General features: G+C 71.3%; 51 protein-coding genes (1 of these 51 running past the window's edge). 10 read left to right on the top strand and 41 right to left on the bottom strand.

Features of this window, described 5'->3' with window-relative positions; translation table 11 throughout:
- Positions 1-457 carry the start of a gamma-aminobutyraldehyde dehydrogenase gene (locus tag E0D90_RS00255; RefSeq protein ID WP_103503962.1) on the bottom strand. Its footprint begins 977 nt before the window's first position, so the window shows 457 of its 1,434 coding nt (coding positions 1-457); the start codon lies at positions 455-457; its stop codon lies off the left edge, out of view.
- A gap of 296 nt (positions 458-753) precedes the next feature.
- On the opposite strand from E0D90_RS00255, the gene E0D90_RS00250 reads away from it, so the two are divergent.
- Entirely contained in the window at positions 754-1,479 is a 726-nt protein-coding gene (locus E0D90_RS00250; protein ID WP_227869871.1) for an ABC transporter ATP-binding protein, read from the top strand.
- Entirely contained in the window at positions 1,461-2,585 is a 1,125-nt protein-coding gene (locus E0D90_RS00245; RefSeq protein ID WP_103503961.1) for a hypothetical protein, read from the top strand. The genes E0D90_RS00250 and E0D90_RS00245 overlap by 19 nt, the downstream gene beginning before the upstream one ends.
- A gap of 170 nt (positions 2,586-2,755) precedes the next feature.
- Here the strand turns inward: E0D90_RS00245 and E0D90_RS00240 are convergent, their stop codons facing one another.
- The 10 genes from E0D90_RS00240 to rpsB all read right to left on the bottom strand — a co-directional run bounded on the left by E0D90_RS00240 (position 2,756) and on the right by rpsB (position 14,989).
- Entirely contained in the window at positions 2,756-4,333 is a 1,578-nt protein-coding gene (locus E0D90_RS00240) for a glycoside hydrolase family 10-like protein (protein ID WP_130796148.1), read from the bottom strand.
- Positions 4,334-4,433: 100 nt separating this feature from the next.
- Entirely contained in the window at positions 4,434-5,642 is a 1,209-nt protein-coding gene (locus E0D90_RS00235; protein WP_174856121.1) for an ABC transporter ATP-binding protein, read from the bottom strand.
- Between the two features lie 14 nt (positions 5,643-5,656).
- Complete coding sequence (locus E0D90_RS00230; protein ID WP_130796162.1) at positions 5,657-7,264, bottom strand: ABC transporter permease; 1,608 nt, start codon at positions 7,262-7,264, stop codon at positions 5,657-5,659.
- A 178-nt stretch (positions 7,265-7,442) separates the two neighbouring features.
- The gene (locus E0D90_RS00225) at positions 7,443-8,522 is read right to left on the bottom strand and encodes a thiamine ABC transporter substrate-binding protein (RefSeq protein ID WP_130796147.1); all 1,080 of its coding nucleotides are present in this window, start codon (positions 8,520-8,522) and stop codon (positions 7,443-7,445) included.
- A 417-nt stretch (positions 8,523-8,939) separates the two neighbouring features.
- Complete coding sequence (gene rlmN / locus E0D90_RS00220) at positions 8,940-10,052, bottom strand: dual-specificity RNA methyltransferase RlmN (RefSeq protein WP_130796146.1); 1,113 nt, start codon at positions 10,050-10,052, stop codon at positions 8,940-8,942.
- A gap of 328 nt (positions 10,053-10,380) precedes the next feature.
- The gene (locus tag E0D90_RS00215) at positions 10,381-11,403 is read right to left on the bottom strand and encodes a phosphatidate cytidylyltransferase (RefSeq protein ID WP_170214898.1); all 1,023 of its coding nucleotides are present in this window, start codon (positions 11,401-11,403) and stop codon (positions 10,381-10,383) included.
- A gap of 100 nt (positions 11,404-11,503) precedes the next feature.
- The gene (gene frr / locus E0D90_RS00210; RefSeq protein WP_103503957.1) at positions 11,504-12,061 is read right to left on the bottom strand and encodes a ribosome recycling factor; all 558 of its coding nucleotides are present in this window, start codon (positions 12,059-12,061) and stop codon (positions 11,504-11,506) included.
- 49 nt (positions 12,062-12,110) lie between these two features.
- Entirely contained in the window at positions 12,111-12,875 is a 765-nt protein-coding gene (pyrH, locus tag E0D90_RS00205) for a UMP kinase (RefSeq protein ID WP_103503956.1), read from the bottom strand.
- A 229-nt stretch (positions 12,876-13,104) separates the two neighbouring features.
- Positions 13,105-13,941 carry a translation elongation factor Ts gene (gene tsf / locus E0D90_RS00200; protein ID WP_130796145.1) on the bottom strand — a complete coding sequence of 279 codons (837 nt, stop codon included), beginning with the start codon at positions 13,939-13,941 and terminating at the stop codon, positions 13,105-13,107.
- Positions 13,942-14,050: 109 nt separating this feature from the next.
- Positions 14,051-14,989 (bottom strand): 30S ribosomal protein S2, encoded by a 939-nt coding sequence (rpsB, locus tag E0D90_RS00195; RefSeq protein ID WP_130796144.1) that lies wholly within the window; start codon positions 14,987-14,989, stop codon positions 14,051-14,053.
- Positions 14,990-15,587: 598 nt separating this feature from the next.
- On the opposite strand from rpsB, the gene E0D90_RS00190 reads away from it, so the two are divergent.
- The 5 genes from E0D90_RS00190 (at position 15,588) to E0D90_RS00170 (ending at position 20,722) form a co-directional block, all read left to right on the top strand.
- Complete coding sequence (locus tag E0D90_RS00190) at positions 15,588-15,983, top strand: YraN family protein (protein ID WP_103501772.1); 396 nt, start codon at positions 15,588-15,590, stop codon at positions 15,981-15,983.
- On the top strand, positions 15,983-17,581 hold the full coding sequence (locus tag E0D90_RS00185; protein ID WP_130796143.1) for a YifB family Mg chelatase-like AAA ATPase: 1,599 nt from the start codon (positions 15,983-15,985) through the stop codon (positions 17,579-17,581). Before E0D90_RS00190 ends, E0D90_RS00185 begins: the two co-directional genes overlap by 1 nt.
- 319 nt (positions 17,582-17,900) lie before the next feature.
- Positions 17,901-19,049 carry a DNA-processing protein DprA gene (dprA, locus tag E0D90_RS00180; protein WP_130796160.1) on the top strand — a complete coding sequence of 383 codons (1,149 nt, stop codon included), beginning with the start codon at positions 17,901-17,903 and terminating at the stop codon, positions 19,047-19,049.
- Positions 19,050-19,203: 154 nt separating this feature from the next.
- On the top strand, positions 19,204-20,046 hold the full coding sequence (whiG, locus tag E0D90_RS00175) for an RNA polymerase sigma factor WhiG (protein WP_103501775.1): 843 nt from the start codon (positions 19,204-19,206) through the stop codon (positions 20,044-20,046).
- A 115-nt stretch (positions 20,047-20,161) separates the two neighbouring features.
- A complete protein-coding gene (locus tag E0D90_RS00170; RefSeq protein WP_130796159.1) occupies positions 20,162-20,722 on the top strand; it encodes a TetR/AcrR family transcriptional regulator in 561 nt (186 codons plus the stop codon).
- Here the strand turns inward: E0D90_RS00170 and E0D90_RS28235 are convergent.
- From E0D90_RS28235 to proS, 13 genes are all read right to left on the bottom strand, one after another.
- Entirely contained in the window at positions 20,667-21,851 is a 1,185-nt protein-coding gene (locus E0D90_RS28235) for a M23 family metallopeptidase (RefSeq protein ID WP_265415926.1), read from the bottom strand. The genes E0D90_RS00170 and E0D90_RS28235 overlap by 56 nt on opposite strands.
- Positions 21,852-21,955: 104 nt before the next feature.
- Complete coding sequence (locus E0D90_RS00160) at positions 21,956-22,300, bottom strand: DUF2469 domain-containing protein (protein ID WP_103501776.1); 345 nt, start codon at positions 22,298-22,300, stop codon at positions 21,956-21,958.
- Positions 22,301-22,410: 110 nt separating this feature from the next.
- Positions 22,411-23,145 (bottom strand): signal peptidase I, encoded by a 735-nt coding sequence (gene lepB, locus E0D90_RS00155; RefSeq protein WP_438827355.1) that lies wholly within the window; start codon positions 23,143-23,145, stop codon positions 22,411-22,413.
- A gap of 214 nt (positions 23,146-23,359) precedes the next feature.
- Complete coding sequence (gene lepB / locus E0D90_RS00150; protein WP_130796156.1) at positions 23,360-24,358, bottom strand: signal peptidase I; 999 nt, start codon at positions 24,356-24,358, stop codon at positions 23,360-23,362.
- A gap of 206 nt (positions 24,359-24,564) precedes the next feature.
- Positions 24,565-25,206, bottom strand: a complete 642-nt coding sequence (lepB, locus tag E0D90_RS00145; protein WP_170214897.1) for a signal peptidase I — start codon at positions 25,204-25,206, stop codon at positions 24,565-24,567.
- A 163-nt stretch (positions 25,207-25,369) separates the two neighbouring features.
- Positions 25,370-26,068: a signal peptidase I gene (gene lepB, locus E0D90_RS00140; RefSeq protein ID WP_103501779.1), complete on the bottom strand. Its 699-nt coding sequence runs from the start codon at positions 26,066-26,068 to the stop codon at positions 25,370-25,372.
- Between the two features lie 36 nt (positions 26,069-26,104).
- The gene (rplS, locus tag E0D90_RS00135; protein ID WP_103501780.1) at positions 26,105-26,452 is read right to left on the bottom strand and encodes a 50S ribosomal protein L19; all 348 of its coding nucleotides are present in this window, start codon (positions 26,450-26,452) and stop codon (positions 26,105-26,107) included.
- A 145-nt stretch (positions 26,453-26,597) separates the two neighbouring features.
- Complete coding sequence (trmD, locus tag E0D90_RS00130; protein ID WP_130796142.1) at positions 26,598-27,452, bottom strand: tRNA (guanosine(37)-N1)-methyltransferase TrmD; 855 nt, start codon at positions 27,450-27,452, stop codon at positions 26,598-26,600.
- Between the two features lie 5 nt (positions 27,453-27,457).
- Positions 27,458-28,006, bottom strand: coding sequence for a ribosome maturation factor RimM (gene rimM, locus E0D90_RS00125; protein WP_103501782.1), 549 nt, complete (start codon positions 28,004-28,006; stop codon positions 27,458-27,460).
- Positions 28,007-28,252: 246 nt separating this feature from the next.
- On the bottom strand, positions 28,253-28,492 hold the full coding sequence (locus E0D90_RS00120; protein WP_130796141.1) for an RNA-binding protein: 240 nt from the start codon (positions 28,490-28,492) through the stop codon (positions 28,253-28,255).
- A gap of 2 nt (positions 28,493-28,494) precedes the next feature.
- Positions 28,495-28,923, bottom strand: coding sequence for a 30S ribosomal protein S16 (gene rpsP, locus E0D90_RS00115; RefSeq protein ID WP_103501784.1), 429 nt, complete (start codon positions 28,921-28,923; stop codon positions 28,495-28,497).
- Positions 28,924-29,345: 422 nt separating this feature from the next.
- Positions 29,346-29,939, bottom strand: coding sequence for a hypothetical protein (locus tag E0D90_RS00110; protein WP_103501785.1), 594 nt, complete (start codon positions 29,937-29,939; stop codon positions 29,346-29,348).
- Positions 29,940-30,103: 164 nt separating this feature from the next.
- A complete protein-coding gene (proS, locus tag E0D90_RS00105) occupies positions 30,104-31,519 on the bottom strand; it encodes a proline--tRNA ligase (RefSeq protein ID WP_103501786.1) in 1,416 nt (471 codons plus the stop codon).
- A 154-nt stretch (positions 31,520-31,673) separates the two neighbouring features.
- Between proS and E0D90_RS00100 the strand changes: the two genes are divergently transcribed.
- Positions 31,674-32,558, top strand: a complete 885-nt coding sequence (locus E0D90_RS00100; RefSeq protein WP_130796140.1) for an SAM-dependent methyltransferase — start codon at positions 31,674-31,676, stop codon at positions 32,556-32,558.
- Between the two features lie 345 nt (positions 32,559-32,903).
- Here E0D90_RS00100 and ffh read toward each other — a convergent pair whose 3' ends face one another.
- The 5 genes from ffh to nsdA form a co-directional block, all read right to left on the bottom strand.
- Positions 32,904-34,460 carry a signal recognition particle protein gene (ffh, locus tag E0D90_RS00095; protein ID WP_103501788.1) on the bottom strand — a complete coding sequence of 519 codons (1,557 nt, stop codon included), beginning with the start codon at positions 34,458-34,460 and terminating at the stop codon, positions 32,904-32,906.
- Positions 34,461-34,680: 220 nt separating this feature from the next.
- Positions 34,681-37,227 (bottom strand): [protein-PII] uridylyltransferase, encoded by a 2,547-nt coding sequence (locus tag E0D90_RS00090; RefSeq protein ID WP_227869870.1) that lies wholly within the window; start codon positions 37,225-37,227, stop codon positions 34,681-34,683.
- Positions 37,228-37,282: 55 nt separating this feature from the next.
- Complete coding sequence (locus E0D90_RS00085; RefSeq protein WP_103501790.1) at positions 37,283-37,621, bottom strand: P-II family nitrogen regulator; 339 nt, start codon at positions 37,619-37,621, stop codon at positions 37,283-37,285.
- Positions 37,618-38,916, bottom strand: coding sequence for an ammonium transporter (locus tag E0D90_RS00080; RefSeq protein ID WP_103501791.1), 1,299 nt, complete (start codon positions 38,914-38,916; stop codon positions 37,618-37,620). Before E0D90_RS00080 ends, E0D90_RS00085 begins: the two co-directional genes overlap by 4 nt.
- Positions 38,917-39,357: 441 nt before the next feature.
- Positions 39,358-40,875, bottom strand: coding sequence for a transcriptional repressor NsdA (gene nsdA / locus E0D90_RS00075; protein ID WP_130796138.1), 1,518 nt, complete (start codon positions 40,873-40,875; stop codon positions 39,358-39,360).
- A gap of 504 nt (positions 40,876-41,379) precedes the next feature.
- Between nsdA and E0D90_RS00070 the strand changes: the two genes are divergently transcribed.
- A complete protein-coding gene (locus E0D90_RS00070) occupies positions 41,380-42,084 on the top strand; it encodes a bifunctional DNA primase/polymerase (RefSeq protein ID WP_130796137.1) in 705 nt (234 codons plus the stop codon).
- 173 nt (positions 42,085-42,257) lie between these two features.
- On the opposite strand, the gene ftsY is transcribed toward E0D90_RS00070, so the two are convergent.
- The 4 genes from ftsY to E0D90_RS00050 all read right to left on the bottom strand — a co-directional run bounded on the left by ftsY (position 42,258) and on the right by E0D90_RS00050 (position 48,454).
- On the bottom strand, positions 42,258-43,472 hold the full coding sequence (ftsY, locus tag E0D90_RS00065) for a signal recognition particle-docking protein FtsY (RefSeq protein WP_130796136.1): 1,215 nt from the start codon (positions 43,470-43,472) through the stop codon (positions 42,258-42,260).
- Between the two features lie 266 nt (positions 43,473-43,738).
- A complete protein-coding gene (locus E0D90_RS00060) occupies positions 43,739-47,395 on the bottom strand; it encodes an AAA family ATPase (protein WP_130796135.1) in 3,657 nt (1,218 codons plus the stop codon).
- Between the two features lie 237 nt (positions 47,396-47,632).
- Positions 47,633-47,842 carry a hypothetical protein gene (locus E0D90_RS00055; RefSeq protein WP_103503531.1) on the bottom strand — a complete coding sequence of 70 codons (210 nt, stop codon included), beginning with the start codon at positions 47,840-47,842 and terminating at the stop codon, positions 47,633-47,635.
- Positions 47,843-48,190: 348 nt separating this feature from the next.
- Positions 48,191-48,454, bottom strand: coding sequence for an acylphosphatase (locus tag E0D90_RS00050; RefSeq protein ID WP_103503540.1), 264 nt, complete (start codon positions 48,452-48,454; stop codon positions 48,191-48,193).
- Between the two features lie 347 nt (positions 48,455-48,801).
- On the opposite strand from E0D90_RS00050, the gene E0D90_RS00045 reads away from it, so the two are divergent.
- Positions 48,802-49,689 carry a CAP domain-containing protein gene (locus E0D90_RS00045; RefSeq protein WP_103503532.1) on the top strand — a complete coding sequence of 296 codons (888 nt, stop codon included), beginning with the start codon at positions 48,802-48,804 and terminating at the stop codon, positions 49,687-49,689.
- A 50-nt stretch (positions 49,690-49,739) separates the two neighbouring features.
- On the opposite strand, the gene mutM is transcribed toward E0D90_RS00045, so the two are convergent.
- The 8 genes from mutM to recG all read right to left on the bottom strand — a co-directional run bounded on the left by mutM (position 49,740) and on the right by recG (position 57,571).
- Positions 49,740-50,639, bottom strand: a complete 900-nt coding sequence (gene mutM / locus E0D90_RS00040; protein ID WP_130796134.1) for a bifunctional DNA-formamidopyrimidine glycosylase/DNA-(apurinic or apyrimidinic site) lyase — start codon at positions 50,637-50,639, stop codon at positions 49,740-49,742.
- Complete coding sequence (gene rnc, locus E0D90_RS00035; protein ID WP_130796133.1) at positions 50,632-51,423, bottom strand: ribonuclease III; 792 nt, start codon at positions 51,421-51,423, stop codon at positions 50,632-50,634. The genes mutM and rnc overlap by 8 nt, the downstream gene beginning before the upstream one ends.
- Before the next feature lie 19 nt (positions 51,424-51,442).
- Positions 51,443-51,616, bottom strand: a complete 174-nt coding sequence (gene rpmF / locus E0D90_RS00030; protein ID WP_103503535.1) for a 50S ribosomal protein L32 — start codon at positions 51,614-51,616, stop codon at positions 51,443-51,445.
- A 2-nt stretch (positions 51,617-51,618) separates the two neighbouring features.
- Positions 51,619-52,221 (bottom strand): YceD family protein, encoded by a 603-nt coding sequence (locus E0D90_RS27535; protein ID WP_227869869.1) that lies wholly within the window; start codon positions 52,219-52,221, stop codon positions 51,619-51,621.
- A 473-nt stretch (positions 52,222-52,694) separates the two neighbouring features.
- Positions 52,695-53,693, bottom strand: coding sequence for a F0F1 ATP synthase subunit B (locus tag E0D90_RS00020; protein WP_130796131.1), 999 nt, complete (start codon positions 53,691-53,693; stop codon positions 52,695-52,697).
- 91 nt (positions 53,694-53,784) lie between these two features.
- On the bottom strand, positions 53,785-54,264 hold the full coding sequence (coaD, locus tag E0D90_RS00015) for a pantetheine-phosphate adenylyltransferase (RefSeq protein ID WP_181008934.1): 480 nt from the start codon (positions 54,262-54,264) through the stop codon (positions 53,785-53,787).
- Positions 54,265-54,290: 26 nt separating this feature from the next.
- Positions 54,291-54,878, bottom strand: coding sequence for a 16S rRNA (guanine(966)-N(2))-methyltransferase RsmD (gene rsmD, locus E0D90_RS00010; RefSeq protein ID WP_130796130.1), 588 nt, complete (start codon positions 54,876-54,878; stop codon positions 54,291-54,293).
- 425 nt (positions 54,879-55,303) lie between these two features.
- Positions 55,304-57,571 (bottom strand): ATP-dependent DNA helicase RecG, encoded by a 2,268-nt coding sequence (recG, locus tag E0D90_RS00005; protein ID WP_130796129.1) that lies wholly within the window; start codon positions 57,569-57,571, stop codon positions 55,304-55,306.
- Between the last annotated feature and the right edge of the window lie 100 nt (positions 57,572-57,671).

Genomic DNA, 57,671 nt, shown 5'->3' with positions numbered 1-57,671 from the left:
GGGCCACCTGCGCGCAGACCCCGACGGGCTCGCGGCGCACGAAGGACGTGAGCCCTTCCATGTACTCGCCCGCCGACTTGCCCTCGAGCATGCGGGCCGCTCCGGCGAAGAACCGGATCTGCTCGAGCATGGCGGGCAGTTCCTCCTGCCGCGTGAGCTCCAGGGGCTTCCCGGTGTTCTCGCACTCCACCGCCAGCAGCTCGTCGGCGCGCTCCTCGAAGGCGTCGGCGACACGCAGCAGCGCGAGCTGGCGAGTGGAGGGCGTGGCGTCACGCCACGCGGGGAACGCCGCGCGTGCGGCGTCCATCGCGGCGTCCACGTCCGCGGGCCCCGACAGGGGCGCGGTGGCGTACGGCTTGCCGGTCACCGGGTCGATCACCTCGGTGGTCCGGCCGTCATCGGCGTCCCGGAACTCTCCGTCGATGTAGTTACGGAGCCGACGCAGCTCGCTGGTCACGGCACCCCTCCTGCTTCGCGTTGCACGGGTGAGACGACTCCAGCCTATGCACCCGCACCACCGGAAGGACAGCGGAGAGTGCGCCTCATCGCCACAAACCTTTCGGCTCACGGCGCGTGACACCGCCAGAACGTCCGGGCACGGTGGCATGGCTGGATTCTTTCTCTCTCCATGGGCCCCGGACGGCCATCCGGTGGCTTCTGCGGCATTTATCTCGCCACGGCCCGTTCCGTAACCAAGATCCGGCATGACCCGTTGGTACTGTCGCTGCCCTGCCGACCAGCGGAGGTTCCTCGGTGAGCGCCGCCCCACCCGACAACGACCTGCTGTGGACCCGTGAGCTGCACTGCGTCCGCGAAGGCACACCCGCCCTCCAGGACGTGGACCTCAGTATCCGCAAGGGTGAGATCGTCGCCCTGACCGGCCCGCGGGGCAGTGGCAAGACGACCCTCCTGGGTTGCCTGGCCGGACTGCTCCCGCACCGCGGCGAGGTCTGGTTCGACAGCATTCCCGTACACGACCTGCCCGTCGGCGTCCGCGAGCGGCTGCGCCGCGAACGCTTCGGCAGGATCTCCGACACCCCCCAGTTGCTGTCCGAACTGACCGCCTGGGAGAACGTGGCCCTCCCCCTGCTCCTCGGCGGCACCGGTCACCGCAAGGCACGACGCTCCGCCCTGGAGTGGCTGGAGCGGCTGGACGCCGGGGAGTGCGCGGCCAAGCGCCCGGGACAGCTGAGCCGGCCGCGGCAGCAGCGGGTGGCCATCGCTCGGGCTCTGGTCCACGAGCCGTCCGTGCTCTTCGCCGACGAACCAACCGCACCACTGCACCAGGGCGACCGCGTCCAGGCGCTGCGGACGCTGGTCGCCGCCGCGCGTTCCCACATGATCACCACGGTCATCAGTGGCCGCGAGGAGGAGGTCGCACCGGTGGCCGACCGCACACTGCGTCTGCTCGACGGCCGGCTGACCGCCGGCCCGGATGACTCCACCGTGGCCGGACCCGCATGCTCGCTCTCCGCCTAGCCCGCGGCGCGCGACCCGTCGCCCAGCTGCGACGCCTGGTCCTCGCCGCCACCGCCGCCGGCGTCGGCTTTCTGTTGCTGGCCGCCCTCGCCTACGCCACCGCCAACCCGACGGAGCCCGGCGAGGCCTTCGTGCGTCTGGCCTGGTGCCTGCTTCCGCTCGCCGCCACCGCGCAACTAGCGGCCTCCGTGGCCCGTGCCGACCCGGTGACCGAGCCTCGTTCCGCACTGGACGCGGTCTCGCTCGCCCCACGCCGGCTCCGCGCGCACGCCGCACTGTCGACGGCACTGGCCGCGCTGCTGGGAGTGGCTGCGGCGGTTCTGGTGTTCCTTCAGCTGCGGGGCAAGCTGGGCTCCGTTCCCCTCTTCGACGGACAGGGCATCGGTCTGCCTGTCGGCGGCCCGGACCTGCCCCTGGCCGGCGCGCTCACCCTGCTGGCGCTGGTTCCGGTGACCGTCGCCGTCGCCGGAGGGCTGGCGGTACCGGCGCGCGAGCGCGCGGCAGCGGCGGGCGCGCTTCTCCCCTGGGGCGCGGCCCTGGTCGCGGCCGGGACCGCTGTCGGCGGATACGCGGCAGCCACGGCGGGCGACACGGACGGTCTGCCGCTGCCCGGCACCCTCGGAGGCGTGTCAGCGGGGGTCCTGCTCGGCTGGACCCTCAGCGTGGCCGGGGTCGTCCTGGCGGCACCGGGGCTCGCTCAGGCTGCCGCACGGCTGCTGACCCTGGGCCGGCCGGGCGCGCTGCGGCTACTGGCCGGACGCACCCTGCAGCGGGAGGCCTCCCGCCTGGGTGCTCAGCTCGGCACCGTCAGCGCGTCGACGGCCGCCGCGCTGGCCGCGACCCGCCTGGACGGGCCGGTGTTCGCGGGTGGGCTCGGGCTGCTGGGCGCGGGAGTCGTTCTCCTGGCGGTCGTCGGGGCAACCCTCACCACAGCGGCTTCACTGCGTACCGAGCGGGCCTCCGCGACGGAGACGCTCCGCGAACTGGGCGCCGCGCCACGGTTGATGCGCCGGGCGCGGCTGCTGCGGGCGGCGACGCTCCTGGCGGTGTTCGTGCCGCTGACATGGCTGACAGCGGCGTTGCTCACCCTGCCGCTTCCCGGCTGAACCGGCCCGGCCCCGCCGACCAGCCGCCGGCGACTCGGTCGCCGCGGGCGGCGCGGGGCGGCGAACAGCACGGACGGAGGCCCGCCCCGCTCTCGCGGGGCGGGCCTCCGTCCGTCGCGCGGCCCCATATGCGTGGTGCACGGTGTGCACCACGCAGATGCGATGAGGCGTCAGCGCAGGTTGATGTAGCTGCCCAGCTTGGCCTCGCTGACCTTGCCCTTGTCCACCTTCACGGCGGTGACGGGCGCACCCACCACCCCGCGGGGAAGGTCCACGGTGACCAGGTAGACGCCCGGGTCGACATGGGCGAAGCCGAACCAGCCGTCGCCGTCGGCGACGCGGGTCACGGGCTGCGAGCGGTTGGTGAGCGGCTTCAGGGTGACCTTCGTCTGGTCCAGACCGTCACCGTTGCGCAGCTTCAGCTGGCCGGTGACGTGGCCCTCGCCCGGCTTCGTCTTCCATGCCATGTCCGGGACCGCCGCCTCCTCGGCGAACGGTGCGTCCGGGCCGGTGGTCAGCGCCTCGGCCAGCGCGTCGCGCTCCGCCGAACGGTTCTCCCAGGACCCGTCGACGTGGGTGCTGCTCGGGTTGGCGTACGCGTAGCCGCTCCACCCGGCCGCGGTGTTCCCGGCGGCGGTGGGGGCCACGGCCTCCAGCGCCTGCTCGACGCTGTCCTCGACCGGGTTGAGGTAGAGGCCGGGGCCGTTGACGGTCTGGCGCCCCATCTGGTTGTCGGCCATGAACTCGGACCACTCCGAGTACATCTGCTTCTGCGCCGGCTGCCAGTTGCGCTTGTAGTTCATGGTCATGACGGTGTCGGTGATGCCCTCGTCGAGCCAGCCGACCCAGTCCTGGAGGACCTCGCCGTAGGTCCGGGTGGACTCCCAGCCGCCGACCGCCTGCGGACCGTTGCCGTAGGTGATGGCGTTGATGGAGAGTCGCGTCTGGGGGTCGATGTCCCACAGCGACAGGTAGATCTTCCGGACCAGGTTGGTCACCTGGTCACGGCGCCAGTCGGTCCACTGCGCGTCGCTGGGCTCGGGCAGGTCGGAACGGCCGGTGGCCTGCTGGAACCGCTCGACGGAGACATCGTTGTAGCCCCAGTCGCTGTGGGTGGTCGTGGAGTTGTGGTCCGGGTAACGGATGTAGTCGAGGTTGACTCCGTCGACGTCGTACTCGCTGGCGATGCTGCTGATCGCCTTGACGATGTAGTCGGCGACGTCCGGGTGACCGGGATCCACGTAGACGTTCGCGCCCTGGAACTCGGTGCCGTCGACCTTCTTGTTGAGCCAGCGGTCGCTGCCCTCGGCGGTGGGGCCGTGCTGGTTGAAGACGTGCTCGGGCGACTTCGGCGCGGTGGCGCTGTTCCAGAGAGTGTTGACGTTCACCCAGGCGTGGACCTCCAGGCCCGCGGCGTGCGCCTGCTCGATGATCTCGTCCAGCGGGTCGTACGGGGCGGGGTTGACCGCCGCGTCGGTGCGCGGGTAGAGGGCGCGGTTGCAGAAGCAGTCGTAGCGCCTGCCGGTCTGGACGATGAGGGCGTTGGCGTTGATCGCCAGTGCGTCCTCGACGGCGCGAGCCGCCTGTTCCGGGGTGTAGACGCCTTCGTTGAAGGCGTCCACCCAGTAGCTGCGCCACTGTTCGGGCTGGTCGCCCTGGTCGGGGGCGGCCGCGGCGGGGCCCGCGGTGACCAGGCTGGATACCAGCAGGCCGAGGCCCGCGGCAAGGGTGGGCAGGATGCGTCTCATGCGGGACCACTCCTGGGGAGCTGGTGGTGGCGTGTTCTGATCAACAGCGTTGCGGCTGACAATTTAGATCGCCAGACTGTGCCCGTCTAGACGAAAACTTTCATCTTTTTTGCGAGTTCTCCACGGACGGCGCGCCTGATCGGGGCTCAGAAGGCAACAGAACGGCCTCTTCGGGGTCGAAGCCGACCACGACCCGCGCCCCTTCGTCGGGTGCGTGACGTAGGGGGCAGGTGGCCTCCAGCCGAGGGCCCCGCTCGGGGTCCAGATGCAGCACCACATGGTCACCGCGGAAGGTGCGCGCGGCCACCACACAGCGCAGAGCGCCCTCGTCGCCGTCCAGGAGCGCCGCCCCGTCTCCTCCACCTCCACCGTGCCCGGGGGGCGCGTCACCGCCGCCCCGGCCGCCGGGCCACGCGGCGGCCGGGGCAGAGCCACGGCGCAGCAGGACCCCGCCGGGCCGCACCAGGAGGCGGGCAGCACCCCGCTCCACGCCCTCCGGGCCGCGCAGGTCGCCCCACGGCGTGCGCACGGTGCCGTCACCGACCACCGCGTCGACGACGTTGGCGAACCCGAGGAACCGGGCGACGAACTCGGACGCCGGACGCCGCCACACCTCGACCGGGGTACCGGACTGGGCCACCCGCCCGTCGCGCATCACGATCACACGGTCGGCGAGCGCGAACGCCTCCCCTTGGTCGTGGGTCACCGCGAGCACCGTCGTGCCCAGCGAACGGAACAGTGAGCGCAGTTCGACGACCAGCCGTTCACGGAGGCCCCGGTCCAGTTGCCCCAGCGGTTCGTCCAGCATCAGCAGCCGCGGACTCGGCGCCAGTGCCCTCGCCAGTGCCACGCGCTGCTGCTCGCCGCCGGACAGCGACGCCACCGCGCGTCGCTCGGCTCCGGGGAGTCCCACCAGCTCCAGCAGCCGCGTCACGCGTGCCGTCGACTCCTCCCGCCCCGTGCGGCGCATCCGCAGACCGAAGGCGATGTTCCCGCCGACGTCGCGCTGCGGGAACAGCTGGTGGTCCTGGAACATCAGCCCCATGCCGCGCCGGTGCGCGGGCACCCCGCTCTGGTCGTTCCCGTCGAGGATCACCCGGCCCGCGTCCGGGTGCTGGAGCCCCGCGACGGCGCGGAGCAGCGTCGACTTGCCGCTGCCGCTGGGGCCGAGTACGCACACCGTCTCGGACTCGTGCACGTCGAGCGTGACCTCGTCGAGGGCGGCACGGTCGCCGAACCGCACCGTCAGAACGTCCAGGCGCAGCAACGGCGCGGCCGGCCGAGCGGCTTTCGGAACTGCCGGAGTCATCAGGTTCTCCTCGGTCAGAACTCACCGGAGCGCGCGGGGCGGATGCGCTCCAGGGCGAGCAGGGTGAGAGCGCAGACCAGCATCAGCACGGTGCTGAGCGCCATCGCCTGCCCGTAGTTGAGTTCGCCCGCCCGTCCCAGCAGTCGTGCGATGGCCACGGGGAGCGTCGGTTCGTCGGGGCGTGCGATGAACACGGTGGCGCCGAACTCTCCGAGGGAGACGGCGAACGCGAAGCCCGCGGCGAGCAGGAGGGCGCGGCGCACCATCGGCAGGTCCACCTCCCGCCAGGCGCGCAGCGGCGACGCCCCCAGCACCGAGGCCGCCTGGCGCAGCCGGTCGTCGACGGCACGCAGCACCGGCAGCATCACCCGCACAACGAACGGCACCCCCACCAGCGCCTGCGCCAGCGGCACCAGGATCCAGCTGGAACGCAGGTCCAGCGGCGGCGCGTCCAGCGCGATGAGGAATCCGAACCCCACCGTGACGGCTGACGTGCCCAGCGGCAGCATCAGCAGCGCGTCGAACCCCCGCACCAGCCGCCCCGCACCACGGGTCAGAGCGGCCGCGGCCAGACCACCGACGACCAGCGCGATCACCGTCGCGACGGCGGCGAACCGCAGGGAGTTGCCGACCGCTTCCAGCGGCGGCACCAGGAACGTCCCGCCGTCGGCCGAGGCCAGCGCGCGGTAGTGGATCAGTGAGTACCCATCCGGCCCGCGCAGCGATCGTTCGACCAGCACGCCCAAGGGCAGCAGCACCAGAAGCACCACGGAGAGCAGCACTCCGCCCAGCAGGCTCCACTCCCCCGCCCCGTGCGGCCGCCGGCTGGTCGCGGCCGGGTCGACGAGGCGGAGCGCCCCTTCGCGGCGCCGCACGGTCCAGGCGTGCACGCCCAGCATCGACGCCACCGCGGCGAACTGGAGCAGCGTCAGCACCGAGGCGGTGGGCAGGTCCAGCATCTGCGCCGTCTGCCGGTAGATCTCCACCTCCAGCGTGGCGTACCCGGGCCCGCCCAGGATCTGCACGACGCCGAAGGAGGTGAACGTGAACAGGAAAACCATCAGCGCGGCAGCGGCGAGCGCCGGAACGAGCGCCGGAAGCGTGACCCGGCGCCAGGCGGCGAACCTCCCCGCGCCCAGCAGCCGGGCGGCTTCCTCCTGCCGGGGGTCCAGCTGCGACCACAGGCCGCCGACGGTGCGGACGACGACCGCGTAGTTGAAGAAGACATGGGCGAGCAGAATCGCCCACACCGTGGTGTCCAGCCGCACGCCCCACAGGTCGTTGAGCAGCCCTCCCCGCCCCAGCAGGCCGAGGAAGGCGGCGCCGACGACGACGGTGGGCAGCACGAAGGGAACGGTGACCACCGCGCGCAGCGTCTGCTTGCCGGGAAAGGAGAAGCGGGCCAGGACGTAGGCCCCCGGCAGCGCGAGCAGCAGCGTGAGGGCGGTGGACGCCGCCGCCTGCCAGGTGGTGAACCACAGGACCTGGCCGATACCGGGATCGGACAGGACCTCGGCGAACCGGCCGAACTGCCAGCGGCCGTCGACGTGGAGGCCACGGCCGACGATGGCGGCCACCGGATAGCCGAAGAAGAGACCGAAGAACGCCACTGGCAGCGCCATCAGCCCCAGGCGGGTGGCGAGTGCCCGCCGGCCGGCCCGCCTCCGGAGTGCACCGGGGCCGAGCGCGGTGCCGTGCATGGCGCGGGGCACCGGGGCGGATTCCGGCTGCCCGGCGTGGTCCTCGCGGCGGCGGAGCGGAGACCGGCCGGTCATGACGCGGCGGCGATCGGTGCCCGCGTCAACGGACGACCAGGTTGGTCCACTCGTTCACCCAGCGGCTGCGGTGCTCGGTGATCGCGTCGGGCTCCAGGTGGTACGGGTCCTCGATCCGCACCCCGTAGCGGGTGAAGACCTCGGGAAGCTCCACATCGTCACGGACCGGGTTGACGAACATCTGGAGGGGGACGTCCTCCTGGAACGCGGGCGAGAGCATGAAGTCGATGAGTGCCTTGCCGCCCTCCGGGTTGTCGGCGCCCTCCAGCAGGCCCGCGAACTCGATCTGACGGAAGCACGTTCCGGTGGAGACCCCCGTCGGCGCCTGCTCGGGCTCCGGGTCGGATCCGTAGACGACCTCGACCGGCGGCGACGAGGCGTAACTCACGACCAGCGGGCGGTCTCCGTTGCCGGAGGACCCGGAGAACTCCTCGTAGTAGGCCTGTTCCCAGCCCTCGACGACGCGTACGCCGTTTTCCGTGAGCCGCTCCCAGTAATCCTGCCATCCGTCCTCGCCGAAGGCGGCGACGGTTCCCAGCAGGAATCCGAGGCCAGGCGTCGAGGTGGAGGCGTTCTGGACCACCAGCAGGTCCCGGTAGTCGGGGTCGGCGAGTTCATCCAGCGTCTGCGGCGGTTCCAGGGAGGCGTCCTCGAACCAGGCACGGTCGTAGTTGACACAGATGTCCCCGATGTCCATGGGCGTCACCCGCCACTCCCCCGCGTCGAGCTGCAGTTCCTCCGGGACCCGGTCCAGGCCGGCGGCACGGTGCGGGGCGAAGACGCCCTCGTCCAGGGCGCGCGAGAGAAGCGTGTTGTCGACGCCGAACAGGACATCTCCCTGGGGGTTCCCGGCGGACAGCACCGCCTGGTTGACCATGACCCCGCCGTCGCCGGCGCGCAGGATCTCCAGGGTGTAGCCGGTGTCCTCGGTGAACCGCTCCAGCACCTCGTCCGAGAGCTCGAAGGAGTTGTGCGTCACGAGGGTGACGGTGTCGTCGGCTGCCCCGTCCTCGCCGTCTCCTCCGGAACCGCAGGCGGCCAGCAGGGACGCGCCGGTCAGGGATGCCAGGACCGCGGTGGCGGTACGCCGGGTGGTGCGATTCATGAGGCTGCTTTCGTCGGGACGGCGAGGCAGCGGAACGCACCTGGGGTGCTGTGATCCGAACTCCCTACCCGGCGCCATGAGCTCCGGGCGAGGTTCCAAGGGTCTGCGGCTGTGCCGCACTCTCAGCGCTTCGCGCGCTCCCCTGCCGGTCAATACGTATGGGTGATGTGTCATGCAATTGTGCGAGCACACGATAACCCACCCGGCCGGAACGGCGCGGCCGGGCCCACGCGTGGTGCCGGATCGCGGCCCGCCCCGCCCCGGGGGAAGGCGCATGGGGCGGAGCGATGATGCGGCGCATGGGGCCGAGCGATGGCGCGTGGGGCGGAGCGATGATGCGGCGCGCACCGTGCGACACCGCCCCGTGGGGCGTGCGTCACGCGCGCCCGCCCCACGCGGTGAACGACGTGGGGCAGATCAGCGCTCGGACGCGGCCAGCTGGCCGCAGGCCCCGTCGATCTCCTGACCCCGCGTGTCACGCACCGTTGTCGGCACACCGTGCGTTTCAAGTGCGGCGACGAACGCGCGCTCGTCCTCCGGGCGGCTCGCCGTCCACTTGGACCCGGGCGTCGGGTTGAGCGGGATGAGGTTGACGTGGGCACGGTGCCCCTTGAGCAGCCGCCCCAGGAGGTCCGCCCGCCACCCCTGGTCGTTGATGTCACGGATCAGGGCGTACTCGATCGAGATCCGGCGACCGGACCGCTCCGCGTAGTCCCATGCGGCGTCCAGTACCTCCCGCACCTTCCAGCGGGTGTTGACCGGTACCAGGGTGTCGCGCAGCTCGTCGTCGGGCGCGTGCAGCGACACGGCGAGGCGGCACTTGAGGCCCTCGTCGGCGAGCCGGTTGATCGCCGGCACCAGGCCGACCGTGGAGACGGTGATACCGCGCTGCGACAGGCCGACGCCGTCGGGCTCGGGATCGGTGAGCCTGCGGATCGCGCCCACGACGCGGTTGTAGTTGGCCAGCGGCTCGCCCATCCCCATGAACACGATGTTGGACAGACGGGCGGGGCCACCGGGAACCTCGCCGTCGCGCAGCGCCCGCATGCCGTCCACGATCTGGTGCGTGATCTCCGCCGTGGAGAGGTTGCGGTCCAGGCCCGCCTGACCGGTCGCACAGAACGGGCAGTTCATCCCGCAGCCCGCCTGGGAGGAGATGCACATGGTGACGCGGTCCGGGTAACGCATCAGCACCGACTCGACCATGGTGCCGTCGTGGAGCCGCCAGAGCGTCTTGCGGGTCGCCCCTTCGTCACAGCTGATGTGTCGCACGACGGACATCAGTGGCGGGAGCAGCTCCGCCGCGAGGCGTTCCCGTGAGGCCGCCGGGATGTTGGTCCACTGCTCGGGGTCGGCGGCGAAGCGTCCGAAGTAGTGCTGGGACAGCTGCTTGGCGCGGAACGGCTTCTCACCCAGCGCCGCCACGGCCTCCCGTCGTTCGGCGGGGTCGAGGTCGGCCAGGTGGCGGGGCGGCTTCTTCGCTCCACGCGGCGCTACGAACGTCAGCTCTCCCGGTACGGGCGGTGCCATGGGCGCACGACTCCTCAATGCGACGGTCTGCCCGTCGATGACGGTGACACGGCATCGCTCGCACGGACGGCACGACACCGGGCGGGCCGGCCCGGCGGGTCGCGGGACGGCGGCCCCGCACCCTGCGGGCACAGCTCTGCCACGGCGCGGGATGTCCAGCCTACCGGTGCGGCGGGCCGCACCGGCCGCCGCAGAACGTGAGGCGGCGCACCCCGACCGCGATGCCGCGACAGTACGCCATCTCGGAGACACGCCTGGCGGAGGCCGCCGGGGCGGGGAGGGGACAGCCGGGCACGGTCAGATGCGCGCGGCACCCGGCCCGGCCCGGTCAGCCGCCGACGAAGACGAGGAAGAGCACCCACACCACCGGCGCGGTGGGAAGTATCGAGTCCAGCCGGTCCATGATGCCGCCGTGACCGGGCAGCAGGGTGCCCATGTCCTTGATCCCGAGATCGCGCTTGATCATGGACTCACCGAGATCGCCGAGAGTGGCGCTGACGGCGACGGCCAGACCGAGCAGCAGCCCCTGCCACCAGGTTCCGCCGTCGATCAGGAACTCCATGCAGAGCGCGCCCGCCACCATGGCGAACGACACCGCCCCCAGCAGCCCCTCCCGGGTCTTACCGGGACTGATACGGGGCGCCAGCTTGCGCTTGCCGAAGCGCCAGCCCACGGCGTACGCCCCCGTGTCGCTGACCACCGTCAGCAGCAGGAACACCAGGACCCGCCACGATCCGTCGTCGGCCGACAGCACGAGCGCGACGAAGGTGGCCAGGAACGGCACGTACAGCACCGCGAAGACGGAGGCCGTCGCATCCCGCAGGTAGTCCTCCGGCGGCGCCGTCATCCGCCACACCAGAACGGCGAGCACCGTGAGCGCCATGGCGACGAAAGCACCCTCGGCACCGCGCAGATAACCGGCCACGACCATTGCCGCGCCACCGACCGCGAGCGGCACCAGAGGTGCCGAGATCGCCTTGCGCTCGGCCAGCCTCGACGTCAGCTCCCACAGCCCGACGACGACGGCCGCCGCGATGACGGCGACGAACACCGGCTTGTAGACGAAGAGCGCGGCCAGAATGACGACGCCCAGGCCGAGCCCCACGCCGATCGCGGCCGGGAGATCCCGGCCGGCACGCTTGCCCCGTCCCGACGGGGCAAGCCGGGACGGACGCGGCTCGGGCCGGGGCTCGCCCCCGGGATGCGGCCGGCCGCCGGCGTGCGGGTGGTCGCCGCCGGGTGGTGACACGATGGGCACAGATCGAGTCTGCGCCCCGTGCCTCCCGTCGCCCGCGGGACCCGCCGGTGCCCCGCCCATCTGGTCCCGCGGTCCCCAGGATGCCTCGTTCACACGCTCATTCCGTTCGCTTTCCCACCCACACACCGTCGCCACTCGCCCCGGGGCGACGGCCGCGCCCCGATCATCCGTGCCGCCCGCGGGCGGCACGGGATCAGACCTCGAGCAGCTCGGCTTCCTTGTGCTTCAGCAGCTCGTCGACCTGTGCGACGTACTTCGCGGTCGTGTCGTCCAGTTCCTTCTCGCCCCGGCGGCCCTCGTCCTCGCCGACCTCACCGTTCTTCACGGCGCCGTCGATGGACTCCTTGGCCTTGCGCCGGACGCCGCGGATCGAGATCTTCGCGTCCTCACCCTTGGCCTTGGCGACCTTGATGTACTCCCGGCGACGCTCCTCGGTCAGCTCCGGGAAGTTGACGCGGATGATCCGGCCGTCGTTGGAGGGGTTGACACCGAGGTCGGAGTCGCGGATCGCCTGTTCGATGTTGCGCAGGGCGCTGACGTCGAACGGGGTCACCACGGCCATCCGGGCCTCGGGCACCGAGAACGAGGCGAGCTGGTTGATCGGGGTCATCGCGCCGTAGTACTCCGCGACGATCTTGTTGAACATCGCCGGGTGCGCACGACCGGTGCGGATGGCCGCGAAGTCCTCCTTGGCCACCACCACGGCCTTCTCCATCTTCTCCTCGGCTTCGAGGAGAGCTTCTTCGATCACCACGTGCTCCTATTCGATGTGTGAGGCGAACCCGCGCAGCAACGGACCCTCAGTCCCGCCGGCCCTGGCTGTTCACGAGTGTGCCGATCTTCTCACCCTTGACGGCGCGGGCGATATTGCCCTCGGCGAGCAGTTCGAAGACCAGGATCGGCAGTCCGTTGTCCCGGCACAGCGTGATCGCGGTGGCGTCCGCCACCTTGAGGTCACGGGTGATGACCTCCGCGTAGTCGAGTGCGTCGAACCGTACCGCGTCGGCGTTCTTCGCGGGGTCGGAGTCGTAGACGCCGTCGACGCCGTTCTTCCCCATCAGCAGCGCCTCGGCGTGGATCTCCAGCGCCCGCTGGGCGGCCGTGGTGTCCGTCGAGAAGTAGGGCATCCCCATACCCGCGCCGAAGATGACCACGCGGCCCTTCTCCAGATGGCGGATGGCACGCAGCGGGATGTAGGACTCGGCGACCTGCCCCATCGTGATGGCGGTCTGCACCCGGGAGTCGATGCCTTCCTTCTCCAGGAAGTCCTGGAGCGCCAGGCAGTTCATGACGGTGCCGAGCATCCCCATGTAGTCGGAGCGGGCGCGGTCCATGCCGCGGTGCTGGAGTTCGGCCCCGCGGAAGAAGTTGCCACCTCCGATGACGACGGCGATCTCGGTGCCCTCGCGGACGACCGCCGCGATCTCGCGCGCCATCTTGTGCACGATGTCGGGGTCGACACCGAGGCCGCCCCCGCCCGCGAACGCCTCCCCGGACAGCTTGAGCAGGTAGCGGGACGGCTTGGCCGCGGCGCCGTCCGTCCGGGCGGCGTTGTCCTGGTTCATGGAACTCTCCTCGTGCACATACGAAGGAGGCCATTGCCGACGGTCCCTGACGGTTCCAGTACGGCGACGGCCTCCTCGACACAACAGCGGTGGTCACCACCCCGCGGCGCACCGCCGGGCAGGCTCTGCGCCCGACAATAGCGGGGCCGCGGCGGTTGCGGCGCCGTCGGCACGGGCGAGACGGGGACGGGGGCCGCCCGTCATGGGCGGGCCCCCGTCTGACCGTTCGTCAGGCGCCGACCCGGAAGCGGGCGAAGCCCTGGAGGGTGACGCCGGCCTCCTCGAGCACCTTCTGAACGGTCTTCTTGTTGTCCTTGGCGAAGGGCTGACCGAGGAGGGTGTTCTCCTTGAAGAAGCCGTTCACCCGGCCCTCGACGATCTTCGGCAGGGCGGCCTCGGGCTTGCCCTCCTCGCGGGAGGTGGCCTCGGCGACGCGGCGCTCGTTCTCCACGACGTCGGCGGGCACGTCCTCACGCGAGAGCCACTTCGGGGAGAACGCCGCGATGTGCTGGGCGATGTCGCGGGCGACCTGCGCCTCGGGCTTGTCCAGCTGCACGAGGACACCGACCTGCGGCGGCAGGTCGGGGCTGGTGCGGTGCAGGTAGGTGGCGACGAAACCGCCGGTGTACTGGGCGAACCGGTCCAGCACGATCTTCTCGCCGAGGGTGGCGTTGGCCTCGTCGACGTACGCCTGAACCGTCTTGCCCGGCTCGATCTCGGAGGCGAGGAGCGCGGCGATGTCGGCCGGGGAGGTCTTCGCCACGTGCTCGACGATCGTCTGGGCGACGGCCTGGAACTTGTCACCCTTGGCGACGAAGTCGGTCTCGCACTTGAGCTCCAGCAGCACGCCGGAAGTGTCGTCGCCGGCGATGAGCGCGACGACAGCACCGTTCTCGGCGGAACGGCTCTCGCGCTTGGCGACACCCTTCTGGCCCTTGACCCGCAGGATCTCGACGGCCTTCTCGACGTCGCCCTCGGCCTCGTCCAGAGCCTTCTTGCAGTCCATCATGCCGGCGCCGGAGAGCTCCCGGAGCTTCTTGACGTCAGCGGCGGTGAAGTTCGCCATGATTACGTGATTCTCTTCCCGGAATGGTCGGTGGGGTGGGATCGCGGTACGGGCAGGCGGCGGGCCGGGGCCGGGGGCCCCGGCCCGCCGCTCCCGGACAGGTGGTGCGTCAGCCCTGCTCGGCGGGGGCCTCGGTCGCGGCGTCGGCGGCGGGCGCCTCGGCGGCCGGAGCCTCAGCGGCAGGCGCCTCGGCGACGGGGGTCTCCGTCGCGGGGGCCTCGGCGGCCGCGGTCTCCTCGCCACCCTCGGCGGGGGCGGACTCGGCCTTCGCCTCGGCACCCTCGAGAAGCTCCCGCTCCCACTCGGGCAGCGGCTCAGCGGCGGGCTTGTCGCCCTCCTTGGCCGCGGTCGCGGCGCCGGAGCGGGCGATGAGGCCCTCGGCCACGGCGTCGGCGATCACACGGGTGAGCAGCGTGACGGAGCGGATCGCGTCGTCGTTGCCGGGGATCTTGTAGTCGACCTCGTCGGGGTCGCAGTTGGTGTCGAGGATCGCGACGACCGGGATGTTGAGCTTCCGGGCCTCACCGACCGCGATGTGCTCCTTCTTGGTGTCCACGATCCAGACGGCGCTGGGCACCTTCTGCATGTCGCGGATACCACCGAGGGTCTTCTCCAGCTTGGCCTTCTCGCGGGAGAGGACCAGGAGCTCCTTCTTGGTCAGACCGGAGGCGGCGACGTCCTCGAAGTCGATCTGCTCCAGCTCCTTGAGCCGCTGCAGACGCTTGTGGACGGTCGAGAAGTTGGTGAGCATGCCGCCCAGCCAGCGCTGGTTCACGTAGGGCATGCCGACCCGGGTCGCCTGCTCGGCGATGGTCTGCTGGGCCTGCTTCTTGGTACCGACGAACATCACGGCACCGCCGTGGGCGACGGTCTCCTTGACGAACTCGTAGGCGCGGTCGATGTACGACAGCGACTGGAGCAGGTCGATGATGTAGATGCCGTTGCGCTCGGTGAAGATGAAGCGCTTCATCTTCGGGTTCCAGCGACGGGTCTGGTGCCCGAAGTGGACGCCGCTCTCCAGCAGCTCCCGCATCGTGACGACGGCCATGGCCGTTCTCCTTGGGGTGTGACTCGGTTGTCAGCGCCACCCGGGACGGGCGACGCTCCTGACGCCCCTGCGCGTCCTACCGTGAGCGCTGTTGAGGGCGCCCGCGGACCGAGAAACGCGGCCTCCGGTCCGGTGTCGCCGGGCCGGTGGCGGGGCATGCGAGGTCGATCCGGGACCCGGATCGCCAGGGAAAGTGTACGGGACCGGGAAGGCCTCGGGCGACCGGCCCGGAGACCACCGATGGGCAGGGCAGGCGTGCGGTGGCGGCGCGGGCGCCGAGGTACGCACTCCAGGGTGCACGCGTGACACCTGGCGCCTCACCGGGCCTGGCAGAGGAGCAGGTGAGGGGGTGTCGCTCCGGTCGGCGCGCGGGCGCTTGCCCGGCGCGCACCAGCCGCGCTGCAGGGCGTGGTTGGGGTGCTCCTCCGGCGCTCCGCCAGCGCTCTGCCGACAGGGCGCACGCGGGGGGCCGCGCCGTCAGCGGGACAGCTCGCCTCACTCCTGAGGGTGGCCGAGTTATCCACAGGGAGCCGGTTGTCCACCAAGATCCACAGCGTCCGCCGGACTGCGTCACTGTCGGTCACGGAGGTGAGGCGCCATGAACGAACGAGGAGCGCTCGGACGGTACGGCGAACGACTCGCGGCTCGAAGCCTGGGCGATGCGGGGATGACGATCATGGACCGCAACTGGCGGTGCCGCGCGGGAGAGATCGACATCGTGGCCCGCGAGGATCCGGGCCCGGAGGCCACCGGAGTCACCGTCATCGTGTGCGAGGTGAAGACGCGGAGAGCCGGTGGATACCAGCATCCGATGGCCGGGCTGGGCCCGCGGCAGCTGTCGCGGCTGCGGGAGCTGTCGGAACGTTGGCTCGCCGATCGCTGGCTGCCCGAACACCGGGATCTCCCGGCGGGCGGGGTCCGGATCGATCTGGTGGGTGTGACGCTGCCGCGCCGAGGCGCTCCCCTCATCGAGCACGCCAGGGGGGTGGCGTGATGCCGTTCGCGCGGACGTGCTCCGTCGCGGTGACCGGGGTCGAGGGCGTCGTGGTCGAGGTGCAGGCCGACCTCGAACCGGGGGTCGCCGCTTTCACCCTGGTCGGGCTGGTGGACAAGTCGCTGAGCGAGAGCCGGGACCGTGTCCGTTCCGCTGTCATCAACTCCGGGGTGCCCTGGCCACAGAAGAAACTGACCGTGGCACTGAGTCCTGCTTCACTGCCGAAGGCCGGCAGCGGTTTCGACCTGGCCGTCGCCTGCGCGACGCTCGCGGCCGCCGAGCAGGTGGAGCCCTCGGCCGTCGCCGATCTGGTGATGATCGGCGAGCTGGGTCTCGACGGCCGCATCCGTCCGGTGCGCGGTGTTCTCCCGGCCGTGCTCGCAGCCGCGGAGGCGGGGTACCGACAGGTCGTGGTGGCCGAGTCCACCGCGGCCGAGGCCGCTCTGGTTCCGGGTGTCGCGGTCCTCGGGGTGCGGAGCCTGCGACAGCTCGTGGCCGTTTTGAACGGCACGCCCGTGCCCGATGAGCCACCTCCGGAGGGGCCGGACCTCTCGGGGGTGCTGCCTCCGGGCGCCGCGGCCGGGCTCTGCGACGGCGTGACCGGTGGCGACCACACGCCGGATCTGGCGGAGGTCGCCGGACAGCGTTCGGCACGCCGCGCGCTGGAGGTCTCGGCGGCGGGGCGCCACCATCTCTTTCTCAAAGGGACCCCGGGCGCCGGCAAGACCATGCTCGCGGAACGGCTGCCGGGGCTGCTGCCACCACTGACACGCCAGGAGGCGCTGGAGGCGACCGCGGTCCACTCGGTCAGCGGCACTCTCCCCGCCGGGCGGCCACTGGTGGAACGCCCGCCCTACTGCGCCCCGCACCACTCCGCGTCGATGGCCGCGCTGGTGGGCGGCGGCACGGGCACACCCCGCCCAGGAGCCGTGTCCCTCGCCCATCACGGTGTGCTCTTCATCGACGAGGCGGCCGAGATGAGCAGCCGAGCGCTGGACGCACTCCGGCAGCCGCTCGAGTCGGGCCAGGTCGTGATCGCCCGGTCGGCGGGCGTCATGCGGCTGCCCGCCCGCCTGCTGCTGGTCCTCGCGGCCAACCCCTGTCCGTGCGGCAGGCACGGCGCGCCCGGAGGTGGGTGCGAGTGTCCTCCCAGCGCGGTACGGCGCTATCGCGCGCGGCTGTCCGGACCGTTGCTGGACCGCGTCGATCTGCGGGTGCCGGTGGAGCCGGTGAGCCGGGCGGAGCTGCTCGCCGCCGGGGAGAGCGAGTCCACGGCGACGGTCGCCGGCCGGGTCGCCGCCGCGCGGGAACGCGCTGCGGCGCGCTACGAGGGGTTTCCGTGGCGGGTCAACAGCGCGGTACCCGGGCACGAGCTGCGCGGCCGATGGGCACCGGCGCCGGGCGCGCTGGTACGCGCGGAACGCGACATGGACCGGGGTCTGCTCACGGCTCGCGGCCTGGACCGCGTACTGCGCGTGGCGTGGACGGTCGCGGACCTCGCGGGTCACGACCGTCCGACGGCCGCCGATGTCGATGCCGCGCTCGCGCTGCGCACGGGAGTGGCGCGCGGCGCCGGGCTGGTGGGGAGCCTCCCGTGACCGGCGATCGCCCGCCCGGCCGGCGGACGGTCCGCCTCACGACTGGTGGACGGCCTTCCCGTAAGGCGGAGAAGTCCACCCGGGGCCCCGGCGTCCGGGGCGGATCCGGGGCCAGGTCCACTGCCTGGCATGAAGTGACGAGACAAGGAGAGAGGCGGCTCCCATGACGACCACGAGCGCCCACGCGGCCCCGGCCGCCGGGACGACACCGGCCCAGGGGACAGTGCCGACCCCCGGCACGGCACCTGCGACAGGGACAGCATCCGAAGGCGGCCCGGCCCGGGGCCTCTACCGGCCTCCGGGTCCGGCCGAGGCGCCGATGGCGGAGGAGGAACGACTGGCACGCGTGGCTCTGGCACGCGTCGGCGAGCCGGGCGACGCGGTGATGGGGCGCTGGCTCGCCGAAGTGGGACCGGTCACAGCCTGGAACACCGTGCGCGACGACGGTCGGGACCGGCCCTTCGGGCCGCAGCGCTGGGCGGGTATGCGGCTGCGCGCCCACCGTGCCGACCCGGCGGCGGACCTCGGGCGCGCCGCGGCCTGCGGCGCACGGTTCGTGTGCCCCGGTGACGCGGAGTGGCCGAGTCAGCTCGACGACCTGGGGGCCGCGCGCCCGACGGGGCTGTGGGTCCGCGGCGAGGCCTCGCTCCGTCTGCTCGCGCTGCGTTCGGTGGCGGTGGTGGGTTCGCGTGCGTGCACGGACTACGGAGGCTATGTGACCGCCGAGCTCGCTCGTTCGCTCGCCGACCGTGGATGGACCGTGGTCTCGGGCGCGGCGTACGGGATCGACGGCGCGGCGCACCAGGGGGCGCTGCGTGCCGGTGGCCCGACCGTCGCCGTCCTGGCCTGCGGTGTCGACAACGGATACCCGGCGGGTCACCGGGAGTTGCTGGGGAGGATCCGTCAGTGCGGTCTGGTGGTGAGCGAGCTGCCTCCCGGCGAACACCCGACCCGGCACCGCTTCCTTCAGCGCAATCGCGTCCTCGCCGCGCTCACCCGGGGCACCGTCGTCGTCGAGGCCGCCCCGCGCAGCGGTGCGCTCGCGACCGCGCGACACGCGGCGCGACTTGGCCGCCACCTGATGGGCGTGCCGGGTTCCGTCTTCTCCGCACAGTCCGAGGGCGTACATCAACTACTGCGCGCGGAGGCGGTTTTGGTGGCACGGGCCGATGAGGTGATCGAACTGGTGGGCGCGATGGGCGAGCTGGCGGAACCGGCCCCGACGGTGGCACGCCCGCGGGATCTACTCGACGAGGCGTCGGCCACAGTACTGGAGGCCGTGCCGGTTCGTGGCGAGGCCGCCGTTCGGGAGATCGCGGCCGGCGCCTGTGTCAGTGAGTTGGCTGCTCTTGCACGGCTGTTGGAGCTCCGCGCGCTGGGATTCGTCGAACGAACCGGCGAGACATGGGCTCTGCGGCGCGAGGCACTCTCCCCCGCACCCCGGCGCACCCCAGGCGTGGATAGGTAAGTAACACCACGGTGCGGTGGGCGGAACGTATCTGCGCATGTGCGTTCAGGGGCGATATGCGCTACGCGACGTCAATGTCACGCTACGCTCACCAAGGTTCCACTCGAACCGGCACCATTCGCACAGACCACCGTAGAACGGTTTCAGACGACGCATGCCACAGCGCACCCCCGGGCCCCCCACACCGGCTCCGGAAGCACCGGCCGCGGCCGCGCCGGAGAGTGCCGCGCCCCGGCGCTCGCCCACCACGCTCGAAGAGCTGTGGCACACCTACAAGTCGACAGGCGACGAGCGCCTGCGCGAACAGCTGATCCTGCACTACTCGCCGCTGGTCAAGTACGTGGCGGGGCGGGTCAGCGTCGGGCTTCCGCCCAACGTCGAACAGGCCGACTTCGTCTCCTCGGGGATCTTCGGACTGATCGACGCCATCGAGAAGTTCGACCCGGACCGCTCCATCAAGTTCGAGACATACGCCATCACGCGCATCCGTGGCGCCATGATCGACGAACTGCGGGCGCTTGACTGGATTCCCCGTTCGGTGCGGCAGAAGGCGCGTGCGGCCGAGCGCGCCTACGCGACTCTGGAGGCGGCGCTGCGGCGCACTCCCAGCGAGGCGGAGGTCGCGCGGGAGATGGGCATCGCCGTCGAGGAACTCCACAGCCTTTTCGGTCAGTTGTCGCTTGCCAACATGGTGGCGCTGGAGGAGATGCTCCACGTCGGCGGCGAGGGCGACCTCAGCCTGATGGACACGCTGGAGGACACCTCCGCGGACGACCCGGTCGAGGTCGCGGAGGACCGTGAGCTCCGCCGTCTGCTGGCACGGGCGATCAACACGCTTCCGCACCGGGAGAAGACCGTGGTGACGCTCTACTACTACGAGGGGCTCACACTGGCAGAAATCGGGCAGGTGCTCGGAGTGACCGAGAGCCGGGTCAGTCAGATCCACAGCAAGTCGGTGCTCCAGCTGCGGGCGAAGTTGAGCGATGTACGCCGCTGAGCACCCACGACGGGGACCGCAGCGCGGCCTGCGGCGACCCCGATGCCCGGGGAGGGGTGCTTCCGGAGTCCGCACGTTCTAGTCTGTGGGTGTGCCGAGGATCCGGGCGGCCTCCGTGGCCGAGCATCGCAGACAGCAGCGGGACTCCCTGCTCGAGGCCGCGCGCGCTCTGCTCGCCTCCGGCGGCACCAAGGCGTTGACCTTCCCCGCGCTGGCCGAACGCACCGGGCTGGCCCGGTCTTCGGTCTACGAGTACTTCCGTTCACGCGGTGCGGTGGTGGAGGCGCTCTGCGCCACGGACTTCCCGGCATGGGCCGCCGAAGTGGAGGCCGCCGTCGCCTCCGCCGGCGAACCAGAGCGACAGCTCGAGGCCTACGTCCGCACGCAGCTGGCGCTTGCGGGAGACCTGCGGCATCAGGCGGTGGTCGCCATCGCGGCGAGCGAGCTGGACGCCGCCGCCCGCGAGCAGATTCGAGCGGCGCACGGCAGCCTGATCGACCTGGTGGTACGAGTGCTCGCCGATCTGGGGCAGTCCGAACCACGCCTGACGGCGGTGCTGCTGCAGGGGGTGGTGGACGCCGCGGTGCGGCGGGCCGGTCTGGGCGTCGAGGACCGCGAGGTCATCGCCGAGCGCGCCGTCCGGCTCGTGCTGGACGGCGCCCGCTCCGCGGCCTGACGCCGCCGGGCGTGCGCGGCACGGAGTCGCCCGCCACCGTTCGCGCCGTCGGCCCCGGTCGCGTCGCCCCACCCCTGCCTCCTGAGGCACTGCCCCTGCTGCGGCCGGACGACCGCCGCCCCGGAACGGCACCGCTCCGCCCGCGCGCCCGGTGGTGCTCCGGCGGGGGTAGCGGCACACCGGTGACGGGCAGCAGCCTGGAAGGATCCCGGCCGACGATCGAGAGGGGATCGAGGTAGGTACGGCCGTCCAGCAGGCCCCAGTGCAGGCATGAGTCCTGGCAGTGGTACGGACCGTCCGAGACGACCCCGACGGGCTCGCCGCGACTCACCCGTTGCCCCGCCGCCACCGACGGGATCACCGGTTCATGTGTCATGCGCAGCCCGGTCCCGTCAATGGCGATCACGACGACACCGCGCCCGGCCACCATGCCGGCGAAGCTGACGTGACCGTCCAGCGCCGCGTGGACCGGTGTGCCGGGGCTCGCCGCGAGATCCACGCCGCGGTGGCCGGGCGCCCAGGGGGCGGGCGGCGGATCCCAGCGGCGCACGACCTGCGGGCGGGGCCCGAGGGGCCAGTCGGCGTCTGTGGGCAGCGCCGAACCCTGTGCTCCCGTGTCGCCCGTACCGAAGGGATCGAGTTCCGGTAGCGGCTGATCTTCCTGTCCGGTCGGTCCGGTCGGTCCGGTCGGTCCGGGCGCCTCGGGCGTATCGGGTTCGGACCGCTCGGCGCCCGGCTCTCCCGGACCGGCCGACGGCACCGATCGCGGTGACGTTGCGTGGTGTGCGGGGCGGTCGTCCGCAGCGTGGGCGGTGTCGGCGTAGGGAGTCAGGTTGACGCCCGCGCCGGGGTGACGGGCCGGCTGAGCCTGCGGCTCGACCGGCCCGTAGACCCCCTCCGGCCCTTCGGTCCCGTCGAGCGGTTCTGAGCGCCCGCTCGGTGCAGGGCCGGACCGGATGTTCGGGACCGCGTGCTCGTCCGCCGCGCCGGTGCCGTCCTCTCGCGCGAGGGCGGCGGCCAGCGGCAGCCACAACGAGCCGAGGACGAGCGTGGAGGTCACCAGGGCGGTAGCGGTGGTCAGGGTCCGGCGGATGGCTCGCCGGGAGAAGTCAGGCGGGGAGATGTGCATACGGGCAGACTCGTACGTCGGCCGCCCCCGTGTGGATCTTGGTGGAAAACTTAGGACCTGTGGATAACTCCGTCACTCTTTCGGGTGGAAAGGAGCGAGGCGGGTCAGCCCGCACCTCCGTCACTGCCCGCGCTGAAGCCGTTGTTCTGCGTCAGATCGAGCTCGTTCCGGTTGAGCTCCTCGATGTTGACGTCCTTGAAGGTCAGCACTCGCACCTGCTTGACGAAGCGCGCGGGCCGGTACATGTCCCACACCCAGGCATCGGCCATCGAGACCTCGAAGAACACCTCGCCCTGGACCGAGTGCACCTGCATCTCGTAGTCGTTGGTGAGGTAGAAGCGCCGATCGGTCTCGATCACGTAGGTGAAGAGTCCGACCACATCCCGGTACTCCCGATAGAGCTTCAGCTCCATCTCGGTCTCGTACTTCTCGAGATCTTCGGCGCTCATCGCGTGATCCCTTTCAGCCGTTCCGTCCACACATTGTGCTTCACGGCAGGTCGGGTCCGCTCGATATCGCTCACCGTCACCGAACGTCACGCCTACCGCCAGACTGAACGTTACGCCTTCCGTCGCGAGGAACGGGCTGTGAGCGGTCCGATCGCGGCACCACCGAGGATGAGCACCGCGCCGGTCACGGTGGAGATCACCAACAGATTCAGTGGCCCGGGGCTGGACACGCCGCCGGGCAGATCGCCGAACTCGCCCGGGCGCGCCACCGGACCGAGTCGGCTCGGAGGCCAGGCGATCGCCTCGACACGGGCGACGACGGCGTCTTCGGCGACCGTTCCGCTGCGCCCGTCCGCGAGCAGGGCCCGGGAGTCGACGGAGTCCAGGCGCTCGTCGCCCAGCAGAAAGAGCTCGCCGTCGGGCACGACGGCTTCGAAGCCGTGGCGCGAGGCAGGCACTCCCCTGTCCCGATAAGACTCGTCGATCGGAACGTCGTTGACCCGGAGCAGACCGTCCTCGTCGCAACAGGTGACGCTGTCGCCGCCCACCCCGACGACTCGCTTGACCATGGGCAGTTCGCTCCATGCGTCGTCCCGGAACACCACGATGTCGCCCCGGTGCACCTCACGGCCGTCAATGCGCTGGGCGACCACGCGATCGTCGGCGGCGACGGTGGGTGCCATCGAGTCGGTCGGTACCAGATAGGGCTGGTAGAGGAACGCGGCCAGCACGAACCCACCGAGGAAGAGCACACATCCCAGGGCCACGACGGCGTTGGAAAGGACCCGGCCGAGACGGCCCCGGGTGCGCGGCGCAGCGCTCATCTCGTCCTCCATCTGGGTCATGGTCCGGAACGTGACCCTACCCAGTGAGGTCGTCGTCGCGCCCGGCGAACGCTTTGTGGTCGCCCGCGCCGCGTGGAGCGGTGGTCTGAGGAAGGCGAGGGTCCCGGTGGGCGCCCCCTGCGGTGGCGCGCCCGCACGCCCCGGGCGTGACCCCGGACGTGGCGCGGGGCGGCGTGCGGTGACCCGTCAGGTCCGCACGCCGCCCCGCCGAAGTTCAGTCGTCGCGACCGCGGTCGAGAAGCAGCCGACGTCGCCACCAGACCAGCGGCACCGCGCCGGCCAGTCCGAGCGCACCGGGCACCGCCAGCGCCGCCGCGTTGTCGAGCGAGGAGTAGCCCTCCGGTACGGAGAGCACCGACCAGCGGTTCACCGGCCAGGCGACGACGACGGCGCGACCGACGACCTCTTCCTCGGAGACGGTGCCGCCTCCGGGGCCGCTCATGTGGAAGCGCGAGTCCTGCGAGTCCTGGCGGTGGTCGCCCATGACCCAGAGCCGGCCCTCGGGGATGTCGATCGGGCCGAAGGCCCGGTCGTCACAGGCCGTGTTCCCGGGGTAGATGAAGTCGGTCTCGTCCACCTCGTTGCCGTTGACCGTGACAAGGCCGCCCACCTGACACTCCACGGTGTCGCCCCCGACGGCGATGACCCGCTTGATCAGGTTCTGATCTTCCGCGGACGGCATCAGACCGATGAAGCTCAGGCCCTCCTGCACGTTCGCCCAGGCGCCGCCGTCGTTGGAAGGCGGGGGGAGCCAGCCGCCCGGGTCACGGAAGACGATCACTTCACCGCGGTCGGGGGTGGCGCCGAACCAGGGCGTCAGCTTGTCGACCAGGACCCGGTCACCGCGCTGCAGGGTGTTCTGCATGGAGTCCGAGGGGATCGAGAATGCCTGGACCAGGAACGTCTTGATCACAAGAGCCAGGACGAGCGCGACACCGATGAGGATCGGCAGTTCCTTCCAGAACGAACGGTTCTTCGTCCCCTTGTGCCCCCGGCCCCGGTCACCGCCGTCCTCGCCATCACCGGGGACGCCGTCGTCGGCGTGGCCACCCGCGCTCCCACTGTCCGGGCTCACCGAACCGTCGGCGTCACCGGCTCCGGGGTCGTAACCACCGGGCGCGTCCGCAGGACGGTCGCCGGCGGCCCCGGAGTATCCCGGTGAAGGGCGCCTCTCCGGGTCCTCGGACGCTCCGGACCGGGCTCCCACTGCCACATCCCCCACATCGACTCCTCACACCACTTCGCAGCCTGCCCGAGGGGCGGAACAGGCTCACAGCTCCACTCCGATAACGAGCGGGAGTTCCGCAGGGATCGGGAGTTCTGTCACTTCTTTCGCCTCGACCCGCCTGGCAGCGCCTACCCGCACGGGGCGGGCGCCACGCACCCCGTGCCGCGACGCGAACAACGCGACCGGGCGGGCTACGGCTCGGGAACCGCCTCGAAGGCGTCCGCGCCGTCGAGTCGGCCCCAGTGAGCATACGGCCACGCGATCACACTCGCCCGGCCGACCACCGAGGCGACGGGGATGGTGCCCTCACCGGGCTCGTTCAGATGGAACCGCGAATCGGCGGAGTTGCCGCGATGGTCCCCCATGACGAACACCCGGCCGGGCGGCACGGTGACGTCGAACGGGATCGTGGACGGCTCGTTGCCCGGGTGGACGTAAGGCTCCTCGACGGGCACACCGTTGACCGTGACCAGACCCTCCTCGTCACAGCAGACCACGGTGTCGCCACCCACACCGATGACGCGCTTGATCAGGTCCTCGTCCTCCTTGGGCATCAGCCCGACCCAGCTCAGGGCGGTCTTGACCTGCCCGATCACCGGCGGATCAGCGCTCTGGGGCATGCCGGCGTCGGTCTCCAGCCAGCCGCCGGGGTCCTTGAACACCACCACGTCCCCGCGCGAGGGTTCCCAGCCGAGCCACGGCGTGAACTTGTTGACCAGCACGCGGTCGTCGATCTGGATGGTCGGCTCCATCGAACCTGAGGGGATGACGAACGCCTGCACCAGAAAGGTCTTGATCAGCAACGCGATACCGAGAGCGATGCCTATCAGCATCGGTATCTCGCGCGTGGTCCGCAGCCGACGGCGCCGGCGGATCCGCTTGGCCGCCCGTCGTCGGGCGGCGCGCCCCCCGCCGAGGCGGTTCGGGGTCCCGGGTGATGCCTCGCCATGGGGCTCGGCGGCGCCGGGGGACGGGGCACCACGGGGCCTTCCCCGACTACCCACGGTCCGCCCGTAGCCCGCCGGTGCGGGAGGGCGGCCAGACGACCGCTTCGGCACGTCCGATGACCCGGCCCTCGGCCACGGTGCCGCCTCCGGGCGAGCCCAGATGGTCACGGGAGTCGCTGGAGTCGGACCGGTGGTCGCCGAGAACCCACAGCCGTCCTGCGGGCACCTCGATGTCGAACGGTGTGGCTGAGGGTTCGTCGCCCGGATACAGGTAGGGCTCCTCCAGCTGCTTCCCGTTGACGGTGATCATGCCCTCGGCGTCGCAGCACACGACCCGGTCCCCGCCGATCCCGATCACCCGCTTGATGTAGTCGGTGTCCCCGGACGGCGTCAGCCCGACCGCACCACCCGCCGCCCGCAACACGCGGGCCACGGGGCCCGGTTCCGAGGCGTCGTGGACGAACGAGCCCGTTCCGTCGAAGACCACGATATCGCCACGCCCAATGTCGCCAAAGCGATAAGCGAGCTTGTTGACCAGGACCCGGTCACCCACGTGCAGCGTCTCCTCCATCGATCCGCTGGGGATCAGAAAGGCCTGCATCACGAAGGCGCTGGTGAGGGCGAAGCCGACGACCGGCGCGATGAATGCCGTCGCCCACACGCGCCAGGAGCGCGACCCCTGCTCCGGTTCCTCCTGGGGAGGTGGAGTGGGATCGCGCTCCTGGGACGAGGCGTCGGTGTCGGTCACGCCGAGATGGTAACCGGCCCGGTGAAGGCGACAGGCTCAGTTGTCGCGCTTCTCCTTGATCTTCGCTGCCTTGCCACGCAGCTCACGGAGGTAGTACAGCTTGGCGCGGCGGACGGCACCGCGGGTCACCAGCTCGATCTTCTCCACCACCGGGGTGTGCACGGGGAAGGTCCGTTCCACGCCGACGCCGAAGCTGACCTTGCGGACCGTGAAGGTCTCGCGGACGCCCGAGCCCTGGCGGCGGATGACGACACCCTTGAACTGCTGGACACGGGAGCGGCTGCCCTCGATGACGCGCACGTGGACGTTGACGGTGTCACCGGGGCGGAACGCCGGGATGTCGCTGCGGAGCGACGCGGAGTCGACTGTGTCGAGGAGGTTCATGACCTGCTGCTCTCTTCGCTGATGCCACAGGTCATCAGCGGAACGATGTGATGGTGGGCGGGACACCGTGCGATGCCCGTGCCGTCGTGCCGGCGGTGTTCTTCCCCCTGTGGCAGGGTCACGCGCCTTCGAACGCGGCAGCTGCTCATTCTTCCACGGCGCCCGGTGTTCGCCCAAATCGCCCGTCGCTCCCCGCCACCCAGCCCAGTTCCGCGAGGGTCAGCAGGTCCGCGCGGTCCATCTCCTGCGGCACCGCGTGTTCGATCAGGTCGGGACGGTGCGCGGACGTACGGCGAAGCGCCTCGTCCCGCCGCCACCGGGCGATGCGCCCATGGTGCCCGCTCACAAGGACGTCCGGCACCGTGCGCCCCCGCCACGCGGGCGGCTTGGTGTACACCGGCCCTTCCAGAAGTCCCGCCATGGAACCGTCGGCGAAGGAGTCGTCCCGATGCGACTCCGCGTTCCCGAGAACCCCCGGCAACAGGCGCGCGATGGCCTCGACCATCACGAGAACGGGTGCCTCGCCGCCCGCCAGGACGTAGTCGCCGACCGACACCTCACGCACCTCATGCCGGTCGGAGTAGTCCTCGATGACCCGGCGGTCGATGCCTTCGTAACGGGCGGGGGTGAAGACGAGCCAGGGCCGCGCGGCCAGCTCCGCCGCGGCCTCCTGGGTGAACGGGACGCCGCTCGGCGTGGGCACCACGATGACCGGAGCAGGCCCCCCGTCCACCGCACCGTGCGGGGTGTCTGCGTCCCCGTCGGCACCCGCTCCGCCGATGACCGCGTCCAAGGCCTCGCCCCATGGCTCCGGCTTCATCACCATGCCGGGACCGCCGCCGTACGGGGTGTCGTCCACAGTGTGATGCCGGTCGTGGGTCCAGTTCCGGAGGTCGTGCACCCGTACGTCCAGCAGCCCGCGCTCACGCGCCTTGCCCACGAGGGAGACGTTCAGCGGTTCGAGGTACTCCGGGAAGATGGTGATCACGTCGAGACGCATCGCGCTCAGTCCTTCCGTCCCGCGTCCCGCGCGTCGCCGGGCAGCGGCTCTTCGAGGAGTCCCGGAGGCGGGGTGACGACCACCCGCTGCGCCTGCAGGTCCACCTCGGGGACGAACTCGGTCACGAAGGGAATCATCACCTCGCCACCGTCCTCCCGCGCGATCACCAGCAGGTCCTGGGCGGGGAGATGCGCGACCTCCGTCACGCGGCCGATGACGGTGCCATCGGCGGTGACGACCTCGAGGTCGTCGAGCTGATGGTCGTAGAACTCCTCGGGGTCGTCCGGACGCTCCTCCGGGTCCACCTCGGCGATGAGCAGCGTGTTCCGCAGGGCCTCCGCGGCCGTGCGGTCACCGACGCCCTCGAAGCGCAGCAGCAGCCGTCCGCTGTGGACACGCCCCGTCTCGATGACGAGCGGTCCGCGCTCCGGTGGGTCGGTGGCGAGGACGGCGCCGGGTCCGAGACGCTGTTCGGGCTCGTCCGTACGCACCTCCACGGTCAGTTCGCCCTTGATCCCGTGGGCGCGGCCGATGCGGGCGACGACAAGCTGCACTGCGGTTCGGTTCCTTTCGTGCTGAGCGTTCACGTGCGTCCATGGCGGGACAGGGAGCCTGCGGCGGGACGTGCGGGCCCTGGCCCGCTTTGTGCCGGGACCACCCGGGGCGGGTTCACGCAGGGCCCCGTGCCCCGTGGCGGCCGCGTGAGGCCGTACTCCACACACCTCACGGGCGGGCCTGGAACGCGGCATGGGCCGGAGTCGGCGGATTGCCGTCTCCGGCCCATGCCGGTTCACGAGATGTCAGCGGACCTCGTCCACGTCGACCAGGTCGACGCGGATGCCGCGGCCGCCGAGCGCGCCCACGACCGTACGCAGCGAACGGGCGGTACGGCCGTTACGGCCGATCACCTTGCCGAGGTCGTCGGGGTGTACCCGGACCTCCAGCACCTGTCCGCGACGCTGGTTGCGTGAGGCGACCTGGACCTCGTCGGGGTGTTCGACGATGCCCTTCACCAGGTGCTCGAGGGCCTCCTCGAGCATCCTCAGGCCTCGGTCGACTCGGCCGCGGCCTCGTCGGCCTTCTTCTCACCCTTGTCGGCCTTCTTGGCCTTCGGGGTGATGGCCTCACCCTTCGGCTCGTCGGCGCCGGCAGCCTCGAAGAGGGTGCCCTTGTCCGACTTGGGCTCGGCCACCTTCATCGGCGCCGGAGCGGGCAGACCCTTGAACTTCTGCCAGTCACCGGTGACCTTGAGGATCGCCATGACGGGCTCGGTCGGCTGCGCGCCGACACCGAGCCAGTACTGGGCGCGCTCCGAGTCGACCTCGATCCGCGAGGGGTTCTGCACCGGGTGGTACAGGCCGATCTCCTCGATGGCCCGGCCGTCACGGCGGGTACGGGAGTCGGCGACGATGATGCGGTAGTGCGGCGACCGGATCTTGCCCAGACGCTTCAGCTTGATCTTGACTGCCACGGCTGTGGTGTCTCCTGGTGTTGATGTGGGTGGGCACGTGGCCATCCCGCGTGGGGTTGCGGTGTGGTGTTACCCGAGGACGCGCCGTCCGGAGGAGAGAGGGTTCCTGATCGGCCGACGAGTTCAACACGCCATTCTGCCATACGCGCGACATCGCCCCACGCCGCCTCTTGGCCCTCGTCCGCGACGCACTGCGTGGCCTGCGGCGCAGCATGAGGCCGCAGAGGCCCGCATGGGGCCGCACGGGCCCGCTGCGGGCGACGGCTGTCGGCGAACGGGGCCACGGACGGCCCGGACGCACACGAAAGGGCCTGCCGGTGGACTGGGCACCGGCAGGCGCGGACAGCGGTGGCGCCGTCGGCTCCATGCGAATGCGTGGGGGCACGGAGTCGGGCGGTGAAGCGTGAGGGCGGGCCGAGGGGTCAGGCGGCCACTGGCACCGCTTCCGCGATACGGAAGGGTTTGTCGCAGGCGCCGCAGACGATCGGGGCCTGGGCGAGCACCGACGGCACGACCCGGACGTTACGCCCGCAGTCGCAGACCGCCTTGACTCGCACGCCACCACCGGAGGACCCGTGGCGAGCGGCTGGACCGCGGAAGCTGCGCGAGGTCTCGCCGGACGTGGCGGCGAGGTGCGCCGACAGCGCCCGATGCAGACGGTCGGCCGTGGTGCGGTATCGGCGACGGGTCTCGGCGTTCATGGTGACGACGGAGAATCCGCTGCTCGGATGGGGCTCATGGGCGTGACTCAGGCCGAGTTCCTCGGCGACGGACAGAAAACGGCGGTTGTGATAGCGGCCGGCGCGCGAGGTGTCCCGCACCCCGCGGGCGGCGGCGATGCCGTGCACTGCTTCGTGAAGCAGCCGTTCGAAGGAGAGTTCGGATCCGCAGGCGGACGAGGACTCCCCAATCAGGGATTCAGGCGCAGCCAGGTTGGGCAGCTCCGGGTGGTACCGCTGAATGTCGGCCCACGCGAGTGCCAACTCGGCGGCGAGAACTGGTGGTGTCGTGCTCACGTCGGGTCTAACGAGCCAGCCCCCCTCGGTGTTCCGATTCCGGGCCAACTCTCCGAATTTGCACTTACCCGTCAGTTTCCATCACGTTGCGTGACCCCGCGCCGGGAGCGCGGGGTCACGATGCCTCCGGAACCGGGCGGAGACAGCGAAGTGGTTACCTGCTGTCAGTAAGCACGGGCCACGACCGCCACGGTTCCCGGCGCGTCGTCACTGTCCGGAACGGAGCCGTCCTCCGCGAGCAGGCAGCGCACGGACACCGCGTCCTGAGCGAGGCGTCGCTCCCCCTCCGGCCCGAGTTCCGCCCAGGGCAGGCGGGCCCAGCCACCGGCCTTGGCCGCCTCCACTGCTTCTCCGACGCTGCGGACGTCGCTGGTACGGGCCTCGCGGCGCTCGCGCGACTGGGCCAGCAGCAGCGCCTGGTCTGCCTCGAGCAGCCCGGGAAGCACACCGGCGAGAGTGTCGATCGCCACCGTCTCCTTGCCACCCGGAATCCGGCGAGCGAGCACGGCGGTTCCACTCTCGAGGTCCCGCGGGCCGATCTCCACCCGCACGGGCACGCCTTTGAGCTCCCAGTCCACGGCCCTGCGGCCGAACGGAGTGTCGGTGCGGTCGTCGACCTCCACCCTCACACCGGCGGCGGCCAGCCGCTCGCCGATCTCCCGGACCTTGGCGATTACCGCTTCGTCGCCCTTGATGGCGAGGACCACGACCTGCACGGGGGCCAGGCGGGGCGGCACTCTGAGCCCGTTGTCGTCCCCGTGACCCATGATCAAACCGCCGACCAGGCGGGTGGAGGCGCCCCACGACGTCTGCCACACCAGCTCACGGCCACCGTCCCGCGAGAGGAAGCGGGTGTCGAAGGCCTTCGCGAAGTTCTGGCCGAGCTCGTGGCTGGTGCCCATCTGGAGCGCCTTGCCGTCCCGCATCATGCCTTCGAGGGTGAGGGTGTTGATCGCGCCGGCGAACCGCTCCTGGGGAGTCTTCCGACCGAGTACCACGTCGATGGCGAGCGTGTTCACCATGAAGTCCGCGTAGACGTCGCGGTGGATCCGCGCCGCGTACTCCCGCGCGTCCTCGTAGGTCGCGTGCGCGGTGTGGCCCTCCTGCCAGAGGAACTCACTCGTTCGGAGGAAGACCCGCGGACGCATCTCCCAGCGCACCACGTTGGCCCACTGGTTGATCAGGAGCGGGAGGTCCCGATAGCTCTGGACCCACTTGGAGAAGTACTCGTTGACGATCGTCTCGGAGGTGGGCCGCACCACCACCGGCTCCTCCAGCTCCTTGCCTCCTCCGTGCGTGACCACGGCGAGCTCCGGAGCGAAGCCCTCCACATGTTCGGCCTCACGGTTCAGGTACGACTGCGGGATGAAGAGGGGGAAGTAGGCGTTCTTCGCCCCCGCCCGCTTGATCCGGGCATCCAGCTCCTGCTGCATTCGCTCCCACAGGCCGTAGCCATACGGTCGAATGACCATCGTGCCGCGCACAGGCCCGTTGTCGGCCAGCTCGGCCTTGTTGATCAGGTCCTGGTACCAGCGCGGGAAGTCCTCCGCCTGGGGGGTGAGTACGGGAGCCTTTGCCATGCCGCGAATGCTACGGCGCGACGTGTCATAAGCGTGAATCACGCCTCGATCGCCCTCTGGACGACAGGAGCGGAGCGGAGTTTTCTGTCATACAGGAGCAGGGGCAACTTCATCGGCCGGCGGCCGCCGCACACCCGTCGATTGGGGCACGGTCATGACACCCACGCTGATCCACCAGGAGCACCGGCGTCCGCCCGGACGCCACGACACCGCACCACCGGCCCGCGCGCGTGACTGGGCGGAGATCCAGGAGCGCATGTTCGTCCCGCTCTACGACGCCGTGTACCGACGCCTGGGCGTGGGGCCGGGCACACGACTGCTCGGTCTCGGGTGTGGCTCCGGACTCGCCCTGCTCCGTGCCGCCTCCCTGGGAGCGGATGTCACCGGCGCCGACACCGATGCCGACCGGCTGCGCCTGGCGCGCGAGCGACTGCTCCCCGAGCCGGAGTGGGGCGGCCGGCGCTGGCCCGCGAGGCTGGTGTCGTCAGCGGTCCCGGACGCTGCGGGTGCTCCCTACACCCTGATCACAGCCTTCAGCGGGCCACCCGATCCGGCGGTGCTGCGCCGGGCGGCGCGGCTCGCCGCGCCGGGAAGCCCGGTGGTGCTGGCTGGCTGCGGCGACCCGGGTCAGTGCACCGCGACGGTCACTCACCGCCTCGACACCCCGACGCGGGAACCGGGCCCCGCCGACGGGCGTGCGCGAGCCGCGCGCTGCGGCGCGGAGGACGGGACACCGCCGCGCGGCGAGGGCCAGGAAACCACCGGGCCGGTGGGATCGGCAGCCGCGTTGGAGGACGTGGCGGCGCGTGCGGGCCTCCGGCATCGCGAGACCGCCGAGGTGAACTGTCCCTTCGGCTATCCCGGGCTGGACGGGGCGGTACGGGGGCTGCTGGCCACGGGGAACTTCGACGCGGCGGTCCGCGTGGCGGGCGCCGAGCAGGTGGTGCGGGAACTGACGGAGGCGCTCCACCCGTACGTGGGGCGCGACGGCGCTGTCTGGCTCCCCAGCCCGCTCCCCTACGTGATCGCCGAGGTCTGACCGCGTCGCCTGGGGCGGCGCGGGTGACGGCATGGCGCGCGGCGGGGCAGCCCGGTGCGTGGACCCCTCCGCTGACGGGGCGGTGGGGCGACGCTTTCGCGGCGGTGGGCGGCCCGGCAGCGGGGCGCCGGGCATCGTGCGCCGTGCGCCGTGCCGCCGTGAACACCCGGAGAACGCTCTGATCGGCGCTCTCCGTCCGCACCCGCGTCACGCGCCGCCCGGCGGCAGGCTCCCGGGGCAGGCTGGGGGCGGGTGAGCCCGCGTCCAGCCCACGAGAACTCCCGGAACGGGCCTGTGGGGCGCGGCGGTCCCCCGCTACGCCCCACAGGCCCGTTCCGGTCCGGCTCACTTGTCCGGGGGCAGGATGTCCCGGAACTCCTTCGGAAGCTGGAAGTCGCTCGCGTCCTGCCCCGCGCCGGGGACACCGAAGGCGCCACCGGCGGCGCGCCGGTCTGCGGCCGCCTGCTCGTCCGCCTTGCGCTTCATCGGGTTTCCGCTGCGCTGCTTGCCCTTCACCTTCTTGGGCGGCTGCTTGCCGCGCTTCTTGCCGGCCCCGCCCCCCATGCCGGGCATGCCCGGCATGCCCGGCATGCCGCCGCCCTGCGCCATCTTGGACATCATCTTCCGCGCTTCGAAGAACCGCTCCACCAGGTTCTTCACCGCGCTGACGTCTACACCCGAACCGCGCGCGATACGAGCGCGGCGCGAGCCGTTGATGATCTTCGGGTCCTCGCGCTCGCCCGGGGTCATCGACTTGATGATGGCGGCGGTGCGGTCCACGTCCCGCTCGTCGAGGTTGTTGATCTGGTCCCGCATCTGCCCCATGCCGGGCATCATGCCGAGGAGCTTGGAGATGGAGCCCATCTTGCGGACCTGCTCCATCTGCGACAGAAAGTCGTCCAGGGTGAACTGCTTGGGCCCCTTGGACAGCTTCTCGGCGAGCTTCTCCGCCTCCTCCTGGCTGAAGGTCTGCTCGGCCTTCTCGATCAGGCTGAGCACATCTCCCATGCCGAGGATGCGGGACGCCATCCGGTCCGGGTGGAAGGCGTCGAAGTCGTCGAGGCCCTCTCCGTTGGAGGCGAACATGACCTGTCGGCCGGTGACATGCGCCACCGAGAGCGCCGCACCACCGCGGGCGTCACCGTCGAGCTTCGACAGCACCACGCCGTCGAATCCCACGCCGTCCCGGAACGCCTCGGCCGTGGTGACCGCGTCCTGACCGATCATCGCGTCCACGACGAAGAGGACCTCGTCGGGGCTGACCGCGTCACGGATGTCGGCCGCCTGCTCCATGAGCTCGGCGTCGATGCCCAGCCGTCCGGCGGTGTCGACGATCACCACGTCGTACTGTTTGTCGCGAGCGAACGCCACCGAGTCGCGTGCCACCGCGACCGGGTCGCCGACACCGTTACCCGGCTCGGGCGCGTAGATCGCCACACCGGCACGCTCGGCGACCACGCCGAGCTGGTTGACGGCGTTCGGACGCTGGAGGTCACACGCGACCAGCAGAGGGCTGTGCCCCTGTGTGCTCAGCCACTTGGCCAGCTTGCCGGCGAGGGTCGTCTTACCCGCGCCCTGCAGGCCCGCGAGCATGATCACGGTCGGCGCGGTCTTGGCGAACCGCAGGCGCCGGGTCTCACCGCCGAGGATCCCGACCAGTTCCTCGTTGACGATCTTGATGACCTGCTGGGCGGGGTTCAGCGCCCGCGAGACCTCGGAGCCGAGGGCCCTCTCCTTGACCTGCTTGATGAAGGCGCGGACCACCGGAAGCGCGACATCGGCCTCCAGCAGCGCGATTCGGATCTCGCGCGCGGTGGCGTCGATGTCCGCCTCGGACAGACGGCCCCGGCCTCGGAGAGTCTTGAACGTCGCACTGAGACGATCGGAAAGAGTATCGAACACGGCGTCGCGGATCCTCGGAGTCGGGGGCGTGGCTCTGTCTGCACCCCAGGGTATCGGGCCGCGCGGCGGCCGAACCCCCGCGGCGGCCGCGTGGGGCGGTACAGGGGGTGCCCGGCGCCTACCCCGCAGATGCAGTCCTGGACACCGTCATGGCTCACCCCGCGCTCACGCCCCGTGCGGAGCGGGCCGGTGCGCCGCGCGGGGCGGGGCGGGCGCGGCATCAGTCCCGGCGCAGGGCTTCCTGCAACTCGCCGGCGACCGTGGCCGCTGCCTCCCCCGTGAGCGGGGCACCGGCTTCGTCGGTGACGTAGAAGGCGTCGACCGCGTTTGCGCCGAGGGTCGACACATGAGCGCTGCGTACCCGTACGCCGCGGTTCTCCAGCGCCTGAGCGATCCGGAACAGCAGGCCGGGCCCGTCGGGGGCGCGTACTTCCAGCACGGTGGCGCGGCTGGAGCCGAGCGGGGCCACTGTCACGCGTGGCGGGGGCGGTTGCGGCATGCGGCGTCGCCTGGGGCGGGCGGCCGCCTCGCGTTCGGCGAGCCGGCCGGCGATGTCCAGCGTCCCGTCCAGGACCCTGACCAGGTCGGCCCGCAGCCGGTCCGCCTCGGGCAGCGAGCCGTAGGCCGCCGCGACACGCCATTCCAGAAGCAGCGCCTGCCCTTGGCCGACGGGATCGACGGAGCGGAGCTCGGCCGACCGCACCGTCATGCGGTGCATGGCGAGAACGCCGGAGACCGCCGGGAGCGCGCCGGGGCGATCGGGAAGGGCCACGGTCAGCTCGACTCCCACCTGTTCGGAGGCCGAGGACGATACGTCGGTGCCTCTCTCGCTCGCTCCGTCAGACCGATCGGCGTCGGCACCTGCCGCGCGCTGGGGCTCGGGGCGGGTGTGCAGGGTCACCACGGGGGCGCCGCCGCGTACCGCCTCCATGGCCAGGCGTTCTGCGGCGGCGGTCGGTTGCCGCCGGGGCGCGCCGGCCGCGCGCCCGGCGTCGGCACCGGCGAGCTCCGCCTTCACGCGCACGACGAGTTCGTCGACGAGAGCCGCGCGCCATGCCGACCATGCGGCCGGCCCGGTGGCGAGCGCGTCCGCCTCGGTCAGTGCGTGGAGCAGTTCCAGGGTCGCGGAGGAGCCCACCGTGTCCGCGACGGCCCTGACCGTGGTGGGGTCACTGAGGTCGCGACGCGTGGCGGTCTGGATGAGGAGGAGGTGGTGCCTGACGAGCGTGGCGAGGATCTCCGCGTCGTCCGTACCGAATCCGACGCGCGAAGCCATGTCGCGGGCGATCGTCTCGCCCACGACGCTGTGATCGCCGGGCCACCCCTTGCCGATGTCGTGGAGCAGTGCGGCGACCAGCAGGATGTCGGGGCGCTCCACGCGGCGGGTGAGGGCCGAGGCGCGCACCGCGGTCTCGACGAGATGCCGGTCCACCGTCCACCGGTGGACCGGGTTGCGCTGGGGCCGGCAGCTCACGCGCTCCCAGTCGGGCAGCAGGCGCGTGATGAGTCCGGCGGCGGCCATGGCTTCCCAGACCGGAACGGTGTCCGGCCCCGCGCCGAGCAGGGTCACGAACTCCTCCCGTGCCTCGGCCGGCCAGGGCACGGGGAGAGGTGCGGCGGCCTCGGTGAGGCGGTGGAGCGCGGGCAGTGCCAACGGCAGGCCTGCCTGCGCGGCCGCGGCCGCGGCACGCAGCGGCAGCACCGGGTCCCGCTCGGGGCGCGCCGTCCGGGCGAGGGCCGCCTCGCCGTCGTACTCGACGACGCCTTCGGCGAGCGGGATACGGGCGGGGCCACTGCCGACGTTCGGCCGCTGCCTGCCGGAGCGTCCGGGGAAGATGCCCCGAACGCGTCCGGTGCGGCCGCCCGCGGCGCGGCCGCGGAGCACTCGGCCGACGTCGCGCCAGGTGACGTCCCAGGCATAGGCGACCAGTCGCGACGCCTCGTAGACCTGCCGCAGCAGGGCGTCCGGGTCGAGGAGTCCGAGAGCGTCGGCGACCTGGGGCTGGTCCTCCTGCGCGAGCCGGTCGGTGGCCCGTCCGGTGGTGAGGTGGAGCGCGTCACGGACGTCGAGCAGGGTGGTGCGGGCGTCGTCCAGACCTGCGCGTGGGGCGTCGGCGAGCCAGGACGCGGCGACGGCACGGAGCGCCGTGACGTCCCGCAGCCCGCCCCGCGCCTCCTTGAGGTCGGGTTCGAGGAGGAAGGGCAGCTCACCGTGACGGCGTGCCCGTTCCTGGGAGAGTTGGTGCAGCTCAGGAAGCCGTTCGGGTGCCTCGGCCCGCCAGTCTGCGAGCTGCGTGGTGCGCAGCTGCTCGGTGAGCGCGGGGTCACCGGCGATGTGGCGCGCGTCGAGCAGCCCGAGACGGACCTTGAGGTCGTCGGCGGCGGTTCCGCGCGTCTCCTTGAGGCTGCGAACGGAGTGGTCGAGCGCGATGCCGAGGTCCCACACGGGGTACCACAGGGCGTCGGCCAGCGGTGCGAGCCGCTGCGTGGGGGCGTCCTGGTGCAGGAGCAGCAGGTCGAGGTCGCTGCGTGGCGAGAGTTCGCCCCGGCCGTAGCCGCCGACCGCGACGAGGGATGTGCCGGGGACGGTCGGCACACGGTCGTAGAGACCTGCGAGCCAGTCGTCGGTGAGTCGGGCGAGTTCGGCACGGCGCGGCGGCCCGGACCGCTCCCCCCGGGTGAGGAGGTGCAGCCGGGCCGCCGCGTAGTTGCCGTTGGGTCCCGCGTCGGACTCGGAAGTGTCCTTGGTGTCGGTCGGCTCCGCCATCATGTGCGGTTCCCAACTCCCGTGCTCGTCGCCGCGGGTGCGGCGGGTGGGTTGTTCAGAGGGCGTCCGGGCCGCGGTCGCCGGTGCGCACGCGCACGGCGGTCTCGACGGGGACGCTCCAGACCTTGCCGTCGCCGATCTTGCCGGTCCGGGCGGACTTGACGATGACGTCGATCAGCTGCTCGGAGTCGTCGTCCTCGACGAGGATCTCCAGCCGGGTCTTGGGCACCAGGTCGACGGTGTACTCGGCGCCCCGGTAGACCTCGGTGTGGCCGCGCTGCCTGCCGTAGCCGCTGGCTTCGGTGACCGTCATGCCGTGGACCCCGAAGGCCTGGAGCGCTTCCTTGACCTCGTCGATGCGGTGGGGCTTGATCACTGCGGTGATGAGTCTCATGCGTCGACCTTCTTGTCGTCGGTGGCGGACGGGGCCGCGCTGGCCGCGGTCGGGCTGCCAGCGGAGTAGCCGGATCCGCCACCGCTCTGGCTGAAGTCGTAGCCGGACTCGGCGTGGTAGGCCTGGTCGAGCCCGCCGGTCTCGGCGTCCTCGTCGGCGCGGAAGCCCATGGTGTGCTTGAGCAGCAGTGCCAGCAGCAGGGAGACGGTGAAGGAGTAGGCGAGAACTGCGGCGGCGGCTCCGGCCTGGAGCGCGAACTGGGCCATGCCCGCGGCGCCGTCGATCGCGAGGAAGCCGACCATCAGGGTGCCGATGATGCCACCGACGAGGTGGACGCCGACGACATCGAGGGAGTCGTCGTAGCCGAGCTTGAACTTGAGGCCGACGGCCCAGGCGCAGACGGCACCGGCGACGAGGCCGATGGCCATGGCGCCCATGGGGTTGACGTTGGCGCCGGACGGGGTGATCGCGACGAGGCCACCGATGGCGCCGGAGGCCGCACCCAGGGTGGTGTAGGCGCCGTAGCGGATGCGCTCGTAGATCAGCCAGCCGAGGACGGCGGTGCCGGTGGCGACCATGGTGTTGAGGGCCATCAGGGCGGCAGTGCCGTTGGCGGCGCCCTCCGAACCGGCGTTGAAGCCGAACCAGCCGAACCACAGCATGGACGCCCCGAGCAGCACCATGGGCAGGTTGTGCGGCCGCATGGAGGAGTCACGCTTGAAGCCGACGCGCTTGCCGATCACGAGGACCACGGCGAGGGCTGCGATGCCGGCGTTGATGTGCACGGCGGTGCCGCCGGCGAAGTCGATGACCTCACGGCCGTCGAGCTCCAGATTGGCGATCCAGCCGCCGTCGCCCCAGACCCAGTGGGCGACGGGGAAGTACACCAGGGTGACCCAGAGAGTGATGAACACGGCCCACGCGCTGAACTTGACCCGCTCGGCGAGGGCGCCGGCGATCAGGGCGGGGGTCAGCACGGCGAACATCAGCTGGAAGACCGCGAAGGTGAGGATGTCGGCCGAGCTCTCCAGACCGAGGATGTCCTTGAACCCGACGAAGTCGAAGTTACCGATGATCCCTCCGCCCTCGCCGTTGAAGCTGTCACCGAAGGCGAGGCTGAAGCCGTAGAGCACCCAGAGGACGCTGGAGATCCCCGTGGCGATGAAGACCATCATCAGCATGTTGAGGGCGCTTTTGACGCGGATCATGCCGCCGTAGAACAGGGCCAGGCCAGGAGTCATGAGCATGACCATGGCGGCACAGATCAGGATGAAACCAATATCTGCAGCTGACAAGGTGAACGTCTCCTCGTGTTACGACCCGTGCGGGAGAAGCGGGGCGGGTCAGGATGCGCTCCAGGCTCGCGGAGGGCCGTTTCCGGCGACGGCTGTCGATGTTTCGACACCGTGACGATGGCCTCCGGGGTGTTACACGGTGATGAATCGGACATGAACCGTGGCCGCACCGCAATGGCGGCGTGACCACGGTTCCGGCAGCGTCGTGCTGGGGGCTGCCTGGGGCCCGCGATACCGGGTCCGAGCGGCGCGGCACGCCACCCCGCAAGACCCCCGGCATGGGGCGGCCACGCGTGCCGGGACAGCCATGGGGCGCGAGAGAAGACCGGCCGCGACGGCCGCCCGGCGCGACGTGGCTGTGGGGGAGCCCGTCGGGCTGTACGGGGCGGCCGGTCGCGGCCGGGGCACGGGGATCGGGCAGGGCACGGGGATCGGGCAGGGTCAGACGGCGCGTGGCGCCTCGGTACCGGGATGATCGCGCCCGAGCCGCTCGGCGATGTCGATGACTTCGGCGACATCGCCGTAGTCGCGCGCGGCTCCGGCCACCGTCGCGTGCAGCCGGGTGCTGACGCGCTCCGACCGCAGGCTCTCGGCGACCTCGGCGGCCTCCCGTGCCCGAGCGGCGGCCGCCTCCGGCTCGCCGTCGAGCAGGTCGACGGTGGCCAGCCCGATCAGATTGAGTGCATACGAACGCTGGTGTCCGCTGCCGGGTCTGACACACTCCTTGCCGAACAGTTCCACAGCACGCTCCATGTGCGGGCGCGCCAGCGAGGCATAGGGACGACTGCGCGACGGGTTGTACGCGAGATCACGGAAGGAGTGCGCGTTCTCGGCGTGAAGCTCCGCCTCGGAGAAGAAGCCGATCCAGTCGGGCTCGGGATCACCGGGAGACTGCTCGGAGAAGGTCTCCTCCGCCATGCGCACCGCGCGGCGGACCTTCATGGGCTCGCCGATCGTCGCGTAGGCCCGTGCCTCCAGCGCGTACAGCATCGCCTGTGTCCGCGGCGTGGCGGTGTCGCGGCTGCCGTACTGCGCCAGATGGATCAGCTCCAGCGCGTCGTCCCCGCGTCCCAGATGGATCATCTGGCGCGTCATCTTGGAGAGGATGTACGCACCGAGGGGACGGTCCTCCGCCTCCTTCGCGGCGTGCAGGGCCAGGACGAAGTACTTCTGGGCGGTGGGCTGGAGCCCGATGTCGTAGCTCATCCATCCGGCCAGTTCCGCCAGCTCGGCGGTGACGCGGAAGAGACGCCGACGGACCTGCTCGGGCTGGCTCTGCTGCAGCAGGTCGGTGACCTCGTGCAGTTGCCCGACCACCGCCTTCCGACGGAGACCTCCGCCGCACGCCGCGTCCCACTGCCGGAACATCGCCGTGGTCGACTCAAGAAGTTCCAGCTCGGGCGTGGAGAGCCCGGCCTGCCGGCGGCGGCCTGTGGCCGGGTCCGGCGGCAGGGGCGTCAGCCTCGCGCCACGGGACGTCCCGGGGCTCTGCTGGCTCGGGATCAGCCAGCGCTGCATGGGCTCTATCAGCGCGGGCCCCGCTGACATGGACAGGGATGTGCCGAGGAACCCACGCCGCCCCAGCATGAGATCGCTGCGCGAGAACTCATTGATGAGGTCGACGGTCTGGGGCCCCGCCCACGGCAGGTCGATGCCGGATGCCGCCGCGTGCTGGGGTGCCGACCGCAGCCCGAGGTCCTCAACCGTGACGACGCAGCTGAACCGCTCCGAGAACAGGTCGGACAGGATCCGCGGTATCGGTTCCCGCGGCTGCTCACCGTCGAGCCACCGGCGCACGCGGGAGGTGTCGGTGCTGACGTGGTGTGCGCCCAGATGGCGGGCCCGGCGGTTCACCTGGCGGGCCATCTCACCCTTGGACCATCCGCTACGCCGGAACCAGGAAGTGAGTCGCTCGTTGGGGCTCTTGGCCGTGACTCCGCCGGTCCCGTTGCCGTTCACGGTTCGCCCCAATCCCGGCCCGGTCGCCACAGCGGGCCGCGCGTTCGTCGTCGCCCTGTCACGGGACACCGATCCATACGGCGCGTGATGGTCGAGCACGCGCCCTGAACATCCGCCGGTTCACGCCGGAACGTGCGGGCAGGTGCGCAGCCGCGCGTCCCATCGCGGCGGTCCCGCCCCAAACACCGTTCAGGCAGGCGTACATGACGGCACGTCGGCTGACACACCGTCTGCTTGCTGACTCCGAGTCTAGATGACGAAGTGTCTACGAACACACCGAACGTAATGCTGTGGACACCGCTTCAGGGAGGTGGGCCCGGCAATCGCCACCATTCGCCACCCCGCCTTCCGAACCTATCCCCAACACCGCGAGATGTACTGGGCACAGGCTGTTCGAACCGGTGCGAACGAAGCAGGGACCGGGGCGCACGTACACCAGCGTGCGCCGGGCGCAGCTGGCACGCTCCGGCGTAACCAACCACGCTCCGGGCCGTTGGAGGAGGCATGGGCTTCACGATCGGTGGCATACGCGACATGCGGGAGCTACGGCGGGTACCCCGTCGACGGCCCCGCCGGGACAACCACGCGCCGGAGGTCACAGCCGTCGCCGAGTACGCCGGCCTGTGGGGCTGGGAGGTGCTGCCCGGGGCTCTGGCCGGACACGACGGGGCCGGTCGGCTCTTCTGCTCCTGCGCCGAGCCGCGCTGTGACTCCCCCGGTGCGCACCCGCTCGATCCGGAACTCGTGATCCGGGCAGGCACCACGCTGGAGGGCGTCACCCGTGCCTGGGCCGAGTGCCCGGGCGCCGGAGTCCTGTTGCCGACCGGCCGGTCGTTCGACGTGGTGGAGGCGCCCCACGCCGCTGCGGAGTTGGCGCTGCTGCGCATGGAGCGCCTGGGGCTCCGTCTGGGGCCAGTGGCACTGGCCCCACACGGCCGCGTCTGGTTCTTCACCTCTCCGGGCACGGCGCGCCTCATGCCAGGGCTGCTGGACGGCATGGGTTGGGACGCACCCACTGTCGACGTGCGCGGCCTGGGTCCGGGTCACCACATCACGGCGCCGCCGTCGAACCACGGCGGCCAGGGCCCCGTTCGCTGGCTCCGTGCCCCCGGGCCGGAGAGCGCACTCAGTCCTCCGGACGGAAGGCTGCTGCTCGGAACCCTCGCCTACACCTGCCAGCGCGGGGCGGATCTTCCGGCGGCCTCCTGAAAGCCGACTGACGGCGCCCGAGCCGGGGTCCGAAGCCGTCGCGCCCGGGCCGAGCGCGACACGGGCCGAGCGTTCCCCGGGCCCGAGCGTTCCCAGGCCCGAGGGTGAGCGCGGCCGGACACGCCACATGCGGCAGGCATCGCCACCGCGGCGCGCCGCTGTGCGCGGTCTGCCTACTGTCCGATCAGCGCGTCCACGAACGCCTCCGGCTCGAAGGGCGCCAGGTCGTCCGCCCCCTCGCCCAGACCGACCAGCTTGACCGGAACACCCAGCTCGCGCTGGACCGCGATCACGATGCCGCCCTTCGCGGTGCCGTCGAGCTTGGTGAGCACGACGCCGGTCACGTCCACGACCTCCGAGAACACGCGGGCCTGAACGAGTCCGTTCTGGCCGGTGGTGGCGTCCAGGACAAGGAGGACCTCGCCGACCGGTCCGTGCTTCTCCACCACCCGCTTGACCTTGCCCAGCTCGTCCATGAGGCCGGTCTTGGTGTGCAGCCGCCCAGCGGTATCCACCAGGACGACATCGGCACCTTCCTCGATCCCCTCCTTGACCGCCTGGAAGGCCACCGACGCGGGGTCGCCGCCCTCGGGGCCCCGCACGGTGCGGGCGCCTACGCGCTCACCCCAGGTCTGCAGCTGGTCGGCGGCCGCGGCGCGGAAGGTGTCCGCCGCACCGAGCACCACGGACTTGCCGTCGGCGACGAGCACGCGGGCCAGCTTCCCCGTGGTGGTGGTCTTGCCGGTGCCGTTCACTCCGACCACCAGGGCGATGGCCGGCAGCTCGACGCCGGCCTCGGACACTCCGCCCTCCGTGTTCACGGCGCGGTCGGTGTCGGTGCCGATGAGCTGGAGCAGTTCCTCGCGGAGCAGCGTGCGCAGGTCCTCCGGGGTCCTGGTACCGAGCACCCGGACACGCTCACGAAGACGCTCGACCAACTCCTGGGTGGGTGCCACCCCGACATCGGCGGCGAGAAGCGTGTCCTCGATCTCCTCCCAGGTCTCCTCGTCGAGGTTCTCCCGGGACAGGAGAGCGAGAAGGCCCTTGCCGAGGGAGTTCTGCGACCGCGCCAGGCGGGCGCGGAGCCGCACAAGGCGGCCCTCGGTCGGCGCCGGGGTCTCCGTCTGCGGGGCGAGCGGGGCGGGTGTCTCCGCGACATCGACGGGAGGCGCGGCCTGGACGTCCCCGTTCGGCCGGGCGTCGGCCGGGGGGGCCTGGACGCTGTCGTCGCCGGCCTGGGGCTCAGCCGGCGGTGCCGTGGTGGTGCCGGTGGCGCTCGCCCCGTCGGCGGGAGGCGCCTTGCGGCGGCGCCCCGCGCTGATGACGAGGCCGCTGACCGTGCCGAGCACGACCACGGCGATGACCACGGCGAGGATGACGATTTCCATCAGTTCCCTAGCGTTCGCCCCGGTGCCGGGGGGAGATGTGACGATGCCTGGCAGGCTCCTCAGTATCACGGACGCCCGCGTGGTGCGGCGTCCGGTGCTCCGCCTCGTGCGGCGGCGTGGGGCGCGCTGGCACCGCGCCACGGGGCGGGTGGGCAGGCCCCATGTGCAGAGCGCGCCGCAGTGGGGTGGTGGCGCCGTGGCCCCACGCGCCGGATACGGCGGGGGCCGACCCGCCCGGCAGGGTGCGCCGTCACCCCGTCACCCCGTCAGTCGAGTCGCTGGCTGATCACCTTGGAGACCCCGTCGCCCTGCATGGACACGCCGTACAACGCGTCGGCGACCTCCATGGTGCGCTTCTGGTGGGTGATGACGATCAGCTGGGAGCTCTCCTGGAGCTCTTCCATGATGCGGATCAGCCGCTGCAGGTTCGTGTCGTCCAGGGCGGCCTCCACCTCGTCCATGACGTAGAACGGGCTCGGGCGCGCTTTGAAGATCGAGACGAGGAGCGCGACCGCTGTCAGCGAGCGTTCACCCCCGGACAGCAGGGACAGACGCTTCACCCGCTTCCCCGGCGGACGCGCCTCGACATCGACTCCCGTGGCGAGCATGTTGTCGGGGTCCGTCAGGATCAGCCGGCCCTCTCCGCCGGGGAAGAGCCGGGAGAAGACACCTTCGAACTGTCGCGCCGTATCGTGGTAGGCGGCCGTGAAGACCTGCTCCACGCGCTCGTCCACCTCCTTCACCACCAGCAGCAGGTCGGCACGGGTCTTCTTGAGATCCTCCAGCTGTTCGCTGAGGAACTGGTGCCGCTCTTCCAGCGCGGCGAACTCCTCCAGCGCCAGCGGGTTGACCTTGCCCAGCTGCTTGTAGGCCCGTTCGGCGGCCTTCAGCCGCTTCTCCTGCTCCGCGCGGACGAAGGGCACCGGAAGCCGTCCAGGGCCCACGTCGACCGTCTCGTCCGGCTCGTCCGGCTCCTCGGAGGGCGGAACGGGCTGGTCCGGGCCGTACTCCGCTGTCAGTACGGACGGCTCTACCCCGAGCTCCTCGAGTGCGCGGGTCTCCATCTGCTCGATACGCAGACGCTTCTCCGCGCCGAGGACCTCACCACGGTGCACGGAGTCGGTGAGTCCGTCGAGCTCCTCCTTCAGCCGTCGGCCCGCCTGTCGTTCAGCGTCCAGCGCCGCTTCCCGTGTCGCACGTGCCTCTTCCGCGGCATCTCGCTCCCCCGCGGCTCGCGCCAGGGACTCCTCCGCGTGTACCAGCAGCTGGCGCGCGCCGGCCGCGACCGCCGTGGCGGTCTCGGCCTCGTGGCGGAGCCGGGCGCGGCGCCGCTCCGCCCTGAGGCGCGTCTCCCGTTCCGCGCGTGCCGCGCGCACCAGGCCATCGGCGCGCCCGGCGAGTGAGCGGACCCGCTCCTCGTGGGTGCGGACCTGGAGCCGGGCTTCCATCTCGGCCTGTCGCGCATTGGCCCCCTCGGCGGCGAGCCGGTCGCGCACCGAGGTGTCCGGCTCCTCGTCCGGCAGGTCGCTCTCCGACGCCGCCACGTGCTGCTCCGCGAGCTCGGCAGCCTCGCCGGTCGCCTTCTCCAGCGCGTCCCGGGCCACATCGACCGCGCGGTCCGCTCGTTCGGCCTCTCCCGCGGCGGCACGCGCCTGACCGGCGAGACGTCCGAGGTCCTGCGCAACGCGGGATCTCGTCCGGTCGCCCTCGTGCCGTAGGGCTCCGATCTCCTCGACGGCGGCCGCGCATGCGACGCGTCGTTCGGTCGCGCGCTCCAGCTCCGCGTCGAGGGCCGCACGGCCGGACGCCAGGTCGTCCAGCTCGGCGGCCGCCTCGTCCACCGACGCGCGTACTTCCAGCAGGCTGGGCGCGCCCGCTGAGCCGCCCCGGGCGAGGGCCCGCGAGAGAAGGTCGCCGTCAGAGGTGACGGCGGTCAACTCAGGGTGGTGGTGGACCACCTCCCGAGCGTCTTCGAGGGTGGAGACCACGATGACGTCGCGCAGCACCAGACGTACGGCGGGCAGAAGGGCGTCGGGACCGTCCACCAGGTCGGCGGCGAGGACCGACGCCGTGGCCGCCTGCCCCACGCCACGCCCCCGCACGGCATTCGGATCGGCACCGGCCCGCCCCATGCCGCCGACGCGAACGGCCGCCCCATGCCCCGGACTGCTCGCCGTGGTCTCTCCGTCACACTGCTCCCCCGGCTCTCCGGCGACCAAGAGGTCCGCGCGCCCGAAGTCGTTCTTGCGCAGCAGCCGCAACGCGTCAACGGCGGCGACAGGGCCGTCGACCGCGACCGCGTCGGCCGCGGCGCCCAGCGCGGCCGCTACGGCGGTCTCATGGCCCGGCGCGACGGTGAGCATAGATGCGGCGGATCCCAGCACGCCGGTGAGACCAGCGGCCGGGTCAAGAAGCGCCCCACTGCCGTCCTTGCGACGCAGTCCCATTGCGAGCGCGTCATGGCGGGCGGAGACCGCGGCTCGGCGGCGCTCCCCCGCGCCCACCGCCTCACGCGCCGTGTCGAGGGCCTCCTCAGCGCGCGCCAGATCGGCGCGGGCTTCCTCGTGACGCTTGTTCAGCTCCGTCTCGTCCGCGTCGTGCTCTCCGACTTCGGCCAGCAGCGCCTCGTGTTCTGCGTGAGCGGACGCGGCCCGCTCCGCGGCGCCGTCGCGGGCGAGGATGAGCCGGTCGATCTCCGCCTGGGCGGACGCGGCGCGCCCGTGCGCGGCGTTCACCCTGCCCTGGAGCCGCGCGAGTCCTTCCCGTCGGTCGGCGATGGCCCGCGCGGCGTCGCGCAGTCGTCGCTCCTCGCCCGCTAGCTCTGTTTCGAGCCGTGCGCGGTGTTCGCCGCTGTCCTCCAGCGCGAGGCCGGCGGCGTCGAGCGCGGCCTGGAGTTCGGCTTCCTGTGCTCTGACCCGTTCGGCTTCCTGCTCGAGCTCCTCCGGGTCCCGGCCCTGTCGTTCCTCGGGTTCCTGGGAGGACGCGCTGGTGATCCGCGCGTCGGCCAGGGAGACGGTGCCGCGCACGCGCTCGGCGAGCTGCGAGAGCTCGTACCAGGCGGTCTGGGCCCGATGCAGCCGAGGCGTGAGCGTGCGGACGTCCTGTTCGAGGGCGGCCTCGCCGCGCAGCGCCGCCTTGAGCCGGTCCTCGGCGTCCTGCTTGCGCTCCTTGAGGGCGGCCTCGTCGGCGATCTCCGCGCTCAGTGCGTTCCGCTGTGTGACGAGGTCGTCGGCGAGCAGTCGCAGCCGGGCGTCCCGTAGGTCAGCCTGGATGACCGCGGCGCGGCGGGCGACGGCTGCTTGACGTCCGAGCGGTTTGAGCTGCCGGCGCAGTTCGTCGGTGAGGTCCTGGACGCGCGCCAGGTTGGCCTGCATGGCGTCGAGTTTCCGCAGCGCCTTCTCCTTGCGCCTGCGGTGTTTCAGCACGCCGGCTGCTTCCTCGATGAAGGCGCGGCGGCCCATGGGGTCGGCGTGCAGGACCGAGTCGAGCTGGCCCTGGCCGACGATGACATGCATTTCGCGGCCGATTCCGGAATCGGACAACAGTTCCTGGATATCGAGCAGCCGGCACGTGTCGCCGTTGAGCTGATATTCGCTGCCGCCGTTGCGGAACATGATCCGGGTGATGGTGACTTCGGCGTAGTCGATCGGGAGTGCGCCGTCGGAGTTGTCGATCGTCAGCGACACCTCGGCCCGTCCCAGAGGTGGCCGCCCGGTGGTACCGGCGAAGATGACGTCTTCCATCTTGCCGCCGCGCAGTGATTTGGCGCCCTGTTCTCCCATCACCCAGGAGAGGGCGTCGACCACGTTCGACTTTCCTGATCCGTTGGGCCCCACCACGCAGGTGATACCGGGTTCGAATCGCAGCGTTGTCGCTGAGGCGAAGGACTTGAACCCCCGCAGCGTCAGGCTCTTGAGGTGCACGCCTTCGGACTTTACCGGTCGTCGCCGCGGGAATATCCGTTTCGACCCGGAGCGAGTGGGGCACACCACAGGGTGAGCGCGGCAGCCGGTCGGGTTCGGTGGAGCACTGCTCGCGTGGTCGAGGTGGCCGACCTGTCGGCACTCGCCAGAAGGAAAGGGCAAAGAAGAAGGGACGCCGAGGCGTCCCTTGCATGCTCAGCGGGCCAGCGGTCCGCACCGGATCCCCGGTTCAGGAGATCAGGTCAGAGCAGGCTCCGCACTGTGCACGTCGATGGAGTCGAGCACCGAGTCGGAATGCCGAGTGACAGCCGCCGCGAGCGCGTCGTTCTCCGCCTGGACCCGGACGAGCTGGGTCTCCAGGTCCTGAACGCGCTGCTGAAGCCGTCGCATTTCGGCGAGTACTCGGGGGTCGGAGCCGCCGACGTAACCGAAAAGCGCCTTTGCCATGATGGATGGTCCTCCACACTGAGTGACCGACCGAAGTCGTCGTGGGTCGTGAGGGATCGCACCACGCGCTGCTGCCTCTATCTGGGGTTCAACGGGCTACACAGCCAAGGTGCGCGGGACTTTCAGAGTCTCACCAAAAAGGGGGACGGTCAACACGATCACACCGCGCGACGACCGTGATCAGCACGACGGCGCGGTTCTCGGCCGTGGCCGCCGGACGCTGCCGGGGCGAAGGCTCACTGTGGAGCGACGGCTCAGTGGATCATTCGTTTCGTCGCAGCCTCGCACGTCGGAGCGGTGACGGCAACCCGTTTGGCGCCATGTCCCGCAGACGGAAGTGAGAGTGGCTCACCGGATCGCGAAGTCGGGGTAACCGCCGCGTGGTGTGTCCCATATCTCTGTCACGCCGGTGGCCGCTCCCGGAGTGTCGCCCGAGCGGAGCCACCGCAGCAGCCGTTCGCAGTCCTCCCGCGACCCCTCGGCGACCACTTGGACGCGGCCGTCCTCGAGGTTCAGTGCGAAACCCCGGAGACCTCCGATCGCGAGCGCCTGCGCGCGCGTGAACCAGCGGAAGCCGACGCCCTGCACGCGCCCCCGCACCCACGCCGTCATCCGTGACGGCCTGGCGGCCGCCGGGACATCGCTGTCACGACGGTTGCCGTCGGCCGCCGGCCCGGCCGTCCGTCCGGATCCGGCCACAGTGGCCGTCCCTCGCCCCTCCTCCGGTGCGGCACCCCGACCATCGCCGGAAGCACCGAACGGGCTCGTGACGGCGGGACCTGTGGCGGAGGACGATGTGGCGCTCATGTGACGCACGCTATCCGCTGTTTTCCGTCCGACCGGGCGCTCCCGGGTTGCGGTATGCCGTACAGTCCCACACCATGCATCACCCTTTCGGGTGAGTCGCATCGTGTGTGAACGGTGAACGTGTTGTCGAGTGACGAAGGACGGTACGCCTGATGGGACGCCACGGCCGTTCCGTTCCGGTGCGGGCCGCGCACCGGAAGCAGGGCCCCGCACGGGCCGGGCTGCTCAGCGCCTCCGCAGCGCTGACCCTCGGCGCCATCGCCATCGGGACCGGCGTGCTGCCTGGGCCCGGTTCTGACGCCGACAGCCACCAGGACATCGCCGCGCACGGCGGTGACCCCGCGTCGACCACCGCCTCTCCGTCACCGGAGCGCACCGAGGACGACACCGCCAGCCGCGCCACCGGGCGTGAGATCGGCCCGGAACCCAGCGACGAGACTCCCTCCGAAGAGGCCGATCCCTCCCCCGAGGAGACGGCCGAGCAGGAGTCGGCAGAGCCGGAGCCCGAGCCTGAGAACGAGCCGGAACCGTCCGCCGAGGAGACGGCCGCCGCACCCTCGCCCTCGACGAGCAGCCCCGCGCCGGAGCGCCCCGCCGCACCGTCGCCGCCGCCGAGCAGCAGCCCCGGCACACCGTCCACTCCCCCACAGAGCGACGACCCGGCCGAGCAGGCGGCGGCCCGGGTGCTGAATCTCGTGAACGAGGAGCGCGCCAAGGCCGGCTGCCGCCCCGTCGCGAACGACACGGCACTGGCCGGCATCGCACGCGACTTCAGTCGCGACATGGCCGAGCGCGACTTCTTCTCACACACCGACCCTGACGGCCGGACGCCCTGGGACCGCGCCGACGCCGCGGGTATATCGAACCTCGGCGGCGAGAACATAGCCCGCGGCCAGCAGAGCCCAGAGGCGGTGATGGACTCCTGGATGAACAGCGAGGGTCATCGCGCCAACATTCTCAACTGCGACTTCAAGACGCTGGGCGTGGGCGTCCACAACGGCCCCGGCGGTCCCTGGTGGACGCAGAACTTCGGCTACTGATCTCGGTCAGCGGCCCTCCCGCCCACGCCGGCAACGGCCGGGGGGCAAAGTCAGCGACGTGCCGATGTGCCGGCAGGAGTGCGCTGACAACGTGGGCAGTAGTAGCTGGAGCGATTCATCCAGGGACTGCGGCGTATGGCGGTCCCGCACCTGCGGCACGGCTCGCCCTCTCGGCCGTAGGCGTCGAGCGAGCGCGAGAAGTAGCCGGACTCCCCGTTGACGTTCACGTACAGGCTGTCGAAGCTGGTCCCACCGACGTCCAGTGCCGCCGTCATGACGTTCGTGACCTCGTGGAGCAGCTCCGAAGCTTTCGGACGCGTCAGAGCGGCGGTGGGCTGCTCGTAGTGGACACGGGCGCGCCACAGTGCCTCGTCCGCGTAGATGTTGCCGACCCCGCTGATCAGTGACTGGTCCAGTAGCGCGCGCTTGATCGTGGTGCTGCGGCGCCTGAGCGACGCGAACCAGAGCTGCTCGTCGAACAACGGGTCCAGCGGGTCACGGGCGATATGCGCGATGTTCTCGGGCAGCGCCTCCGGATCGCCGGGCACCGTCGGGTGCACCGAGAGCCCTCCGAAAGTCCGCTGGTCGACGAAGCGCAGTTCACCCGCTTCGGAGTCGTCGAAGGTCAGCCGAACCCTCAGATGGCGCTCGTCCGGGGTGGAGGCGGGCTGGATCAGCAGCTGTCCGCTCATCCCCAGATGGGCGAGGAGCGCGGTGCCCGTCGGGGCGGGCCCCTCGCCGGCGGTGTCCAGGGGTATCCACAGGTACTTGCCACGCCGCCGGGGCGCAGCCATCCGGCTACCGGCCAGCTGGGACGCGAAGTCCTGCGCGCCCGCCTCGTGACGCCGGACCGCCCGGGGGTGCAGCACCTCCACGGTGTCGACGACACGCCCGGCCGCCCAGCGCTCAAGACCGCGCCGGACGACCTCGACCTCGGGAAGCTCAGGCACCGTTGCCGGCGCCCGGGCTCGCTGCCCCGGAGCCGTCGTCGGCACCTGGGGCCTCGTCCGAGGTCTCGCGGATCGCGCGCCACGCGGTCTCCGCTGCCTGCTGTTCCGCCTCCTTCTTGCTGCGGCCGGTGCCGGTGCCGTGCGTGACACCACCGACGCGAGCAGCAGCCGTGAAGGTCTTCTCGTGATCTGGGCCCGACTCGGTGATCACGTACTCGGGGACTCCGAGCCCTTCGGCGGCACTCAGCTCCTGGAGGCTGGTCTTCCAGTCCAGGCCGGCGCCCAGGCCGGCGGAGCGCTCGATGAGCGGGTCGAAGAGCCGGTGGACCAACTCGTCCGCGGCAGGAAGTCCCTGGTCGAGATAGACGGCACCGATGACCGCCTCGAGCGTGTCGGCGAGAATCGATGCCTTGTCCCGGCCGCCAGTGCCCTCTTCGCCCCGGCCCAGACGCACGAAGGCGCCCAGGTCCAGTCCGCGGGCGACCTCGGCGAGGGCCCGGGAGTTGACGACCGCGGCACGCAGCTTGGCGAGCTGCCCCTCAGGGAGGTCCGGATGCGTACGGTAGAGCGTGTCCGTGACCACGAGGCCGAGCACGGAGTCCCCGAGGAACTCCAGCCGTTCGTTGGTCGGCAGCCCGCCGTTCTCGTACGCGTAGCTCCGGTGCGTCAGCGCGCGCACCAGAAGGGCGGCCTCCAGCTGGTAGCCGAGCCGCCCTTCCAGAATGGCGTGGGACGAGGCACTGTCCGCCGACGTCTCGTTCAGCGACGTACTGGCGTCTGACATGAAGCCTGTCACCCGCCGATCAGACCTCGAGGACCTGACGGCGGTTGTACGTGCCGCAGTTGCCGCACGCGGTGTGCTGCAACTTCGGCTCCTGGCAGCGCTCACACGTCGCCAGATTGGCGGCCACAGCCTTCCACTGGGACCGGCGGTGGCGCGTGTTGCTGCGCGACATCTTCCGCTTCGGAACAGCCACGGCTACTTCTCCTGTGGTTCGTCCCCGCCGGAGCGAGGAGACTTCGCTTGCTCTGCGGCCGGCTCACCGGTTCCCTGGGAACCGGTCAGCTCCTGCAGCGCCGCCCAACGGATGTCGACGGCTTCGTCGTGCTGGTGGCCGGGCTCAGCCGCGATCCGCACCCCGCACTCGGGGCACAGACCTGGGCAGTCCTCCTGACACACCGGCTGCAGCGGCAGTGACAGCACCACCGCGTCACGCAGCACCGGCTCGAGGTCGAACAGCTCGCCCTCGATACGGAACGTCTCCTCCTCGGCGTCGTCGCCGGTGTCCGCGGGGCGGCTCCGGTCGTCGGCGTCGGGGTAGGAGAACAGCTCCTGGAAATCCGCCTCGCACTGGTGGCTCAGCGGCTCCAGACACCTTACGCACTCGCCCGTGAGGGGCGCACGCGCGGTGCCCGTAACGAGGACGCCGTCCATCACCGATTCGAGTCGGAGCTCTACCTCCACCTGCGCGTCCGCCGGAACCCCGATCACCTCGGTACCGAGATCACCTGGGGAGTCGACGGTGCGGGACAGCCGCTTCAGCGCACCCGGCCGCCGCCCCAGTTCCCGTGTGTCGAACACGAGTGGGGCACGGTGGTCAAGGGGCGGTTTCAGGGCGTCCTGCTTTCTACGCGGGCGGCACAGGCCGCGAGGCAGACCTCTCCGCACGGAAGAGCGACTGGGCAGCCAGGACCGTGGTGAGACCACGGCCGAGCAGACAGCGTACTTCACCGGTGGTCGCGGACCCAATTCGGCCGTGGCCCGAGGTGGGCACCGGATCGGGCCGGCCAGCACGGGCAACGGAGTCGCCTGGGGCCCGGAGCGGTGACCCCGCCACAGCCAGGAGGACGGGCCCCTCACGGAAGGCAGCGGGGCGCCACGCGCTCCGGCTGATGCGCCTGCCCCATCCCCGGCACCGTCTGCCCCATGCGGTGCGGTGCGGTGCGCCCCACGCCGTCGCCCCATGCCGCAGTGCTGTGGCAGCACCGCGGCATGGGGCGGCCGCAGGCAAGCGGGAAGGGCGAACGCGGTCCGCCTGGCCGCCACAGCTCAGCTCAGCGGCCCTGCTCGTAGCGGCGCAGCTGCTCGGCGTCGATCATGCCGGTGTCGAAGAGGCTGGCCTCTTCCAGAGCCCCGGCCTGCGGGTAGCCCTGCCCCTGGGCGTGCTGGGCCCCGTGCTGCTGGTAGCCGTACGGGGCGGGGTCACCGTAGCCGGACGACGCCTGGTGCGCGGCGGCGGGCTGGTACGGATCCGGTGAGCTGCCGCCGTATGCCTGCTGCTGATCGGGCTCGGCCGGCGCGTAGTCCTGGTACCCCGGCTGCGTTCCGTACCCCTGATACGCACCCTGGTAGTCGTACCCCTCACGCGCGGCCGAGGGCTGGGAGTAGTACGACTCCGGCTGCTCCTGGCCGTAGGACGCCGCCGCCTGGTCGGCGCGCTCGTCCGGATCACCGAACTGTCCGCCGAGATCGTCCGTGGGGCGGTGGCCGGTGAGCTTCTGCCGCCCGCGGCCGACCGCTTCGAGCGTCTTCCGGAGGACGGCCTCGATGGCGCTGAACTGGGCGTCGACGTAGGCGTCAGCCTGGGCGAGCAGCTCCTCGGGGTCTCCGTCGCGGCCGAGAAGCTTGGTGCGGCCGCGGTCGACGGAGCTGATCGTCTTGCCGAGGACGACCTCGAAGTTGGCCAGCTTGCTGTCGACGTAGTCGTCCGCCTCCTCGCGCACCGAGTCGGCCTCGCGCCGCGCCTCGGTGACGATCCGGGTGGCCTCCGCCTGGGCGCGCTGCACGACCTCGGTGCTGTCCACGAGAGAGCCACGCTCCGTGCGGGCCGCCTCGACGATGCGCTGTGCCTCCTGCTGGGCCTGCGCCACCACCTGCTCGCGACCGCCGAGCAACTCCTGCGCCTGCGCGAGCGAGCCGGGCAACGCCTCGCGCACCTCGTCGAGGCGCCCGAGCAGGTCGCTGCGGTTGATGACACAGGACGCCGACATCGGCATCGACTTGGCACTCTCGACCGCGGCGACGATCTCATCCAGTTTCTGGTGTACGTCCACGGCAGTGACTGTACGGCCCCCGGGCGGCCCCAGGTAGCCGGATGCCCGGCCCGGCGGGGTTCCTCCGGGCGCACCGGGGCACCCGCCCGGGTCACTCGGCGGTCAGCTTGCGGCGCAGTTCGCGCAGCACGGGGTCGGGCACCAGGTGGGCCACGTCGCCGCCCCATGCGGCGACTTCCTTCACCAGCGAGGAGGAGAGGAAGCTGTAGGTGGGGTTGGTAGGGATGAAGAGCGTCTCCACTCCGGAGAGCCCGTTGTTCATCTGCGCCATCTGAAGCTCGTAGTCGAAGTCGCTGACCGCGCGGAGGCCCTTGACGATGGCAGGGATGTCCCGCTGCTTGCAGTAGTCGACCAGCAGGCCGTGGAAGGACTCGACGACCACGTTGCCGAAGTCGGCGGTGACCTCCTCGATGAGGGCGATCCGCTCGTCGAGAGAGAACATGCCCTTCTTGGAGTTGTTGATCATCACCACGACGTGCACGGTGTCGTAGAGCTTGGACGCCCTGGCGATGATGTCGAGATGTCCACAGGTGATGGGGTCGAAGGACCCCGGACAGACTGCGCGGCGCAACGGACTCTCCTCGCTCTGGCGGACCGTCATGACCGGTCTCCGATGTCGTCTACGGCGGCGCGACCGTACCAGAGCGTTCCCTCGCCGTAGCGACGGGACCGGAGCCCCTCGAAACCGGCGGGCCACTGGAACTCGCCACCCCGTGTGCCACGCTCCACGGTGACCAGCGCCTCCCGGGCGAGCCAGCCCCCGGTTCGCAGTGTGACCAGGATCTCGCACACCTCGGCATCGCTCACCGCGTAGGGCGGGTCGATGAAGAGCAGGTCATAGGGCTCGGCCGGCGGGGCGCCGGCGGCTATCTGCTGCGCGCGGCCGCCACGCACCTCAGCCCCGGGCAGGCCGAGCGACTGGACGTTCTCCCGGATCACCCGCGCTGCGCGGGCTTCCGACTCGACGAGCAGGGCGTGAGCCGCGCCACGCGACAGCGCTTCGAGCCCGACCGCGCCTGAGCCGGCGAACAGGTCGAGCACGCGGGCCCCGTCCAGGGGTCCGAACAGCGCCTGCCACGTCGAGAGGAGGCCCTCACGCGCGCGGTCGGACGTCGGCCTGGTGGAGGTGCCGGGCGGGACGGCGAGCCTCCGGCCGCCGGCGGCGCCGCCGATTACGCGGGTCATCGGTTTCCTCACTGTCGGGGCGTGGCCTGGCGGGGCGTAGCGGGGCGTTGCGCGCGGCGGTGCCGGGCACCGGCTGGTCGCGCGCGTCACACGCTATACGGACCGAGCGGCGGGTCGACCGGCCCGGGCCCGCACCCACGTCGGCGGGCCAGGGGCGCGCACTCAACCTCCTGCGCCGGACACTGCGGGACGGAGCGCGCGAGCGGCGCGGCGCGTTCGCAGAGGTGTCGAACCCGGCCTCGCGCGCCCCCGGCTCCCTTAGAGGCAGCCTCCGCTCCGACGGAGCGGAGGCGCGACGCGGAGGCCCGGCACCCAGGCAGCGAGGCGCCACCCCATGGTCCCGCTCGCCGCCCCGCGCACGGAACGTCTCCACGTGGCGGTAGGGACGGTTCAACACCCTGGGGCGGGCCTCGCACGACGCCGCGTCAGCCCTTGTCGAGGTACTCGGCACGGTCCGCGTCGAGCAGGGCGTCCAGGGCGACCTTGAGGTCGGGGTGCGTGTCGAGTTCCGGATCCGCCGCCACCAGTTCCGTGGCCGCCGTCCGCGCCAGCGCGATGAGTTCCTCGTCGGCCACGACGGTCAGGACACGAAGGGAGCTGCGACCGCCGGACTGCGCCTGCCCCAGGACATCGCCCTCGCGGCGTTGCTCCAGGTCGATGCGGGAGAGTTCGAAGCCGTCGAGCGTCTGGGCCACGGCTTCCAGGCGCGCCCGGGCGGCTGATGCCTCGTGCATCTCGGTGACCAGCAGGCAGAGCCCGGGTGCGCTGCCACGGCCGACCCGGCCACGGAGCTGGTGCAGTTGGGAGACACCGAACCGGTCGGCGTCCATGATCACCATGGCGGTCGCGTTCGGGACGTTGACGCCCACCTCGATGACCGTCGTCGCGACGAGCACGTCGACCTCACCGGCGGTGAAGCGGCGCATCAGGTCGTCCTTCGCTTCCGGCGCCATGCGGCCGTGGAGCGACTCGACGCGCAGCCCGCGCAGCGGCCCCTCTGCGAGGCGCTCCGCGACCTCCAGGACCGCGAGCGGCGGCCGCCGCGCGGACTCCTCCGCGAGGGCGCCCTCGTCCTCCTCGGCCGGGGCGTTGCCGTCCGCTGCGGACTTCCGACGGCCGGCCGACGCCTGGTCGGGGACGTCGTCACCGATCCGCGGGCAGACGACGTACGCCTGATGGCCGCCGGCGACCTCCTCTCGTACTCGATCCCAGGCACGGTCCAGGAAGTGCGGCTTGTCGGCGGCGGGCACCACATGGCTGGCGATCGGGGAACGGCCCGCCGGAAGTTCGTCGAGGACGGAGGTCTCGAGATCACCGAAGACCGTCATGGCGACGGTGCGGGGAATGGGTGTCGCGGTCATCACCAGCAGGTGGGGAGGCTGGTCCGCCTTCGCTCTGAGCGCGTCCCGCTGTTCGACCCCGAAGCGGTGCTGCTCGTCGACGACGACGAGGCCGAGGTCGTGGAAGCGGACGGCGTCCTCGATCAGCGCGTGCGTACCGATGACGATTCCGGCGTCCCCGCTGACGAGCTCCAGCAGGGCCCGGCGGCGGGCGGCCATGCCCATGGATCCGGTGAGCAGAACCACCTTGGTGCCGTTCTCCGCACCGCCGAGCAGTCCGCCTTCGGCGAGTTCGCCCATCATCTCGGTGACGGAACGGTGGTGTTGCTGTGCGAGGACCTCGGTCGGGGCGAGCATGGCCGCCTGACCGCCTGAGTCCACCACCGCGAGCATGGCACGGAGCGCGACCAGCGTCTTGCCAGAACCCACCTCACCCTGGAGGAGCCGGTGCATCGGGTGGTCGGTGGCCAGCTCGGCGAAGATCTCGTCGCTGACGCGGCTCTGCCCCGTGGTCAGGGTGAAGGGCAGCGTCGCGTCGAAGTCGTGCAGCAGGCCGCCGGGACGTGGCGCGCGGGGCACCGCGGGAAGCTGGGCGGCCGCGTGCCTGCGGCGCGCGAGAGCCACCTGGAGCACCAGTGCCTCGTCCCACTTCAGGCGGTCGCGGGCGGCCTCGAGTTCCGCGTGCGTGCGGGGGCGGTGCACGCCGAGCAGTGCCTCGGGGAGAGTGAGCAGGCCGTGCTGCGAGCGGAGCGACTGGGGCAGAGGGTCCCCCACACCGTCCCAGTCCGACGCCACCAGGGTGTCCAGGACCGTGTCGACGGCCTTGGCGATCTTCCACGACTCGAGCTGCTTGCAAGCCGGGTACAGCGGCAGGAGCCGGTCCGCGAACTCCCGCGCGGCCTCCGCTCCCCCGTCCACTTCCTCGCCGATCAGCTGGTAGGCGGGGTGCGAGAGCTGGAGCTTGTTGTTGAAGGCGGAGACCTTGCCCGCGAACAGGCCACGACGACCGGGCAGCAGCTCACGGCGGTGGTGATGGACGGCGCCGCCGAAGAACACCAGCTGGAGCTTGCCGCTGCCGTCGGTCAGCGTCACTTCCAGCCGTCTGCCGCGCCCGTGATTGAAGGTGTGCACGCGTGCGTCGGCGATCTCGGCCACGACGGTGACGTGCTCGTCGAGCGGCAGTTCGGCGAGTCGGGTCAGCTCACCGCGTTCCGCGTATCGGCGGGGAAGGTGGTAGAGCAGGTCGCCGACCGTGTGGAGGCCGAGCTGGGCGGCCATCACCTTGGCGGTCGACCCGCCGACCACGTTGGTGAGTGGCGTACGGGAGGAGTACGGGGCGGTCACGGGCCCCATTGCACACCATCAGGCGGACAACCGCGGCAACAGGCGGCCCCGCCCGGCGGGACGGAGCGGCCCGGGCAGGCGGGGCCGCCTGTTGCCGCGGTTGTCCGCC

This window comes from Streptomyces otsuchiensis, from assembly GCF_004305975.1.
GTDB classification, from domain to species: Bacteria; Actinomycetota; Actinomycetes; order Streptomycetales; family Streptomycetaceae; genus Streptomyces; species Streptomyces otsuchiensis.
This window is presented reverse-complemented; position numbering and strand designations above follow the sequence as displayed.

What these genes read in the sequence shown, in the direction of transcription:
- proS (WP_103501786.1), bottom strand. Translation starts at nt 31,519, where the DNA reads ATGGCAAAGGCTCCCGTACTCACCCCCCAGGCGGAGGACTTCCCGCGC.
- E0D90_RS00050 (WP_103503540.1), bottom strand. Translation starts at nt 48,454, where the DNA reads ATGACGGCGTGGGTGCGGGGGCGCGTGCAGGGCGTCGGCTTCCGCTGG.
- E0D90_RS00190 (WP_103501772.1), top strand. Translation starts at nt 15,588, where the DNA reads ATGAACGAACGAGGAGCGCTCGGACGGTACGGCGAACGACTCGCGGCT.
- tsf (WP_130796145.1), bottom strand. Translation starts at nt 13,941, where the DNA reads ATGGCGAACTTCACCGCCGCTGACGTCAAGAAGCTCCGGGAGCTCTCC.
- recG (WP_130796129.1), bottom strand. Translation starts at nt 57,571, where the DNA reads ATGGGGCCCGTGACCGCCCCGTACTCCTCCCGTACGCCACTCACCAAC.
- E0D90_RS00240 (WP_130796148.1), bottom strand. Translation starts at nt 4,333, where the DNA reads ATGAGACGCATCCTGCCCACCCTTGCCGCGGGCCTCGGCCTGCTGGTA.
- rplS (WP_103501780.1), bottom strand. Translation starts at nt 26,452, where the DNA reads ATGAACCTCCTCGACACAGTCGACTCCGCGTCGCTCCGCAGCGACATC.
- E0D90_RS00085 (WP_103501790.1), bottom strand. Translation starts at nt 37,621, where the DNA reads ATGAGACTCATCACCGCAGTGATCAAGCCCCACCGCATCGACGAGGTC.
- trmD (WP_130796142.1), bottom strand. Translation starts at nt 27,452, where the DNA reads ATGCGTCTCGACGTGATCACCATCTTCCCGGAGTACCTCGAACCGCTG.
- E0D90_RS00185 (WP_130796143.1), top strand. Translation starts at nt 15,983, where the DNA reads ATGCCGTTCGCGCGGACGTGCTCCGTCGCGGTGACCGGGGTCGAGGGC.
- E0D90_RS00235 (WP_174856121.1), bottom strand. Translation starts at nt 5,642, where the DNA reads ATGACTCCGGCAGTTCCGAAAGCCGCTCGGCCGGCCGCGCCGTTGCTG.
- dprA (WP_130796160.1), top strand. Translation starts at nt 17,901, where the DNA reads ATGGCGGAGGAGGAACGACTGGCACGCGTGGCTCTGGCACGCGTCGGC.
- ftsY (WP_130796136.1), bottom strand. Translation starts at nt 43,472, where the DNA reads ATGGAAATCGTCATCCTCGCCGTGGTCATCGCCGTGGTCGTGCTCGGC.
- E0D90_RS00225 (WP_130796147.1), bottom strand. Translation starts at nt 8,522, where the DNA reads ATGAATCGCACCACCCGGCGTACCGCCACCGCGGTCCTGGCATCCCTG.
- whiG (WP_103501775.1), top strand. Translation starts at nt 19,204, where the DNA reads ATGCCACAGCGCACCCCCGGGCCCCCCACACCGGCTCCGGAAGCACCG.
- rpsB (WP_130796144.1), bottom strand. Translation starts at nt 14,989, where the DNA reads ATGGCCGTCGTCACGATGCGGGAGCTGCTGGAGAGCGGCGTCCACTTC.
- lepB (WP_438827355.1), bottom strand. Translation starts at nt 23,145, where the DNA reads ATGACCCAGATGGAGGACGAGATGAGCGCTGCGCCGCGCACCCGGGGC.
- rsmD (WP_130796130.1), bottom strand. Translation starts at nt 54,878, where the DNA reads ATGACCCGCGTAATCGGCGGCGCCGCCGGCGGCCGGAGGCTCGCCGTC.
- E0D90_RS00090 (WP_227869870.1), bottom strand. Translation starts at nt 37,227, where the DNA reads ATGGCGGAGCCGACCGACACCAAGGACACTTCCGAGTCCGACGCGGGA.
- E0D90_RS00245 (WP_103503961.1), top strand. Translation starts at nt 1,461, where the DNA reads ATGCTCGCTCTCCGCCTAGCCCGCGGCGCGCGACCCGTCGCCCAGCTG.
- E0D90_RS00120 (WP_130796141.1), bottom strand. Translation starts at nt 28,492, where the DNA reads ATGCTCGAGGAGGCCCTCGAGCACCTGGTGAAGGGCATCGTCGAACAC.
- E0D90_RS28235 (WP_265415926.1), bottom strand. Translation starts at nt 21,851, where the DNA reads ATGCACATCTCCCCGCCTGACTTCTCCCGGCGAGCCATCCGCCGGACC.
- E0D90_RS00070 (WP_130796137.1), top strand. Translation starts at nt 41,380, where the DNA reads ATGGGCTTCACGATCGGTGGCATACGCGACATGCGGGAGCTACGGCGG.
- E0D90_RS00055 (WP_103503531.1), bottom strand. Translation starts at nt 47,842, where the DNA reads ATGGCAAAGGCGCTTTTCGGTTACGTCGGCGGCTCCGACCCCCGAGTA.
- E0D90_RS00045 (WP_103503532.1), top strand. Translation starts at nt 48,802, where the DNA reads ATGGGACGCCACGGCCGTTCCGTTCCGGTGCGGGCCGCGCACCGGAAG.
- rnc (WP_130796133.1), bottom strand. Translation starts at nt 51,423, where the DNA reads ATGTCAGACGCCAGTACGTCGCTGAACGAGACGTCGGCGGACAGTGCC.
- lepB (WP_170214897.1), bottom strand. Translation starts at nt 25,206, where the DNA reads ATGCTGATAGGCATCGCTCTCGGTATCGCGTTGCTGATCAAGACCTTT.
- pyrH (WP_103503956.1), bottom strand. Translation starts at nt 12,875, where the DNA reads ATGAACCAGGACAACGCCGCCCGGACGGACGGCGCCGCGGCCAAGCCG.
- E0D90_RS00100 (WP_130796140.1), top strand. Translation starts at nt 31,674, where the DNA reads ATGACACCCACGCTGATCCACCAGGAGCACCGGCGTCCGCCCGGACGC.
- E0D90_RS00230 (WP_130796162.1), bottom strand. Translation starts at nt 7,264, where the DNA reads ATGGCGCTGCCAGTGGCGTTCTTCGGTCTCTTCTTCGGCTATCCGGTG.
- E0D90_RS00160 (WP_103501776.1), bottom strand. Translation starts at nt 22,300, where the DNA reads ATGAGCGCCGAAGATCTCGAGAAGTACGAGACCGAGATGGAGCTGAAG.
- rlmN (WP_130796146.1), bottom strand. Translation starts at nt 10,052, where the DNA reads ATGGCACCGCCCGTACCGGGAGAGCTGACGTTCGTAGCGCCGCGTGGA.